General features: G+C 63.5%; 36 protein-coding genes, 1 pseudogene and 1 riboswitch (1 of these 38 running past the window's edge). Of the genes and pseudogenes, 23 read left to right on the forward strand and 14 right to left on the reverse strand.

What is annotated here, in order from left to right; all coding sequences use genetic code 11:
• The 3 genes from ACZ6YA_RS10085 to ACZ6YA_RS10095 form a co-directional block, all read left to right on the forward strand.
• Positions 1 to 2,289, forward strand: a 2,289-nt coding sequence (locus tag ACZ6YA_RS10085) for a thioesterase domain-containing protein (RefSeq protein ID WP_465896948.1), incomplete at its 5' end; no start/stop codon positions are given.
• A gap of 20 nt (positions 2,290 to 2,309) precedes the next feature.
• Positions 2,310 to 3,464, forward strand: a complete 1,155-nt coding sequence (macA, locus tag ACZ6YA_RS10090; protein WP_465896949.1) for a macrolide transporter subunit MacA — start codon at positions 2,310 to 2,312, stop codon at positions 3,462 to 3,464.
• 2 nt (positions 3,465 to 3,466) lie between these two features.
• Positions 3,467 to 5,470: a MacB family efflux pump subunit gene (locus ACZ6YA_RS10095; RefSeq protein ID WP_465896950.1), complete on the forward strand. Its 2,004-nt coding sequence runs from the start codon at positions 3,467 to 3,469 to the stop codon at positions 5,468 to 5,470.
• A 145-nt stretch (positions 5,471 to 5,615) separates the two neighbouring features.
• On the opposite strand, the gene ACZ6YA_RS10100 is transcribed toward ACZ6YA_RS10095, so the two are convergent.
• A complete protein-coding gene (locus tag ACZ6YA_RS10100; RefSeq protein WP_465896951.1) occupies positions 5,616 to 6,260 on the reverse strand; it encodes a helix-turn-helix transcriptional regulator in 645 nt (214 codons plus the stop codon).
• Positions 6,261 to 6,480: 220 nt separating this feature from the next.
• On the opposite strand from ACZ6YA_RS10100, the gene hisN reads away from it, so the two are divergent.
• The gene (gene hisN, locus ACZ6YA_RS10105) at positions 6,481 to 7,272 is read left to right on the forward strand and encodes a histidinol-phosphatase (RefSeq protein ID WP_465896952.1); all 792 of its coding nucleotides are present in this window, start codon (positions 6,481 to 6,483) and stop codon (positions 7,270 to 7,272) included.
• 110 nt (positions 7,273 to 7,382) lie between these two features.
• The gene (locus ACZ6YA_RS10110) at positions 7,383 to 8,114 is read left to right on the forward strand and encodes a hypothetical protein (RefSeq protein WP_465897201.1); all 732 of its coding nucleotides are present in this window, start codon (positions 7,383 to 7,385) and stop codon (positions 8,112 to 8,114) included.
• A 9-nt stretch (positions 8,115 to 8,123) separates the two neighbouring features.
• Here the strand turns inward: ACZ6YA_RS10110 and ACZ6YA_RS10115 are convergent, their stop codons facing one another.
• Together ACZ6YA_RS10115 and ACZ6YA_RS10120 are read right to left on the reverse strand one after the other, a co-directional pair.
• Positions 8,124 to 9,008, reverse strand: a complete 885-nt coding sequence (locus ACZ6YA_RS10115) for an alpha/beta hydrolase (RefSeq protein WP_465896953.1) — start codon at positions 9,006 to 9,008, stop codon at positions 8,124 to 8,126.
• A gap of 114 nt (positions 9,009 to 9,122) precedes the next feature.
• Positions 9,123 to 10,451: an MFS transporter gene (locus ACZ6YA_RS10120; protein ID WP_465896954.1), complete on the reverse strand. Its 1,329-nt coding sequence runs from the start codon at positions 10,449 to 10,451 to the stop codon at positions 9,123 to 9,125.
• A 163-nt stretch (positions 10,452 to 10,614) separates the two neighbouring features.
• Here ACZ6YA_RS10120 and ACZ6YA_RS10125 point away from each other — a divergent pair, with 163 nt between their 5' ends.
• Both ACZ6YA_RS10125 and ACZ6YA_RS10130 read left to right on the forward strand, forming a co-directional pair.
• On the forward strand, positions 10,615 to 11,712 hold the full coding sequence (locus ACZ6YA_RS10125; protein ID WP_465896955.1) for a sugar diacid recognition domain-containing protein: 1,098 nt from the start codon (positions 10,615 to 10,617) through the stop codon (positions 11,710 to 11,712).
• A gap of 112 nt (positions 11,713 to 11,824) precedes the next feature.
• Positions 11,825 to 12,964, forward strand: coding sequence for a glycerate kinase (locus tag ACZ6YA_RS10130; RefSeq protein WP_465896956.1), 1,140 nt, complete (start codon positions 11,825 to 11,827; stop codon positions 12,962 to 12,964).
• A gap of 130 nt (positions 12,965 to 13,094) precedes the next feature.
• Here ACZ6YA_RS10130 and ACZ6YA_RS10135 read toward each other — a convergent pair whose 3' ends face one another.
• Positions 13,095 to 14,285 carry an MFS transporter gene (locus ACZ6YA_RS10135; protein WP_465896957.1) on the reverse strand — a complete coding sequence of 397 codons (1,191 nt, stop codon included), beginning with the start codon at positions 14,283 to 14,285 and terminating at the stop codon, positions 13,095 to 13,097.
• 24 nt (positions 14,286 to 14,309) lie between these two features.
• The gene (locus ACZ6YA_RS10140) at positions 14,310 to 15,689 is read right to left on the reverse strand and encodes a 3-deoxy-7-phosphoheptulonate synthase class II (RefSeq protein WP_465896958.1); all 1,380 of its coding nucleotides are present in this window, start codon (positions 15,687 to 15,689) and stop codon (positions 14,310 to 14,312) included.
• A gap of 520 nt (positions 15,690 to 16,209) precedes the next feature.
• Between ACZ6YA_RS10140 and ACZ6YA_RS10145 the strand changes: the two genes are divergently transcribed.
• Genes ACZ6YA_RS10145 through asnB form a run of 7 tightly spaced genes read left to right on the forward strand, consistent with a single transcriptional unit; the run spans position 16,210 to position 23,903 of the window.
• Positions 16,210 to 17,301 carry an AMP-binding protein gene (locus ACZ6YA_RS10145; RefSeq protein WP_465896959.1) on the forward strand — a complete coding sequence of 364 codons (1,092 nt, stop codon included), beginning with the start codon at positions 16,210 to 16,212 and terminating at the stop codon, positions 17,299 to 17,301.
• A complete protein-coding gene (locus ACZ6YA_RS10150) occupies positions 17,298 to 19,013 on the forward strand; it encodes a prenyltransferase/squalene oxidase repeat-containing protein (protein WP_465896960.1) in 1,716 nt (571 codons plus the stop codon). Before ACZ6YA_RS10145 ends, ACZ6YA_RS10150 begins: the two co-directional genes overlap by 4 nt.
• Positions 19,014 to 19,022: 9 nt before the next feature.
• A complete protein-coding gene (locus tag ACZ6YA_RS10155; protein ID WP_465896961.1) occupies positions 19,023 to 19,430 on the forward strand; it encodes a hypothetical protein in 408 nt (135 codons plus the stop codon).
• Positions 19,427 to 19,711 (forward strand): acyl carrier protein, encoded by a 285-nt coding sequence (locus ACZ6YA_RS10160; RefSeq protein WP_465896962.1) that lies wholly within the window; start codon positions 19,427 to 19,429, stop codon positions 19,709 to 19,711. Before ACZ6YA_RS10155 ends, ACZ6YA_RS10160 begins: the two co-directional genes overlap by 4 nt.
• Positions 19,708 to 20,703 carry an AMP-binding protein gene (locus ACZ6YA_RS10165; protein WP_465896963.1) on the forward strand — a complete coding sequence of 332 codons (996 nt, stop codon included), beginning with the start codon at positions 19,708 to 19,710 and terminating at the stop codon, positions 20,701 to 20,703. Before ACZ6YA_RS10160 ends, ACZ6YA_RS10165 begins: the two co-directional genes overlap by 4 nt.
• On the forward strand, positions 20,690 to 22,075 hold the full coding sequence (locus ACZ6YA_RS10170; protein WP_465896964.1) for an amidase family protein: 1,386 nt from the start codon (positions 20,690 to 20,692) through the stop codon (positions 22,073 to 22,075). Before ACZ6YA_RS10165 ends, ACZ6YA_RS10170 begins: the two co-directional genes overlap by 14 nt.
• Before the next feature lie 10 nt (positions 22,076 to 22,085).
• On the forward strand, positions 22,086 to 23,903 hold the full coding sequence (gene asnB / locus ACZ6YA_RS10175; protein WP_465896965.1) for an asparagine synthase (glutamine-hydrolyzing): 1,818 nt from the start codon (positions 22,086 to 22,088) through the stop codon (positions 23,901 to 23,903).
• On the opposite strand, the gene ACZ6YA_RS10180 is transcribed toward asnB, so the two are convergent.
• A complete protein-coding gene (locus tag ACZ6YA_RS10180; RefSeq protein WP_465896966.1) occupies positions 23,892 to 24,863 on the reverse strand; it encodes a LysR family transcriptional regulator in 972 nt (323 codons plus the stop codon). The two genes, asnB and ACZ6YA_RS10180, sit on opposite strands and share 12 nt — an antisense overlap.
• A 272-nt stretch (positions 24,864 to 25,135) precedes the next feature.
• Between ACZ6YA_RS10180 and ACZ6YA_RS10185 the strand changes: the two are divergent.
• Positions 25,136 to 25,768, forward strand: a pseudogene (locus tag ACZ6YA_RS10185) (SDR family NAD(P)-dependent oxidoreductase); the annotation flags it as partial.
• A complete protein-coding gene (locus tag ACZ6YA_RS10190) occupies positions 25,751 to 26,860 on the forward strand; it encodes an SMP-30/gluconolactonase/LRE family protein (RefSeq protein ID WP_465897204.1) in 1,110 nt (369 codons plus the stop codon). The pseudogene ACZ6YA_RS10185 and the gene ACZ6YA_RS10190, both read left to right, overlap by 18 nt.
• Here the strand turns inward: ACZ6YA_RS10190 and ACZ6YA_RS10195 are convergent.
• The 5 genes from ACZ6YA_RS10195 to ACZ6YA_RS10215 form a co-directional block, all read right to left on the reverse strand.
• Complete coding sequence (locus ACZ6YA_RS10195; protein ID WP_465896967.1) at positions 26,850 to 27,830, reverse strand: site-specific integrase; 981 nt, start codon at positions 27,828 to 27,830, stop codon at positions 26,850 to 26,852. The genes ACZ6YA_RS10190 and ACZ6YA_RS10195 overlap by 11 nt on opposite strands.
• 129 nt (positions 27,831 to 27,959) lie before the next feature.
• On the reverse strand, positions 27,960 to 28,832 hold the full coding sequence (locus ACZ6YA_RS10200; protein ID WP_465896968.1) for a phosphate/phosphite/phosphonate ABC transporter substrate-binding protein: 873 nt from the start codon (positions 28,830 to 28,832) through the stop codon (positions 27,960 to 27,962).
• Complete coding sequence (locus ACZ6YA_RS10205) at positions 28,820 to 31,147, reverse strand: putative bifunctional diguanylate cyclase/phosphodiesterase (RefSeq protein WP_465897205.1); 2,328 nt, start codon at positions 31,145 to 31,147, stop codon at positions 28,820 to 28,822. Before ACZ6YA_RS10205 ends, ACZ6YA_RS10200 begins: the two co-directional genes overlap by 13 nt.
• 80 nt (positions 31,148 to 31,227) lie before the next feature.
• Positions 31,228 to 32,229: an SCO family protein gene (locus ACZ6YA_RS10210; RefSeq protein WP_465896969.1), complete on the reverse strand. Its 1,002-nt coding sequence runs from the start codon at positions 32,227 to 32,229 to the stop codon at positions 31,228 to 31,230.
• Between the two features lie 129 nt (positions 32,230 to 32,358).
• Positions 32,359 to 35,757, reverse strand: a complete 3,399-nt coding sequence (locus tag ACZ6YA_RS10215) for an Ig-like domain-containing protein (RefSeq protein WP_465896970.1) — start codon at positions 35,755 to 35,757, stop codon at positions 32,359 to 32,361.
• Between the two features lie 237 nt (positions 35,758 to 35,994).
• Positions 35,995 to 36,108: riboswitch (TPP riboswitch) on the forward strand.
• A gap of 78 nt (positions 36,109 to 36,186) precedes the next feature.
• On the opposite strand from ACZ6YA_RS10215, the gene ACZ6YA_RS10220 reads away from it, so the two are divergent.
• Together ACZ6YA_RS10220 and tenA are read left to right on the forward strand one after the other, a co-directional pair.
• Positions 36,187 to 36,834, forward strand: coding sequence for a TenA family protein (locus ACZ6YA_RS10220; RefSeq protein ID WP_465896971.1), 648 nt, complete (start codon positions 36,187 to 36,189; stop codon positions 36,832 to 36,834).
• Between the two features lie 2 nt (positions 36,835 to 36,836).
• Positions 36,837 to 37,496 (forward strand): thiaminase II, encoded by a 660-nt coding sequence (tenA, locus tag ACZ6YA_RS10225; RefSeq protein ID WP_465896972.1) that lies wholly within the window; start codon positions 36,837 to 36,839, stop codon positions 37,494 to 37,496.
• Positions 37,497 to 37,672: 176 nt separating this feature from the next.
• Here the strand turns inward: tenA and ACZ6YA_RS10230 are convergent, their stop codons facing one another.
• From ACZ6YA_RS10230 to ACZ6YA_RS10240, 3 genes are read right to left on the reverse strand one after another with little or no spacing between them, the layout of a single operon-like run.
• Positions 37,673 to 39,001, reverse strand: a complete 1,329-nt coding sequence (locus ACZ6YA_RS10230; RefSeq protein WP_465896973.1) for a TolC family outer membrane protein — start codon at positions 38,999 to 39,001, stop codon at positions 37,673 to 37,675.
• A gap of 1 nt (position 39,002) precedes the next feature.
• The gene (locus tag ACZ6YA_RS10235) at positions 39,003 to 40,343 is read right to left on the reverse strand and encodes an HlyD family type I secretion periplasmic adaptor subunit (protein WP_465896974.1); all 1,341 of its coding nucleotides are present in this window, start codon (positions 40,341 to 40,343) and stop codon (positions 39,003 to 39,005) included.
• Between the two features lie 6 nt (positions 40,344 to 40,349).
• A complete protein-coding gene (locus tag ACZ6YA_RS10240) occupies positions 40,350 to 42,086 on the reverse strand; it encodes a type I secretion system permease/ATPase (RefSeq protein WP_465896975.1) in 1,737 nt (578 codons plus the stop codon).
• 625 nt (positions 42,087 to 42,711) lie between these two features.
• On the opposite strand from ACZ6YA_RS10240, the gene ACZ6YA_RS10245 reads away from it, so the two are divergent.
• The 5 genes from ACZ6YA_RS10245 to ACZ6YA_RS10265 all read left to right on the forward strand — a co-directional run.
• Complete coding sequence (locus tag ACZ6YA_RS10245) at positions 42,712 to 53,466, forward strand: peroxidase family protein (RefSeq protein ID WP_465896976.1); 10,755 nt, start codon at positions 42,712 to 42,714, stop codon at positions 53,464 to 53,466.
• Between the two features lie 304 nt (positions 53,467 to 53,770).
• Positions 53,771 to 55,519: a BCCT family transporter gene (locus ACZ6YA_RS10250; protein ID WP_465896977.1), complete on the forward strand. Its 1,749-nt coding sequence runs from the start codon at positions 53,771 to 53,773 to the stop codon at positions 55,517 to 55,519.
• Between the two features lie 86 nt (positions 55,520 to 55,605).
• Entirely contained in the window at positions 55,606 to 56,109 is a 504-nt protein-coding gene (locus tag ACZ6YA_RS10255) for a sigma-70 family RNA polymerase sigma factor (RefSeq protein WP_465896978.1), read from the forward strand.
• On the forward strand, positions 56,106 to 57,074 hold the full coding sequence (locus tag ACZ6YA_RS10260; protein WP_465896979.1) for a DUF4880 domain-containing protein: 969 nt from the start codon (positions 56,106 to 56,108) through the stop codon (positions 57,072 to 57,074). Before ACZ6YA_RS10255 ends, ACZ6YA_RS10260 begins: the two co-directional genes overlap by 4 nt.
• A 107-nt stretch (positions 57,075 to 57,181) precedes the next feature.
• Positions 57,182 to 57,671: the 5' end (the start) of a TonB-dependent siderophore receptor gene (locus tag ACZ6YA_RS10265; RefSeq protein WP_465896981.1), read on the forward strand. It continues 1,910 nt past the right edge of the window; 490 of the gene's 2,400 nt are visible here — the first part of the coding sequence; its start codon is at positions 57,182 to 57,184; the stop codon falls past the right edge of the window.

Consider the following 57,671-nt stretch of genomic DNA (forward strand, 5'->3'; position numbering starts at 1 on the left):
GCCCGGCATCTGGCCGACGGCAACCTCGAATACCTTGGGCGCAATGACGACCAGGTGAAAATCCGTGGCCTGCGTATCGAACTGGGCGAGATTCAGTCCAGCCTGACGGCCATCCCAGGCATCCAGGAAGCCGTGGTGGTAGCCCGAGACCAACGCCTGATCGCGTACTACACCGGCGAGCCGCAATCCACGGAAACCCTGCGCTCGTCGCTGCTCGCACACCTGCCCGAGTTCATGGTGCCGGCGCTGTTCATGCACCTCGAAGCGCTGCCTTTGAGCCCCAACGGCAAGCTCGACCGCAAGGCCCTGCCGGAGCCGGACGCCATTCAGGACCGCCCGTTCGAGGCCCCTGAAGGCGAGACCGAAACCCTGCTGGCCACCCTGTGGGCCGAACTGCTGGGCGTGGAGCGGGTAAGCCGCCACGACAACTTCTTCGAGCTGGGCGGCCATTCGCTCGCGGCCATCCGCTTGATCGACAGACTCACCAAGTCAGGCCTGCAAGCGGCCATCAACGACGTGTTCCAGCAATCCAGCGTGGCCGCATTGGCCCGCTTGCTGGATGCCAGTCGCAGCGCTCAGGCCCAAACCGTCGTCACCGTCAGGGCCACAGGCAGCCAACCGGCTTTGTTCCTGGTGCACGAGTTCACCGGCCTGGACTTCTACTTCCCGGTGCTGGGCCAGCACCTGCCGGGTGACTTCCCGGTGTATGGCCTGCCGGGTGTGCCTTGCGGCGACCCTCAACCCCGCACGCTGGAGTGCCTGGCCCGCTACCAGGTCGAACAGTTGCGCAATGTCCAGCCCCACGGCCCTTATCGTCTGGCAGGCTGGTCGTTCGGTGGTGTGCTGGCTTTCGAGATGGCTAATCAGTTGTTGGGCGCGGACGAGGCAGTGGAATTCCTCGGCCTGATTGACACCTATGTGCCGCGCCTGGCCGATCAAGGCAAGGCGCGCTGGCAAGGGCCGCGCGCACTGGAGCGGCAGCTGCTGCTCAACTGCAGCACTTTCTGGCGCACGCAAGGTGATGTTGGCGAAGCGCGTCTGGCGCAACTGCAAAGGCTGGAGGCCGAGCAGGCCGAATTCGCCACGCTGCTGGCCAGTTGCCGTGAACACGATCTGCTCTATGGCCTGTGGTCCAGCATGGGCGATGAACACTTGCGTCATTACTTTACCCGCGAGTTGGCACACGGGCAGTCCATGGCCCACTACCGCCTGGCGCCACTGAGTGTGCCGGTTCATCTCTTCAGGGCGCAGCAGGGCAGCGATGGGCTGTCGAGCCTGGGCTGGAGCGAGACCTTGCCCACGCAGACGCTGGTCGATATCGCTGTGCCCGGTGACCACCGCAGCATGATGCAGGCGCCCCATGTGGCGTCGGTCGGTGCCGCCATCGCCCATGCGCTCGACAGCGTGACGTCAAGGCAGGCCGACCAAGCCTTGGCTTACCAGCCGCTGGTCACCATTCAGACCGGCCAGCCGGGTCATGCACCGTTGTTCTGCGTACCGGGAGCGGGCGACAGCGTCACCAGCTTCATTGGCCTGGCCGAAGCGCTGGGGCCTAGTTGGCCACTGTATGGGCTGCAGGCCCGAGGCTTGGACGGCGCTTCGGTGCCGCATGCCTCGGTCGAAGCTGCTGCCGATTGCCATCTGCAGGCCATTGAAGCGTTGTACCCGCACGGGCCGCTGAACCTGGTCGGCCATTCGTTCGGTGGCTGGGTGGCGCATGCCCTGGCGGCCCGATTCGAGGCCAAGGGGCGTCAGGTGCGCTCCTTGACCCTGATCGACAGCGAGGCGCCGGGCGAGGGGGGAACCTGTGGCCAGCCTTATACCTTCGGTGAAGCGCTGCAGCGCCTGATTGACGCGTTGCAGTTGTCCACCGGCAAGGCCTTGGGCATCGAGCCGCTGGCCTTCGGCCTGGCCAACGATGAGGAGCAGTTGCGCCAACTGCATGGGGCGATGGTGCGGGTCGGGTTGATGCCGGTGCGCTCTGCGCCCAAAGCCTTGGAAGGGACGGTACGTACCTTCGCCGCAGCCCTGCGCACACGCTATCGGCCGACGCTGGGCTACAGCGGCCCGGTGGGATTGGTGCTGGTCGATGACCCCAGCCTGGATGCCCCAGGCAATGCGCGCGAACAGGCGGCTATGCAGGCCGGTTGGCAGCAGCTGATGCCGCAGTTGGCACTGTGGCAAGGTCCGGGCAACCACTTCAGCATCCTCAAGGTACCGGATGTGTTCAGCCTGGCGGCGTGGTGGCATGACGGCCAGGCACTGCAGCTGGACAAAATAACCGAGTAATCATGGGAAAGTGAGTGTTCATGGACAAGTCCAGATTCCGCAAATACAGCCTCGGCATTGCCGTGGCACTGGTCGCGGGTACCGCGCTGTACGCCATTCAGGCGCCGGCCAAAGCACCGCAATACATCACCGCCACCGTTGAAACGGGCGACATTGAAAACGCGGTGCTGGCCACGGGTACCCTGGAAGGTATCAAGCAGGTGGATGTCGGGGCCCAGGTGTCCGGGCAGTTGAAGTCGCTCAAGGTCAAGCTCGGCGACAAGGTCGAGCAGGGCCAGTGGCTGGCCGAGATCGACCCGCTGGTGCTGCGCAATACCTTGCGCCAGGCCGAGGTCGACGAAGACAAGCTGCAGGCCGAACGCCGCTCGACCCTGGCCCAGCTCAAGCAGGCCAGGCGGGTGTACGAACGCTATCGCGAATTGCAGGCCGACGAATCGGTGTCGCGCCAGGACTTCGAGAATGCCGAGTCGGAGTACGAAGTGCAGCAGGCCGCCGTGCGTTCGCTCGATGCGCAGATCCAGAGTGCCAGGGTCGAAATCGACACCGCCCGGGTCAACCTCGGTTATACCCGTATCAACGCGCCCATCACTGGCCACGTGGTCGGCATCGTTACCCAGCAGGGGCAGACCGTGATCGCCAACCAGTTGGCGCCGGTGCTGCTCAAGCTGGCCGACCTCGACACCATGACCGTCAAGGCGCAAGTCTCGGAAGCCGATGTGATTCATATCGCCCCGGGCCAGGAGGTGTATTTCACCATCCTCGGTGAAGACAAGCGTTACTACGCCAAGCTGCGCGGCACCGAGCCGGCCCCGCAGAACTACGCGCAAAGCAGCGACAAGAACGACAGTAGCGCCAAACCCAATGGCGCTGTGTTCTACAACGCCCTGTTCGAGGTGCCCAATCCCGAGCACCGCCTGCGTATCTCGATGACCGCCCAAGTGCATATCGTCCTCGACACCGCCGTTGGCGTGCTGACCGTGCCGGTGGCGGCGCTGGGCCTGCGCAATAACGATGGCAGCTTCCCGGTGCGGGTGCTCGACGCCAAGGGCTTCGCCAAGGTGCGTAACGTGCAGACCGGCATCAACAACAACGTCAAGGTACAGATCAAGGATGGCCTGGCAGTCGGCGACCGGGTGGTGATTGGTGAGCCGGTGTCTGGCGAAGCAGGGGCGTGAGCATGAACATGAATGTCGAGTTCAGCCCGTCTGTCGCGGTTAGCAAGGATACCGGTGAAGCCTTGCTGCGTTTGCAGGGCGTCACCCGCAGCTTCATGGCAGGTGATCGCGAATTTCTGGCGCTCAAGGGGATCGACCTGGAGATCCGCAGCGGTGAGCTGGTGGCGATCATTGGCGCGTCGGGTTCGGGCAAATCGACCTTGATGAACATCCTCGGTTGCCTGGACAACGCCAGCAGCGGCAGTTACCACGTCAGCGGGCAGGAAACCCGTACGCTGGATGACGACGCCCTGGCTGCGCTGCGCCGCGACCATTTCGGCTTCATTTTCCAACGCTACCACCTGCTGCCGCACCTGGATGCGCTGCGCAATGTGGAGATTCCGGCGGTGTATGCCGGCACCCCGCAGGGCCGGCGTCATGAGCGTGCGCGTGACCTGCTGACGCGCCTGGGCCTGGCCGGGCACCTCGAACATCGCCCGAGCCAGCTGTCCGGGGGGCAGCAGCAGCGGGTCAGCATCTGTCGGGCCTTGATGAATGGTGGCCAGGTGATCCTTGCCGACGAGCCCACCGGCGCGCTGGACACCGCCAGCGGCAAGGAAGTGATGAACATCCTGCTGGAGCTGCATGCCGCCGGGCACACGGTGATCCTGGTGACCCACGACCCGAAGGTCGCCGCCCATGCGCAGCGCATCATCGAGGTCAGCGATGGGCAGATCGTCAGCGACCGGTGCAATGCCAGCCAAGCACTGCCCTCGCGATCTGCCGAACCCGCCCCGCACGCACCTGCACCCCGGCGCCTGGTGGCTAGCCTGGGGATGTTCCGCGAGGCCTTCAAGATGGCCTGGATTGCGCTGGTCTCGCACCGGATGCGGACCTTGCTGACCATGCTCGGCATCGTCATCGGCATCACTTCGGTGGTGTCCATCTCGGCCATCGGTGAAGGCGCCAAAGGCTATGTACTGAAGGACATTCAGGCAATCGGCAGTAACACCATCGATATCTATTCAGGCAGCAACTTCGGCGACAGCCGGGCCAAGACCATCGAAACCCTGCTGCCGGCCGATGTCGCCGCGCTCAACGAACTGTATTACGTCGACAGCGCCACGCCCGTGATCGGCCAGAGCACCCTGGTGCGCTACCGCAATCTGGATGTCGACGTTCAGCTCAACGGTGTTAGTGAACACTACTTCCAGGTGCGCAACATTCCCTTGGCCTCAGGCATCGTATTCAGCACCGACGACGCCCGGCGCCAGGCGCAGGTAGTGGTGATCGACCACAACACGCGTCGGCGTCTGTTCGGGCAGAACGTCGATCCGCTGGGCCAGGTGATTCTGGTCGGCAACCTGCCGTGCACGGTGATCGGCGTGACCGCCGAGAACAAGAACCTGTTCGTCGCCAGCAACCAGCTGAACATCTGGGTGCCCTACGAAACCGCCGCTGGCCGAGTGCTCGGCCAGCGCCACTTGGACAGTATCAGCGTGCGCATCAAGGACGGCGTGCCGAGCAAACGGGTGGAGGAGGAGGTGACCAAGCTGATGCTGCAGCGCCATGGCACCAAGGATTTCTTCACCAACAACCTCGACAGCATCATGCAGACGGTGCAGAAGACCAGCCGCTCGCTGACGCTGCTGCTGTCGCTGATCGCGGTGATTTCACTGGTGGTGGGTGGCATCGGGGTGATGAATATCATGCTGGTGTCGGTGACCGAGCGCACTCGCGAGATCGGTATCCGCATGGCAGTGGGCGCGCGACAGTCTGACATTCGCCAGCAGTTTCTGGTCGAGGCGGTGATGGTCTGCCTGTTTGGCGGGGTAGTGGGGATTGCCCTGTCGTACGGGATAGGCTCGCTGTTCGAGCTGTTCGTGAAGCAGTGGGAGATGGTGTTTTCGCCGGGGTCGATCGTGATGGCATTTGCCTGTTCGACGTTGATCGGTGTCGTGTTTGGCTTCGTTCCAGCCAGGAATGCGGCACGGCTGGACCCTATCGAGGCGTTGGCGCGCGATTGAAGTTGCCGCACCGGGTCCTTTCCTGTGGGAGCGGCTTCTGTGGGAGCGGCTTCAGCCGCGAACACCGGCGAAGCCAGTACCATCCACCGCGTCGCTTGCTTCGCGGCTAAAGCCGCTCCCACAGGATGGGCTGCCCTATGGAAATCTAACTGTCACCATACATCCAACGCATCAACGAGTGGCGCCCGCTGATCCCCAGCTTGATCGCTGCCCGGCGCAAGTAACTTTCTACCGTATTGACCTTCAACGCCAAGCGCTCGGCCTGCTCCGGTGCGGTATGCCCAGCCAATAGGCCCAGGCACACCTGGCACTCACGTTCTGACAATTTCAGCCCGGACTGGGTCAACCGATCAATGAAGCGCTGTTGCAGACTTTCTGGTGCAGCGCGCTCGGGGCTAGGCTGCAACGCGTCGATGTGCTTTTCGAGCATTGGCAGCAACAACGGTGAAATGTCATCCAGCCGGCTGCGCTCATGGGCCGAGAAACCATAGGTCGAGCCCGCACGCAGCACCTGGATCTCGTAGCGCGAGTCACCATTGCGGCGGATCAGGTGCAAGCGTGATGGGTCGTTATAGCCGCCTTCCAGGCATTGCTCGGAAGAGTAAACTGTTTCGTTGATCAGCGCCGAAGTGCTGTCCAGGCCGGCGGGAACCACAGGCAATTGCCGTATCTGCGTGGCATCGATATCCAGATGCGCCTGGATCAAGTCGTGGAGCATGCGCGGGAACTGGCGGCTGCCGGTGCTGGCTATGACTTTGCCGATCTGCGGGTAGAGCAAGTGCGAATTCATCGTGTCATCCCTGAAAGTTCGAGGTGCAACCTCCCACCGAGTTGCCGGCCTGCATCCTGGGCCTGTCGCGGGAGGTGGTTGTTATCCTAGTACAACGAATGAGTGACGGTTAAATGAAGTCGCAACAATGGCATAACAATGGCATTTGCGGCAGGCGGCTACTGCGATGCGGCTTGTCGGGTATCATGCGAGCCCCATCATTTTCACGAGGCCTGACCCCATGTCCCTGAGTGCTGAACAGATCGGCGAATTCCGCGCCTTCGCTGAACAGTTGGCCGATGCCGCCGCAGCGGCGATCCAGCCGTACTTTCGTGCCAGCCTGGAGGTCGAGGACAAGGGTGGGCGCCTGTACGACCCGGTGACCGTGGCTGACAAGGCTGCCGAAGACGCCATGCGTGAGCTGATCCAGGCACGTTATCCCGCGCACGGCATCCTCGGCGAAGAGGCTGGCGTGGCGGTGGGCAGCAGCCCGCTGACCTGGGTGCTCGACCCCATCGACGGTACCCGCGCGTTCATCACCGGCCTGCCGCTGTGGGGCACACTGATTGCACTGAACGATGGCACGCGGCCTGTGGTGGGCGTGATGAACCAGCCATTCACCGGCGAGCGCTTCATCGGTACGCCGCAAGGTGCATGGAGCAGCGGCACGCCGCTTAAGACCCGTGCTTGTGCCGACCTGGCGTCGGCTACGTTGATGTGCACTACGCCCGACATGTTCGACACCCCTGAGCGCAAGGCCGCCTTCGAATCGGTGGCCGGCAAGGCGCGGCTGATGCGCTACGGTGGCGATTGTTACGCCTATTGCATGCTTGCTTCGGGTTATGTCGATGTGATCGTCGAGGCTAGCCTGCAGCCCTACGACGTGCAGGCGCTGATGCCGATCATTGAGGGAGCGGGTGGGGTAATCACCGCATGGGATGGTAGCTCGGCGCACAATGGGGGGTGCGTCGTGGCCTGTGGTGATCCGCTGCTGCATGCTCAGGTTGTCGAGATGCTGCGGCATGCGATGTGAGCACTGACAACCGGTAAACGTCACCATCGCACTTTTTCCGCTTTCCGGGCTCTATGCTTGGCCAGGCCGCGCCGATCCCCAGCGTGGCCGCCGATGTCGATCCGGTGCCGATGGTTGCAAACACAGCTGAAATCCTCCCGCGCCTGCTGTTGGCAGGCGCACTGATGTGCGTGGGTGCCTGTACCCAGCAACAAGGCCAGGACATCGTCAGCCAGTTCGGCAACGGTAAACCCAGCGAGCTGTTCCAGACCAGCGTCGACCGTATGGCGACGCTGGCCATGCGCGACAACCTGCAGAGCCTCTACCTGCTGATGAGCAAGCTGTACCTGCGCAACCCCAACCAGCTGCAAATGTCCGGCTATCTCAATGCCGCCACGGCCGAGCGGCAGATCCGAATCGCCATCGAACAGCACCAACCCCTGCCGCAGCTGGGCAACCGTCGCGACCTTGACGCCTTGAGCTATGCCCTGAGCCCGGACTTTCGCGGTGACCGGGTCGGCGCCTTCATCTACGCCATCGGCAGCATGCTGATTACCGCGCACGGCGGGCGTAGCGAGTTCTACATCACCGATACCATCGACCCGTTATTCGTCAATAACGCCGCGCGCAACATCGAAAAGGCCACCTGGATGCTAAGCCAGCGGCAGGATGCCAATGGCGTGTTGCTGCTGTTCTCCAACGAGATTTCCGAGGAGGGTAGCAACCTGAGTTTCGCTGTGGAGTTCGGCAAGATCGTGGCGCGCCTGGATTTGCTGGCCGAGCTGCTGGATGAGCGTTACCGGCGGATTGGCCTCAACTATGCGCAAAGCCTGTTGTTGATGAACTTCCTGCCGGTGCAGTAAGGGCGGGTATCACAGCAGTGCTTGTATGGCCCGCCGATAGCGCTGCCCCGCCAGACTCATGCTGTTGTTGTGGGTTGCCCCGGGCACCAGCAGCAAGGTCTTGGGTTCCTGGGCTGCCTCGAACAGTTGCTGGCTGAAGCGTGGCGGAACGAAGCGGTCGTCCAGGCCATGCACCAGTAACAGCGGTAGGCCGACGCCCTTGATCTTGTCCAGCGAATCGAATTTCTGTGACAGCAGCCAGCGCACCGGTAGCGTGGTATTGGCGACAGCGGTGGCGACATCGCCCAACGAGGTGAAGGTCGATTCCAGAATCAGCCCGCGTGCCGGCGCTGCGCTGCCCGCCTTTTCGGCCTCCCGTGCCAGTTCCGACGCCAGTTCGACTGCCACCGCGCCGCCCAGTGAATGGCCGAAGATCAAGCGCTTGTCGGCATCCGGTTGCAGCAGGGTAAAGCGTTCCCAGGCAATCCGGGCGTCTTCGTAAACGGTCGCCTCGGACGGCAGGTCGCCCCGGCTCTGGCCGAAGCCGCGGTAATCGACGGCGAGTACCGAATAGCCCATGGCATGCAGTTGTTCGATACGAAAAAGCTGGCCGGTGAGGTTCCAGCGAACCCCGTGCAGGTAGAGGATGGCTGGTGCATCGGCGCGTCGGGCCGGCCACCACCAGGCGTGCAGACTCTGATTGTCAGCAAAGCTGCGCGGGCGCAGGTCAAGCTCTTGCACACCGCTGGGCAGGCCGCGGAACCAGCTGGCCTGACCGGGCTCGATGCGGAACAGCAGTTCGCGCTCCTTGTGCTGCAGCACGGCGCAACCGGTAGGCAAGCCGATGACCAGTAGCGCGGCACACAGCCAGCTGAGCCAGCGACGGCGCAAGAGGGTAAGCAATTGGGTAGGCATGAGGGCGTTTTAACAGATGCCCAGGGCTTGATGTCGGAAAAGTGACCGAACGGACGCGAGAGGATTGTTACGGGAGATGAAGCGAAGGGGCCGCAAGGCGGCCCCATCGCCCACTCAGTTTTCTTGCGCGGTGTTCAAGGCATTGGCACGCGTGACGCGCAATGCCACCAGGCTGCCCAGCACGATCAGCGCCGCCAGCGAATACAGCGCTGCATCGGTCGAGCCGGTTTGGTCCTTGATGAAACCGACCAGGTACGGGCTGAGGAAGCCCGCCATCTGTCCCACCGAGTTGATGATCGCCAGGCCTGCGACAGCGGTACCGGCGCTCAACAGCGCGGTCGGCATCGGCCAGAACATCGGCAGGCCGGTGAGGGCGCCCATGGTGGCAATCGACAGGCCGAGGATGGCGATGGTCGGGTTGGCGGCGAAGTTGACCGCGATCAAAAGGCCGATAGCGCCCATCAGCATCGGCACCACAAGGTGCCAGCGGCGCTCGTTGCGCAAGTCCGCCGAGCGGCCGCAGAGGATCATGAACACACCGGCCAGCAGGTACGGAATGGCGCTCAGCCAACCGATCAGCAGCGGATTGTCGAAGCCCATGTTCTTGATGATCGACGGCAGCCAGAAGTTGATCGCGTACACACCGCTCTGAATGCAGAAGTAGACGAAACCAAAGGTCCAGATCAGCGGGTTGGTCAGCACCGCGAGCACGCCGTCGCCGTTGGTGGCGGGTTTGCTGGCAGCATCGGCATTGAGGTCGGCCTCGATCAGCTGGCGTTCGGCCGGGCTCAGCCAGGGCGCCTTCTGGTAGCCATCGCTGAGCATGCCGATGGCCAGGATACCCAGGGCGACGGTTGGCAGGCCCTGGATCAGGAACATCCACTGCCAGCCGGCCAAACCATGCTGGCCGGCGGCGAAGTGTTCGAGGATCCAGCCGGAGAACGGCCCACCGAGCAGGCCCGAAACCGGGATAGCCGACATGAACAGGGCCATGATGCGGCCGCGGCGATCAGCCGGGAACCAGCGCGAGAGGTACAGCACCACGCCGGGGAAGAACCCGGCCTCGGCTGCGCCGGTCAGCAAACGCAGGGTGTAGAACTCGGTAGGGGTGGTGACGAACAGCAGGCAGGTCGAGAGGCTACCCCAGGCGATCATCATCGCCGCAATCCAGCGCCGTGGGCCGAAGCGGTTGAGCGCCAGGTTGCTTGGCAGGCCGCAGAGGACGTAGCCAATGAAGAAAATCCCGGCGCCGAGGCCGTAGACGGTTTCGCTGAACTTGAGCGCGTCGAGCATCTGCAGCTTGGCGAAGCCGACGTTGACGCGGTCCAGGTAGTTGAACAGGTAGCAGATGAAAATGAACGGGATCAGCCGCAGGGTGATGCGCCGGTAGAGCGCGTTGCGGGTGATATCCGTGCCTTGGTCAGGGGCGGGGCTGTGTGCCATGATCGGGTTCTCTGTTGTTATGGTTGTCGCCGCGTCGCCTGTGCCGGCGCTCGCCCTGACGAGTCTCGGGGAGTGCGATGCGCCTGTCTTTGTGCTTTTGCACAGCCATTGGCCCTGGCGACTGTGCTGCGGTACAAAGCCTAACACCCATAAGGATCGCTGAATGTTCGAACTGGACCATGACCTGGCGCAGGATATCGTTGATCGTGCGATGGCCATTCTGCCGTGCAACGTCAATGTCATGGACAGCCAGGGGCTGATCCTGGGCAGCGGCGAACCGGAGCGCATCAACACCCGCCACGAAGGTGCACAGCTGGTGTTGGCCAATGGCCGGATCGTCGAGCTGGATGTGGAGGCCGCCAAATGCCTGAAGGGGGTGCAGCCGGGGGTCAATTTACCCTTGATGCTCGATGGGCGCCTGATCGGCGTGCTGGGATTGACCGGCGACCCGCAGCAGATGCGCACCTACGGCGAACTGGTGCGCATGACGGCCGAGATGCTCCTGGCGCAGCGGCATCTGCAGGTTGAGCAGCAGTGGCGCCGGCAGCGTTGCGATGATTTGCTGGCCCTGCTGCTCGGTGGCAGTGGTGATTCGCCACGACTGGTGGACGAAGCGCAGCAATTGGGCCTGAAGCCGCAATTGCCCCGCATCCCGTGTCTGTTCGAGTTGCGCGCAGGCCCACCCGCCGAAGCCTTGGCGGCCTGGTTGATGAGCCGCTACCCCGACAGTTGGTGCGTGAGCCCGGCGCGTGACTCCTTACTGTGGTGTCGGCCGGCCGGCGTGCTGCTGGACGAGGGGCGCCTGTTCGAACGCGTGCAGCGCAGTGGCTGGGAGATCGAGCGCCTGGCACTGGGCGGACCGGCGCAAAGTCTTGAGCAGTTGCGCCGCGGTTACCGGCGGGTTCGAGATCTGCTTGCCTATGGTCGCGAAGTATTGCCCAACGAGCAATTGCTGAGTCTCGAACGCTATCGCCTCCCGGCGTTGCTCTGGCGTCATCGCAATGAAGATGCCCTGGACGAACTGCTTGAACCCCTGCAGCGCATTCGTGCCAAGGATGCCAGCGGTCAGTTGATTGCGACCCTGCGCGCCTGGTGCGCGCACGATGGTCAGAGCCAGGCCTGCGCCGATGCCCTGGGTATTCACCGCAACAGCTTGCGTTATCGCCTGGAGCGCATTGCCGAACTGGCGGAAGTCGACCCGCTGCGGCTCGAAGGGATGCTGAGCCTTTACCTGGGCTTGCAGCTGTTGCCAGCCGAGTGAGTGCCAGCACAGGCATTTGCCCAAACAACCTGTGGGCGCTTTTGTGCATCCGACCGAGGCCCTTGCCTTGCACAGCTGTCAGCATGCCGCTCATCTGGACAGGAGATTCCCCATGAAGATCGTCATCGCCCCCGACTCGTTCAAGGACAGCCTCGATGCTGCCGGTGTCGCCCGTGCCATCGCGGCGGGCATTGGCGAAGCCTTGCCGGCAGCCGAGCTGGTCGAGTGCCCCATGGCCGATGGCGGTGAAGGCTCCATGGAGGCGATCGTCGCCGCCAGCCAAGGTGAACTGCGGCGTGTCACCGTTCGTGGGCCGCTGGGGCAGAGCGTCGAAGCCGGTTGGGGCTGGTTGGCGGACAGCCGTACGGCGATCATCGAGATGGCTCAGGCCAGCGGCATTCAGCTGGTTCCCAGTGTGCAGCGCGATGCCTGCCGCAGTAGCACCTGGGGCACCGGCGAGCTGATCGCTGCGGCACTCGCCGCCGGGGCGCAGCGCATTGTCCTGGCCATTGGTGGCAGCGCCACCAACGACGGCGGCAGCGGGATGTTGCGGGCCCTTGGCCTGCGCTTGCTGGATGCCGACGGCCAGGCGCTGGAAGAGGGCGGATTAGCCTTGGCCAGGTTGACACGCATCGATGCCAGCGAGCTGGACCCACGTTTAGCCGAAGTGCAGGTCGACGTCGCCGCCGATGTCGACAACCCGTTGTGTGGTCCCCACGGCGCCTCGGCGATCTTCGGCCCGCAAAAGGGTGCCAGCCCCGCACAGGTACAGGCGCTGGACCAGGCCCTGGGCCATTTTGCCGATCTCTGTGCGCAGCTTCTGGGTAACGATGTACGCGAACAGCCGGGCAGTGGCGCCGCCGGCGGCATGGGCTTCGCGGCCAAGGCCTTCATGGGTGCGCAGTTCCGCCCGGGGGTCGAGGTCGTGGCCGAATTGGCAGGGCTGGATGCGCTGGTGCAAGGCGCCGACCTGGTGATCACCGGTGAAGGGCGCTTCGATGCCCAGACCCTGCGGGGCAAGACGCCGATGGGCGTGGCGCGGATCGCCAAGCGCCATGACGTGCCGGTGGTGGTGCTGGCGGGCACTTTGGGTGAGGGCTATCAGCAACTGTATGCGCACGGTATCGATGCCGCGTTTGCAGTGACCAGTGGGCCAATGACGCTGGAGCAGGCGTGTGCCGATGCCGCAGGGTTGCTGCAGGCTCGGGCCGGGGATATTGCCCGGATTTGGCGGTGTGCGCGACAATCTTGAATCAAGCAGGCCCCTGTGGGAGCAACTGTCTTCCACAAAACTTAGAAAGCTGCGCGATCCCTGTGGGAGCGGGCTTGTCCCGCGAACACGGGCGAAGCCCGTGCCATCCTCCGCGTCGCTTGCTTCGCGGCTAAAGCCGCTCCCACTGAGCATGCGGCGCGCTCGCGGGTTTTGTTCTGGATTGCATCATCATCAACCCCAGGGCAAGCAACGCAGCCGCAGCACCTGCCAGTGGCAGGTAAACCAGGCCGATCCGCTCGATCATCAAACTCCCCAGCCCACCGCCCAGCGCGGTCCCCAGGTTGAACGCCGCAATGCTCAAGCCCGATACCACGCCCGTGGCATACGGTGCCAATCGCTTGGCAAGGCCAAGCAGGCGCAGTGTCGACAGGGTCACGATGGCAAAGAACACTGCCCCAAGCACACCAGTCAGCAGTACGACCGCCCACGGTTGCTCGCGGCCCAGATAGAGAAGGCCCAGATTTGCTGCCAGCACCGCCAGGGCAACGTTCAAGCATCGACCTGGCTCGAATCGGTCTGCGATAACACCGCCAATCAAGTTGCCGAGGATGGTGGCTGCGCCGAACATCAGCATCGCCAGGCTTAACATAGGTATGCCGCCCTGGGTCACCTGCAACACAAAAGGCGAGACGTAGGTCAGGAACGAAAAGGTCGCTACGCTGACCAGCATGGCCACGCTCGCGGCCACCAGCAGTGGCCGCTGCATCAACGCCGCCAGGCCTGCCAGGCGGCCTTCAATAGGCGGTAGCGGTGCCTTTTGTCGAGGCATCAGACGCAGCAGCCCGAACAGGCTGAGCAAACCGAGGACGCCCAGCGCGACGAAGATTACCCGCCACGACCATAGGCTGCCGAGCAACGTCCCCAGCGGAACACCCAAGGCTAATGCCAGGGTCAGCCCCAGCCACACGCGCGACAACGCTCGGCCCGCGCGTGGCGGGTCAACCAGTTTCACCGCCACGTCGGCGGCTACTGCCATGAATACACCATGGGCCAGGCCGATCACGAAGCGCGCCAGGTTCAAGGCCGACAGCTGTTCAACCCAGGCGAGCGCCAGGCTACCGACTGCCAGCACGGCCAATGTCAGCGCCAGTGACGTGCGATCACGCCAGCCGAGAGCTAACGCCGTCAGTAGCGGCGCGCCGATGGCCGCACCGAGTGCATAGGTAGCAATGGCCGAGCCGACAGCGGTGGTGGAGGTGCCAAGGTCTTCGGCCATGGCCGAAAGCAATCCTGCCACCACGAACTCCGACAGGCCGAAGGTGAAGGTGCACAGGGAAAATACAGAGATGACGATAGGCATGGGTACAAAGAAATCCTTATCCGTTCAAAGGTGCTGTCGCCAGGCGCCGGCGTCCAGGCTGACGCGCAGTGCCAGTTCCATGGCTTGTTCACGGTTGAGCCGCGGGTCGACCTGGCTCGAATAGTGTCGGCCCAGATCAGCCGGTTGCAGGCCCACCGTCCCTCCCAGGCATTCGGTGACGTCATCGCCGCTGGCTTCCAGGTGCAAGCCGCCCAGCGCCGAGCCGTGGCGCGCATGCACGGCGAAGGCGCTGGCGACTTCAGCGAGGATGTCGTCGAAAACGCGGGTTTTGGTGCCGCAGGGTAGCGTGCGGGTATTACCGTGCATCGGGTCACATAGCCACAGCACCTGGGCACCAGCCGCTTGCACCGTTTCGATCAGTGGCCGCAAATGGGCTTGAAGACGGTCGGCCCCCATGCGGTGGATCAGGGTCAAACGACCGGGTTCATTGGTGGGGTTCAGCCGTAAGATCAATCGCTGCAACTGATCAGGGTCGGTGTCGGCACCCACCTTTACTGCCAGCGGGTTGGCCAAGCCGCGCAAGTACTCCACGTGGGCACCGTGCGGTTGCGCGGTGCGCAAGCCGATCCAGGGCAGGTGGGTCGCCAGGTTGAGCCAACGGCCATCGCTCTGTTGGCGGGTCAACGCCTGCTCATATTCGAGCAGCAACGCTTCGTGGGAAACGTACATCTCACGGTGCAGGAAGTTACTCGACTCAGAGCCAGCCAACGTACGCATGAAACGCAGTGTGCCGTGTACCTCTGCCAGCAGTGCGCGAAGTCGCTCGACGTCTTGGGCCTGGTCGAGCCAGCCCACTGGCCAGTGTTCCGCAAGCAAGAGGTTGTCGATACCGTCGGCCTGGAGCCTGTGCAGGTGTTCGAGGGTCGCTGCCGAGTGGGCATATGCCTGCAGCAAACGCTGTGGGTCAGCCCGACGCGCCTCTGGGCTGAAATCGTGATGGTTGACGATATCACCACGATATACCGGAAGAATCACGCCGTTACGCTGTTCCGTATCAGCGGAGCGTGGCTTTGCGTATTGCCCGGCGAGACGGCCGACCTGCACGATCGGAAGCTGCAGGCCATGCATCAGCACCTGGCTCATCTGCTGCAACAGCGCGACTTGCCGCGTGCTTTGCGCCAGGTCGTTGTGATCGAAACGCTCGGCGCAGTCACCCAGCTGCAGGACGAATCGGCGGCCTTGCTGGGCTTCGGCAAGCAAGGCTTTGAGCTGCAGGGCGCGCGCCGAGGCCACCAGGGGCGGGCGTTGGGCCAACGCTTCGAGGGCCAGGCGCAAACTTTGAGTGTCGTCATAGGGCGGTTGTTGAACGGCAGGAAAACTGCGCCATGAATCGATCGTCCAGGCGGCCTGGGCATCCGCCACAGCGGCGGTAGGGGTCAGCATGGTGTTTCTCCTGAGAAGTTCGTCGCTCGATCTGCCGTGGGGAGCAGGAGGAGGCGATAGTGCGCAGGCCGGACAGGGCTTGGGAAATACATTAAATATCTTTGTCTGATATCTCACTGGATTTACGGGGTGAATGGCCTAATAAAATCAGAAAAACCCTACTAGTTAATCGGGTTTTACAACCTCAAGTTGCAGATTAATACTTTGCAACTATCACCGAAGGTTTCAAATAAGTATTTTACTTATGCCGAACACTCGCCAATTCTCTGCGCTGCTTATTCGAGAGGGCGAGTCGATGCTTGTACACAGGGACCAGGATTACGGCGTGTTGAAGGAGGCGGAGCGCGAGCTTCAGCAGCGGGCGGGGTATATTCCAGACGCCGCATTTTATGAACGTAAGTTGCAGGCGGTCTGGGCGCGAGCGCAACAAAGCGCTCACTACGCCAACATTGAAGCGTACAGCTACACAGCCTTCAAACAATTGCCAACGACTGCTAAAACACTGCTCAAGAGTCAACCCTTGAAGTTCTGCAGGGTGGAACTCGGTGAGGCGGTCAAGTACTACACCACTACCGGCACAACCGGCGAGCCGACGCCGACGCCCCGCTTGAAAGAGGACATCATCTGGAACGCTGTCAGTGTCGCCAGCCAGTGGCGCGGGGTGCTGCAACCCGGTGCACGGGTGGCCAACCTGATGCCATCGGACATCGTTCCGGTTGGCGACCTGATCGCCAATGTCTGTGAGTACCTGGACGTTTCCCACGTGCGTCTTTACCCGTTCACCACGGGTATTACCGACTGGGAACGCGTCTGCAAGACCTTCGATACCTACCGTCCAACGGTATTGTTCATCGCCCCTGGCGTATTGGTGCAACTGACGCGCTACCTGAAACAACGCGAACTGCTGCAGACGTTCGCCGAGTCGGTGCGTTCGATCATGCTGTTGGGTGAGGTCAACACCCAACCGTTCCGCGAGCGCCTGGCGCGCGGGTGGGATTGCGAGGTGTTCGATGCCAGTTACGGCAGCACCGAAACCGGCACCCTGGCGGCGGTGGGTGATGACAAACAGATGCGCCTGGCCACTGCCACCCATTACTTCGAGCTGCTGTTGCCCGATGGCAGGCTAGTGACCCCTGCGCAAGGTCTGACCGGCCGCCTGGTCGTCACGCCACTCAACCTGTATGCCCGCCCGTTGCTGCGCTTGGACACCGGTGACAGCGTGACCATCACCGGGCCGTGGGCGCCGGGCCAGGCCAGCCCGAGCCTGGTGATCAATGGGCGCGACAGCGACAGTATCGTGGTGGGCGGAGTTGGCCTGGAGATTCGTGCGGTCGAGGAGGTCGTGTATGGCGCCTGCGATGCTACCGGTTATGTCATCGAAGTGGACCGACTGAACGACAGCGCTGCGCTGATCCTCGAGCGCGATGTCGGCTGGGACGTCAGCCAGGAAGCGTCTCTGCAGGCGCAACTGCAACTGCGTTCCGAGCAACACATGGGGCTGCGCTGGAGCCGTGTGCTGTTCGTCAACAACCTGTCGGCGTTGAACAAGAGCGGCGCATCGCAAAAGAGCTGGAAGAAGACCAACCTGCGCTTTGTCGGTGGCCAGTCATGATGCCGCCGCGTTTTCCGCAAGGGCAGGGCCTGGGTAATGGCCAGCCGGATTTGTGGTGCACCTATGCAGCGATTCGTACCCTGGCCTGGGCCGAGCGGCTTGACCAGGTCGACGCGCCCGCCTTGCAGGCCTACATCCTGTCGCGGCGTAATCGCGAGGGTGGCTTCGCCTGGAGCAAGGGCATGCCATCCGACGCCTGGGCGACGTTCTATTGCACCGAGACGCTGAACGACCTGGGCGTGGTGGTCGAACGTCGCGATGAGACAGCGGGCTGGATCCATACCCTGTTCGACGGCGATGCCTACGCCATGTGTCCAGGCCAGACGGCCGACGTGTGGGCCAGCCATTACGCCCTGCGTACCTTGATCGGAGTCTGCCAAGGCCAGGTGAACGACACCGCGCCCCTGTATGCCTGGCTCGAAGGCTTGCAGTGTGCCAATGGTGGCTTGAGCTGGTCAGCCGACTTTGCCCAACGCAACCTTGCGGATACGCGTGCCTGTTTCTACGGGGTGATGGCCGCGCGTGCGTTGGCGCGCCAGGGTTTACCCGCGCCGCAATGGGACCTGCCGCGTCTGATCGGCTGGCTGCAGGCGCAGCAGATGGATTGTGGTGGTTTCCGCTTCAGCGAAGCGGCGCAGGTACCGTGCCTGTGGGCAACCTACCGGGCTACGGCCAGCCTCACGGCATTGCAGGCGCAACCGCTGGGGCGTCAGCGCTGCGTCGCCTGGATCGACAGCTTGCGCGGGCCAACCGGAGCCTTCGTGCGTTGGTCGGGTTACGACGGGGAAGATGTCTGGGCCGCATTCTGTGCCGTGGGTTCGCTCAAGGCGCTGGATGAGCCGGTGGCCCATCTGGCGGACGGTGTGGCAGCGTTCATTGGGAGATTGTCGCTGCCCCAGGGGGGATACACCTACCGCCATGCCGACACTGCCGCCGATGTGCTCACCAGTGCGGCCGCGGTGCTGGGCGGCAGCCTTGCAGCGCAACAGCGTGACGCTGCCGTGCACTGGATCGAAGGCTGTCAGATGCCCAATGAGCCTGGGATCATGTACATGCCGGGTCGCGGGGCTGAAGTACGCTGCACCAATTGGGGCCTGGCAGCCGGTGCATTTACTGACCAACCTGCGCCGCGTCAAGCCATCGGCCGTTGGCTGGCTTCGCTGCAGAACCCGGACGGTGGCTTCGGCTTCTGGGAAGGCCGCGGTTCGGACATGGTGTCCACCGCCTCGGCGATATCGATCTTGCGCCAATTGGGCGATGCAAGCGGCGTCGACCTGGCCGCCATCGAAGGCTACGTAATGCGCTGCCGGCAGACGCAAGGCCACGCGTCGTTCCCGCGCGGTGAAACCTCGTTGCGCGCCGGTCTCCAGGCACTGGTTTGCCTCGCCTATATTGGCCATGACGTAGCTGAAGCCGCCGCGCATTTACTCGCTGCGCACAAGGTGCGTCAGGGCGGCTTCGCCAACCAGGGGCAACGCATTCCCGACCTGCTCAGCACTTACCAGGCGGTGGCACTGGCTGCCGACCTGGGTTTGCCCGTGGACGTGCAACACCTGCGTTTCTTCCTCGACAAGGTGCGCAGTGACGCAGGTCATGCCTGGTCGCCGTTGTTTCTGCAAGGGGTAGACGCGCTGTCCGCGTGCCTCGGTCGTCTGCTCGAGGCCTTTGCCGAAGGCCAACGCCTGCAGCTGCCTAGCCTTCAGTTGTCGTAAGGACTCCTCATGCCAACCCTTACCATTTCCTGCGCACCGCTGCATTCGCTGGAGCGCAAGCGCCTGGCCCTGGCCTTCACCCGCCTGCTGAAAAGCCTCGGTGCTGATACCGCCCACTGCATGGTGTTCTTCCACCCGCTGGCCGAGGGGTGCGTATTCCGCGCCGGCATGCCGATGCCGGTTGCCGACCGCGAGGGCGTGCCGACGCAGTTCCATGTGCGCATCACCTTGTCGGCAGCGCGCGACCGGCTGGCCCACCAAATCCTGGCCGAAGGGCTGCATGGCTGCCTGCGCTCGCTTTACCCACACGCCTTCATCTATTTGCAATTCGACCCGATCCTGCCCGAGCACGTGTTCTTCAGCGCCGGCGCAGAATTGATCAACGCTGCCCATCCACAAGGAAACACCGGCTCGTGAACGACTTCAGCATTGAACAGCGCATTCGTCAGACCCTCGGCCAGCTGTTAGGCGAGGCAATCCACACCATCGACAAGCGCGACAGCTTCCGCGACTTTCTCGGTGAGCGTTTCGACAGCCTCATGGCCGTCGAAGTGATCACCGCCATCGAAGGCTGCTTCGACATCGAAGTGGATTACCTCAGCGACGATGTGCGCTTCTGGTTCGAAACCTTGGAGAAGATGGAGCGATTCGTCAGCCAGAAACTGGAAGACCAACTGACCCTGCAGGCCGCCGAGTGAACGCCGAGCACGTATTCACCACCTCCGGCTCCACCGGTGCGCCCAGGCTGTGGCTGCGCAGCGTGGCGCAAATGGAGCGCGAGGCCGCGTTGATTTTTGGCCGCTGGGCGCCCGATGCGCAAGAGATCTTCGCGTTCGCACCCGCCAGCCACAGCTACGGCATGATCCTCGGCGAAGTCGGTGCGCGTGTCTTGGGCGCGCACCTTCAGGCATGTTCGCTGGAGCAGCAGCGGCTGCCATTACTCGACGGTGAGGGGCCGTGCGTGATCCTCGCCATCGCCAGTACCTGGCGACTACTGCCCGCGCTGTTGACGCGATTGGCAGCGCGGCGTGCGGTGCTGGTGGTGCACAGCGCTTCGCTGTTGCCGCCTGACGCATTGACGACAGTGCGGCGCCATGCTGGTCCGCGGGTACGCTTCGTCGAGCTGCTGGGCTCGACCGAAACCGGTGCCATGGCCTACCGCGAACTGGATGCGAACAGTAGCCCGGAGCAGGCTTGGACGCTGCTCGACGATGTCACGCTGCTCAGCAACCTGGGCCAGCCATCCGCCCTCGACGTGGCCAGCCTGCGTATTGCCCGCGCGCCGCACCAGGCAGTGCCTGCAGCCAGTCACTGCTGCGACGACCTGGTGCTGGCTTTGGATGCACGACGTTTCCAATGGCTGGGCAGGGCCAGCAGCCTGATCAAGGTCAATGGTCAGCGCCTCGACTTGGCGCGCCTGGCGTGCGAAATCCAACAACGCCTGCAATGCCCGACGCTGGCCTGCGTGGCAGTGCGCGATAGCCTGCGTGGCGAAGCGTACGAGGTGCTGTTCAGCTCCGCCACGCTCAGCGAACGGGCAGTACTGGAGGTGTTCCAGCAACTGTCGCCGAGCCATCCACGACCCGTCGCGGTCCGTCGGCTCGCCGAACTGCCTTTATCCGCCACTGGCAAACCCCTGCCGTGGGCGGCCCTAACCTCTGTCAAGGAATACACCCATGACCCACGCTAACACCCAGGACACCATCGCTCAGTACCTCAATGGCTGTGGCGCCGACGCCAGCAGTGGCCGCGAGCAACCCGAGTACCTCGGCCTCAGCCTGCGCAAACGCCATGAGCTGCTGCAGCGCAACCCTACGCTGGCAGCGGACTGGGCCCTCCAGTACGACCAATGGTCGGTACACGCCGACAGTCACTACCGTTGCCTGACCAGCACCCGCGAAGTCGAAGCGCCGTGGTTTCGCCTGGGCGTCAAAGACACCGTCGATGTGGCTGGCCTGCCGACCCGCCTGGGCCTGCGCAGCTACCGCCATTACCCGCAGCGCAGTGCAGAGGCGCTGACGCTCCTCGACCCGCGCATCGCCTTGACCAGCAAGGTCGCGACCACCGAATTGAACATCGCCTTTGGTGCCGGCTGCCGCAACCCGCACTTCCCGACCATCGACCCCTCTGGCTCCAGTACCGGTTCGGCGGTGTCAGTGGCTGCGGGCTTGTGTGACATTTCTTTGGGCACCGATGTCCTGGGTTCGGTACGCTGGCCGGCCTCGCACTGCGGCATGGTCGGCTTGCGCATGACGCAGAAGGCCGCGAGCCTGACTGGCGTGTTCCCACTATCCCCGCGCATGGACGCGCTGGGCTGGGTGACCCGCAGCGCCGACGACCTCGACCTGCTGTTCCCGCTGCTGGGCCTGGAACCGCTGCTCGGTCAGCAACAACCGCTGAGGGACCACTACCGCGTCGCTGTGCTGGAGCACGCACTGGACCCGGCGCTGACCAGCCCGGCGATGCTGGACATGCTGGGCCAGGCACGCAGTGCGCTGGCAGATCTAAGCATGCCCCCGGCTGAAGTCGCCATGCCCGACCTGTGGGCTTGCCGTGGTGATGCCTGGCAACTGTGCGCGCGTGATGCGTGGTTGGCATCGTCGGCGTGGGCGCGTCGCTTCGACTGCGAGCTGCACTGGTCGACGCTCAGTGCGCTGAAGGTGGGCGAGGGTGTCAGCGACAGCGACTACCAGCGCATCCACCAGCGCATGGACAGCATCCGCGGCGGTATCGACGCCTGGTTCGACAGCGCCCAGGTGGACTTCGTGGTGTTCCCCATGGACCCCAACCGGCCGTTCGACCGGCGCAACCCGCAGCCCGGCGACTCGACCATCCCATCGCCGGCCGAGCCCGGTTACGAGCAGAAGATCAGCTTCACCCCACTGGCCAGCTTCAGCGGCCTGCCGGCCATCACCGTGCCGATTTGCCTGAGTGCCGATGGCAAGGCGCCGTTGTCCGTGCAGATCATGGGCCGGCGCGACAGCGAGCGGCAGCTGCTGGACATCGCCAAGCGTCTGCAGGCTGTGACTGGCCTGCTACCTACCCGCCGTCTTCAGGCCTAAGGAGCGCAGCATGTGCGGAATTACAGGCTGGGTGGACTACACCCGCGACCTGGCCCAGGCCACCCCGGCCCTTGGCGCCATGACCGATACCCTGGCCCTGCGCGGGCCCGATGCCAGCGGCAGCTGGCAGCACCGCAATGCCCTGTTGGGCCACCGGCGCCTGGCAATCATCGACCTCGGTGGCGGCGTGCAGCCGATGACCTTCCGTTGTGCCAGCGGCGAGCAGATCGCGCTGATCTACACCGGCGAGGTCTACAACCACAACGCGCTGCGCGAGCAGTTGCAGAAGGCAGGCCATCAGTTCCACACCCGCAGCGACACCGAGGTGGTGCTGCATGCCTATCTGGAATGGGGCGAACTGTGCTGCGAACACCTGAGCGGGATGTTTGCTTTCGCCATCTTTGACGGGCGCGACGGTCACTTCCTGCTGGTACGTGATCGTCTTGGGGTCAAGCCGTTGTATTATGCCCGCCACCAGCAAGGCCTGCTGTTCGGTTCGGAAATCAAGGCGATCCTGGCGCACCCGGAGTTCGCCAGCGCATTGGATGTGGTGGGTCTGGTGGATGCCCTGAGCCTGTCTCGCGGCACCGTGCGTACGGCCCTGCGCGGGGTTGACGAACTCCCGCCTGGGCATCGACTGTCCTGGCGCCCGAATGGCCAACCGAAACTTAGTCGTTACTGGCAGATACAGCGGCGCGAGCATCAGGACGACCTGGTCAGCACCGTGGCGCACACCCGTGAGCTGCTCGGCAAGGCGCTGGGCGAACAGCTGTATGCCGATGTACCAATCTGTTCGCTGCTTTCTGGCGGGCTGGATTCGACCATTCTCACCGCCATGGCGAAGCAGCGCGGCACGGTCAACTCGTTCTCGGTGGACTTCGTTGGCCAGGCCGAGCAGTTCCAGAGCGACGAATTTCGCCCGGAGCGGGACCAGCCTTACGCCCTGGCGGCTGCCGAGTACATCGGCAGTCATCACCAGACCATCCTCATCGACAACCGCGAGCTGGTCGGTGATGTTGCGCGCAGGGCGGTGTACCGGGCCAATGACTCGGCGGCCACGTTCGGCGATGTGGACACTTCACTGTATCTGCTGTTCAAGGCCATCCGCGAGCACTCCACGGTGGCCATCTCCGGCGAGGCAGCGGACGAGGTGTTTGGCGGCTATGCCTGGTTCCGTGACCCACAGGCCATTGTCGCGCAGCGCTTCCCGTGGCTGTCGCGCATGCAGTTGCTGCAGCCCGAGCTGATCAACCCTGAGTTCAACCGCCTGTGCAACTTCGCCGACTACCAGGACAGTTGCTACCACCAGGCGCTGGACAACGTTGAGCATTTGCCGGGTGACAGCCCGCAAGAGCGACGCATGCGCGAGCTCTGCCACATGCACCTGCAGCGCTGGCTGCCGATCCTGCTCGACCGCAAGGACCGGCTGAGCATGGCCGCCAGCCTGGAGGTACGGGTGCCGTTCACCGACCACGAACTGGTCGAATACGTGTACAACGTGCCGTGGGCGATCAAGAGCAAGGACGGTCAGGAAAAGTGGCTGCTCAAGCAAGCCTGCGCCGACCTCCTGCCGCCGGCAGTGCTGCAGCGGCGCAAGAGCCCTTACCCGACGTCGGCCAACCTGGCCTACGAACGGTTCCTGCGCGAGCGCATCAGGCGATTGCTGGCCGAGGCGGGCAGCTCGGTGTTTCAGGTCATCGACCGCCGTCGTCTGGCCGCCGAGCTGCATCAACCCGAGGGATATTTCAACTCGCAGCTGCGGCGCAACAACCTGGAAACAGCGCTGGCGCTCGATAGCTGGCTGCGTGAGTACCGTTTAGCGCTGTAGTTCGCGTCTGTCGTTGCCGTCCAGTATCACCGGGTTCTGAATGGTGTCGACAAAGCGTCGTGGCGCGCCCAGGTCGAGCATGGAAATGAAGCTGCCCAGGGCGGGGGAGGCGTTCTGCAGGTTCCAGTTCATGTACAGGCCCATGGTCGGCGTGGGCTGGTCCTTGATCGGGCGGATCGGGCGGAACTGCACGCGGTCGCGCAGCGTCGAGTAGGCGATCGATTCTGGCACCAGCGCGACGCCGAAGCCGCAGGCGACCAGGCCGATCAAGGTGTGGATCTGCGCCGCTTCCTGTACCACCTTGGGATAGAAACCGGCCGATTCGCACAGGGCGATCAACTGGCTGTGGTAACCGCTGCCCAGTGCTTGCGGGGTGAAGACGAAGTCTTCTTCGGCGAAATCACGCAGGTCGACCACCGCGTGATGGGCCTTGGCGTGGCTGCTGGGCAGGGCCATGACGATCTGTTCGTTGAGCAGCAGCCGCGATTCGATGGTGTCCGGCGGCATCGGCAACTTGCGCATGAAGCCGATGTCCGCTTCGCCGGCCATCAGTGCCTTGGCTTGGGACGCCGAGGGCATCTCGCGGATGGTCAGCCGCACGTTCGGGTAGATTTCGCGAAATTTCTTCAGGGTGTTGAGCAGCGACTCGTAGTAGGCGATGGAAATCGCAGTGATGGTCAGCTTGCCGCAGATGCCTTCGGAGACGTTGCGCGCGTACTCGATGCCTTGCTCCAGCTCCTTGAGTGTGCGGTAGGCGGTCTCCAGGAACGCCATGCCGGCGGCGGTCAGCTTGACGCCGCGCTTGTTGCGCAGGAACAGGCTGAAGCCCAGCTTCTCTTCGAGTCGGTTGATCGCTTGGCTCAGGGGTGGCTGCGCCATGTGCAGGCGGATGGCTGCCTTGTGAAAGTGCAGCTCCTCGGCCACGGCAATGAACTGCCTGAGCAAACGTGTCTCGATCATGCTTACGTTCCTTCATCGAGTCGAACGGGCGCCAGGAAGGCGTTCTCCGCCGGCCGACCCTGCAAGGCGGCCATCATAGTGCGTGGTTTCGCGGCGACAAAGCCTGTGCTGCAATCATGTTTTTGCAGGGCATCACCCGGGTGGCTGGGGCACGTCGGTGGGTAGCAGGTCTCAGGTGATATCTCCGAGATATCAAAGTTGCATGCTTTTAATATTAAGTCATTGATTTTTTTATTGTTATCGTAAAAAAGGAGATTCGGAAGGGGGCTTCAATGCCGACCACAGACCCATTCAAAGATAAAGTTGCCATCGTCACCGGCGCCGCTCAGGGCCTGGGCCTGGATTACGCCATGGCCCTGGCGGCGCGGGGGGCGCGGGTAGTCATCAGTGACCTGGGTACTGATCGCTCGGGCGAAGGGCATGACCCGGACGCGGTCAGCGAGGCCCTCGAAGCCCTGCAGGCCAGGGGCTATGCAGTGGTCGCCCACGTCGGCCACCTGGAAAACGAAGAAGAATGTCGCCAACTGGTGGAACTGGCCATCGCGCATTTCGGTGCGCTGGATATCCTGATCCACAACGCCGGCTGGGTCGACTACCAAGGTATCGAGACCCAGGAACAGGCATTTCTCGACCGCGCCCTGGGTATCAGCGTGCATGCCCCGGTGTGGCTCGCCAAGCATGCCTGGAAGCACCTCAAGGCTTCCTCCGCCCCGCGCATCGTCCTGACCACCTCGGACCGTGCCATGTACCAGCGTTACGCCCAGCCGGGCCTGGTCGCCTACTCGGCGGGCAAGATGGCCCAGGTGGGCATCATGAACGCGCTCAGCATGGAAGGGCTGGAGCATGGCATTCTGGTCAACGCGATCTCGCCGGTGGCCAAGACCCGCATGTGGGGCGTGACCCAGCCCCCTGAAGAACTCAAACCCGAATGGGTAACACCGGGCGTGTTGTACCTGGCCAGCGCGCTGTGCCGGGATACCGGCTACATCCTGCGTGCCAGCAATGGTCAATTCACCGCCACCCGCTTCAGCGAGAACAGCGGGGTAAGTTATCCCCGCGACCTGGCGCGGGTGGAGGCGTCCAGCCTGGCTGAAGTGGCCGAGCGCTGGAGCCGCATCAAGGAATGTCACTACGTGCCGATCAAGGTCGCCAATATCCGTGCCGACCTGGGCGAAAGCCCGGTGTGGGATGCGCGCACGGGCGTGTTGTATTTCGTCGATATCACCGGCGGGCGTATTCACCGGCTGCTGCCTGATGGCGACGTAGAGAACCTGTACGAATCAGCGGCGCGGATCGGTGCCCTGGCCCTGACCGATCAAGGCAACCTGATCTTCACCGAGGATGCCAGCGTGGCCGTTCTCGATGTTCAGCCAGGCAAAGTGCGGCAGTACTCGGTGCCCGTGCACCACCGTTCGAGCTACCGCTTCAACGACGGTGCCTGCGACCCGCAAGGCCGTTTCGTCAGCGGGCTGATGGACGAAGGCCCGAGCGGCAAGACCGGCGCCTTGTTCCGCTTCGATGGCGAGTTGCACGATGAGGTGATCCACGACGGTTTGTCATTGCCCAACGGCATCGCCTGGTCGGCAGATAGCCAGACCGTGTTCTTCGTCGATTCCGTTGCCCGCTCGATCTATCGCGCCGAGTACCTGGCAGAAGGGCGTCTGGAGCAGATCAGCCTGTTCGCCGAAACGCCCGCCGAGCTAGGCCGCCCGGACGGGATTGCGCTGGACCGTGAAGGTGGGCTGTGGGTATGCCAGTTCAATGGCAGCTGCTTGCTGCGCTATGATCGCGACGGGCACCTGACCGACCAGGTGGTGATGCCGGTGCCGCGCCCGACCAGCTGTTGTTTCGGGGGTGATGGCCTGGGTACGCTGTTCATCACCACGGCACGCGTGGGTATGTCGCCGACAGAACTGCGGCACTACCCGGATGCCGGCGATGTGTATGCGATTCGCCCGGAAGTAGGCGGCATCGAACGGTTTGTCTTCAAGGAATAAGCGCTTGAATCTGGCTGGGCGGTAGCACGGCCAGCTCGCCAAAGCGCTGCGCCGAGTCAATGTAGCGCAGCGCCGATTTGGCGTCCTTCCAGCCTACGTAGCTCATCAGCGACTTCAATTCCCAGCCGTTGGCCGTGGCCCAGGTGGCAAAACCGCGGCGCAGGGAGTGGCCGGTGTACAGCGCTGCAGGCACGCCGGCGCGATCGAGCATGCGCCGTAACAGGCCGACCAGGCTGTTGCTGTTGAGCGGCGTATCACTCAGGTTGCCCCAGCGGTCGAGCTTGCGAAACACTGGGCCGTGGGCGATGCCAGCCACTTCCAGCCATTGCAGGTAGGCCGTAACCGGGCACAGTGCCTTGAGCGCAGGGGTACGGTGTTGCACGCCAAGCGCTTCCCGGTCGCCCTTGCTGCGCGGCAGGAACAAGGTGATACCGACACCCGCTTCGGCCTGGATATGCTCGACACGCAGACGCGCCAGTTCATCCCCGCGAAATCCCCGCCAGAAGCCGATAAGCAACAGCGCAGTGTCGCGCCTGGCGCGGCGCAGGGCTGGCAGGTCGTGGTGCTCGCGGGCCTGCCTGGCTTCTTCCTCGAAACGCTCGACAGCCGTTTGCAGATGCTGCAACAACAGCGGCGCAGCCTGTTTCGGCGGTGTCGGGTGCAAGGTGCGGATGCCCCGTAACACCTGGCGTACCAGAGGCGCTTTGGTCGGGTCGGGGAAGCCCTGGCTGATGTGCCATTGGCTCAAGGCTGCAAGGCGTTGGCGCAGGGTGCTGACGGCGTGCTGTTCGGCATGATCGGCCAGGTAGCGGGCGATGCTGTCGGCAGTGGCGGGAAGAAACCCACCCCAGTGCGCCTCGAAATGCTCGATGGCGGCCTGGTAACTGCGCCGGGTGTTGTCGCGGGTGGCGGCGCGGACGTAGCGCTCGATGTCGGTCATGGTCGGCGGTGTGGTGATGGACAGCGACAAGATAAAGCTTATTGGGTTGTCTGTCCCGGCCCATTCGCGGGCAAGCCCGCTCCCACAGGCTGGAGGCATGTCCGGGACCTGTGGGAGCGGGCTTGCCCCGCGAATGGGGCGGTATGGGCAAAGGTGATTTCACTGAGGCAACGCGGTATCCATCAGTTGCCGCAGCGGTACATACTCCGCCCGGCTGACCGGCACCAAGCCGCTGGCATCCTGGGAGGCGACGAATGCCGCCAGGGCCTCAGGGTCTTCCAGCATCGCCTTGCGAATGCGCTCTTTCAGCGCCGGGCACAGGCTGGCACTGAACACATACGGGTCGTAATAGATTGGCCTTGAACGCCACTGCACCTTTAGAGAGCTGGGTGCCAACGAGTGCCTAGCCAGGTAGGCATCGGCGCGTTCGCTGGCGACGAAGGCCGCATCGACACGGCCGTCCAACAGCGCTTGCAGCGCGTTGTCATGGTTGCCGGCATACACCAGCGAGCCGAAGAACCGTGGCAATGGCGCACCCACCTGGGCCGCGAACTCCACACTGGGCACCAGGCCGCCGGAGGTGCTGGCCGGGTCGCTGAGGGCCAGGCGCTTGCCACGCAGCGGCTCGATGCCGTCAGGGCTGTCGGCACGGGTCAACAACAGCGCCTGATAGTGGTTGCCGGCTGCGGTGAAAGGCCCGGCACTCAGGGTGAAGGTGGCAAAAGGTTCTACCTTCGGGTCCCGACGCTGGGCAAGTACGTAAGAGGCCGGGCCGAGGCGGGCGATGTCGGCGCCGCCGGAGACAATGGCATCGACCACGCTTTCGTACGAGGTGGCAATCATCAGCTCCACCGGCACCCCGGCGGCCTGGCTCAGGCGCTGCAGCAAGGCCTGGTGATCAATGACCATGGCTTCGCTGCTTTTGATCGGTATCACCGCCAGGCGCAAGCTGCGGGGTGTGCAGTCGGCCAGCGCAGCGGTCGCGAGCACGTTGGCCAGCAGCACACCGGCCAAGGCTCTCAAAGCACGCATGGTTTTTCCTCCAGGCTGTTGAAGGGCGGGTACTCACGCAATTGGGCCGGCGACAGCGGCCGGCTGAAGTGATAGCCCTGGGCGATGTCGCAGCCGGCAATTTTCAGACACACCACTTGTTCACGGGTCTCGACGCCTTCAGCGACGACCTCCAAGCCCAGGCGCTTGGCCAGGATGATGGTCGAGGAAACGATCGGGCTATCGTCGTAGCTGTTGGACAGCGGGGCGATCAGCGAGCGGTCGATCTTCAACTTGCTCAGGGGCAGTGACTGCAAATGCGCGAAGCCGGCGTAGCCGCGGCCGAAATCGTCCAGGCTGATGCCCAGACCGGCCGTGCGCAGGCGGTGCAGGTGATCGACCGCGGTGCCTTCCGGGTCGAGAATGGTGGTCTCGGTGATCTCCAGCTCCAGCCGCTGCGGGGCGATGCCGTACAGCTGCAATTTGGCCAGCAAGCGGGTGCTGAAGTCGGCCTGGCGCAGCTGCAGCGCCGAGACATTCACCGCCAGCCGGGTTTCGCGGCCCTGGGCGTCCCAGCGTGCCAGCTCCTCGCAGGCCAGGCGCAACACTTCCCAACCCAGCTCGATGATGAAACCGCTGCGTTCTGCCAAGCCGATGAAACGGTCCGGGTAGAGCAGCCCGAACGCTGGATGATCCCAGCGCACCAGTGCTTCGTAGCCCAGCACCTGGTGGGTGTCGAGGCGAATCTGAGGCTGGTAATGCAACACGAACTGTCGCTCGGCCAGGGCGCTACCGAAGGCCTGTTCAAGGGTGAAGGCCTGGATGTCGGCTAGGTTGAGCGAGGGGTCGAAGAAGCGGTACTGGGCGCGCCCGGCCTGTTTGGCCGAATACATGGCAGCATCGGCGCAGCGGATCAGGCTGTCGATGTCCTGGCCATCGCGCGGGCAGATACTGACGCCGACGCTGGGGCTGGTGTTGACCTCCTGGCCGTCCAGGGCATAGGTGGCCGAGAGCTTCTGCACCAGGTTGTGCACCCAGCTGTTGATCTGCGCTTCACTGCGCTCGCCCGCCAGCAGCACGACGAATTCGTCGCCACCAAAGCGCGAGGCTTCGTCGCCGGGTTCGAGCAGGCGCTGGATGCGCCCGGCCACGGCCTGCAGCAGCAGGTCGCCGATCTTGTGCCCAAGCGAGTCGTTGATCGACTTGAAGCGGTCCATGTCGATGAACAGAATTGCCATCAGCCGGCGTTTGCCACGCTGGCGCGTCAGTGCCTGGCCTGCCACTTCGACGAACTGGCGGCGGTTGTGCAGGCCGCTGAGGTGGTCGGTGGCGGCGGCATGGCTGCTACGCCGGTGTTCGTCCTCCAGGCGCCCGATCAGCTGCTGGTTGACCTGTTGCGCGTGCTCCAGGGCACTGAAGGCTTCCTGTCGCTTGCCTAACAGCCGCAGGGTCCAGGCCAGGCTGGCGAGGATCATCAGGGTCATGCTCAGGTTCAGCCAGAACTGCCGTGAGTAGGCCAAGGCAGTGGGGGCGAGAATTTCGTCGTAGCGTTGGCTGACGATGATGCTGAAGCCGCGCTCGTCGATGCGCCGGTACAGGCTTTGGAACGGGTTGCCGGCAGCGTACTGGACCAGCAGCCCAGCCTCGCTGCCCGGGGTCGGCAGGCCAGGTTCGAATTCATCACCGGCCACGACCACGCCACTGGTGTCGATACGCAGGCGTTCCTGGCCGTCATCCTGCAACAGGCGCATCAATCCGGTAGCGCCGAGGTCGATGTGCTGGAACAGCACGGCAAGGTAGCCGATATCGAGTTGTACCACGAGGATGTTGTCGATTTCGCGACCGGGCAGGTTGGTCAATGGCAACAGGAAGGGCAGGCGCCAGTTGGGCATGGGCGCAGGCGTGAGCGTTGGGGTGATACGCGGCAGGAACGGCTTGAAACCGTAATGGGCGACATGCAGTTTGAGCTGCTGCAGCCAATCGTCCGGCAGCGCTGGCGCCTCATCGCTGTGGCTTGCCGAAACTAACCGCCCGTTCCGGTCGTATAAGCTCATGCGTTTGAACACCGGATCTTCGGCCAACAGCCGTGCCAGGCTCAGGTTGCCCTGGCGCAGCACTTTCATGTCGTCCTGGGTGACCCGGCCTACGGCCTGGGCGCGGTCGACCAACTGTCGCAGGCTTTCGCCGACGATGCTGGCGAGGTTCAGGTGCTCGGCAGCCTTCGCCGACAGCGCATCCTGCCGCGCGGCAGCCTTCTGGGTGAAGTGCAGCCCCCAGAGGAATGTCAGGGTGGCTGCGCAGAGCACCAGTATCAACAGACGCAACAAGCCTGCAGACGAGAGAAAACGGCGTATCACAGCTGGCATTCCCGACCCTGGGTGATGGTCGAAAAATACGACAGCCAGATGACAGAGTCATGACTAGTGGCTAATTGCCTTTAGGGTTTTCCCCGGTCTGCCAGCGGTGCCTGCAACCGCGTGGTCTCTTCTTCGAGGTAGCTGAGCAGGGCAGCGACTTCGGCATCGCCCAGGCGCATGTTGGGCATGGCCAGGCGGTTGTACTGTTCGTAGAGCAGCGTGGCCAGCGGGTCTTTTTCGGCGAGCATCTGGTCCGGTTCCTTGAGCCAGCGGGCCAGCCAGCTGGCTTCACGTTGCCGAGTCACGCCGAGCAGGTCGGGGCCGATGCCGGATTGGCCGGGTTCGACATTACCCACCGAATGGCAGGACGAGCAGCGCGTGCGGAAGATCTGCTCGCCGCTGCTGGGGGGGCGGATATCGGGGGCGCTGGCGTAGTCGTTGGTCATCGCCGTGGCTTGCTTCCAGTTATGCAGGCTGTTGCCCAGACGGTCAGCGAGGATGTAGGGGCTTTCGAAGGGCGAGGCCTTCATCCAGCGACCGGTGGCCTGATTGCCGATGATCAGGCTCAGGTTATGATCCTTCGAGCGGCCGTTCTCCAGGCCTTCTATATAAAGGCCCAGGCGCCGACGCAGTTGCTCGATGTCGCCGGGCTCGCCAGTCAGCAGGGTCCAGCCGGGGCCGATGGCGAACTTCTCGGCATAGCGCTTGAGGGTGGCGGGGGTGTCATTGTAGGGATCGATGCTGATGGAATAGAGGAAGATGTCCTTACCCACGCGGTCGCCGAGGATCTTCTGTACCTGGCGCAAGCGCGCGGTTTCCACCGGGCAGGAGTCGCTGCAGCCGGTGAAGATGAAGTTGATGGCGACCACCTTGTCCTTGATCAGGTCGTCGAAGAAATGGACTTTTTTGCCGTCCTGGGTGAGCAGTGGGGTGTTGGGGAAGTAGTCGGCGCCCCAGGGCGTGCTGCCTTGGGCCTGGATCGGGACTTGTGCCTGGGCTTGCAAGACAGGCTTTATTGGCCAGTAGTGGGTGCTGGCGGCGAACAGGGAGAGTGCGAGCAGAACAGGCCATGAACCGGACATGAGGGGATCCTCGGTTGTTCGTGTGTTGCGATTGGGGTTGCTGCGCAGCCCTTCGCGGGGCAAGCCCGCTCCCACAGATTCGTGTGGGAGCGGGCTTGCCCCGCGAAGGCCGCAAAGCGGCCCCACGCTTTACTTGATGCTGATCGGAGCGGTCACGCTCTGCCCCAGAGCCGACTTCACGGTCACCGTCGCCGGCGTGGCCGGGCCACTGCCGGTGGTGGTCACCGACAACCGCCAGCGGGCACCGGTGGTTGCTGCCGTCAGCGTCGCCGTCCCCAGGTTCAGCGGCCCGCTGGTGGTCGCGGCAGTGACCGTAATGCTGTTGCCGGTGGCCACCGATGTCGTGCCAGACACGTCCCAGGTGTAGCGGTTGTTGCTGCGCAACTGCACCGAGGCGCTGCTGACCTGGATCTCATCCATGGCCACCGCCGGGCCGACCGCAATGCTCACCGTGGCCGGCGCCAACGACTCGGCACCTTTGGCATCACGCGCCGAGTAATTGAAGCTGGCAGTGAAGGGCGTGGGCACCGTGGTTGGCGGGGTATAGGTGATGGTGGTGCCATCGGTGCTGGTCGAGCCCTGACCCGAGTCCGGTTGGCTCAGGCTCTTCACGGTCAGCGGCAGGTTGCCCTCCGGATCGGTGTCATTGGCCAGCACATTGAGCACGATCGGTTTACCTGCCGTGGTGGCTGCACTGTCATTCACAGCTACCGGTGGTTTGTTGCTGGTGTCGTCGTCACCGCCATGTCCACTGGTGTTGCGGAAAGTTGGCAGGCCCACGGAAGCGACGTACTGCACACCATCCCAGCCCGGCAGCGGGGTCGGCATCACCTGGAACTGGCCTGGGTGCTCGATGTCCCAGCGCAGCAGCATCGAGGTGTCCTCATGCTGGGTGTTGTGGCAATGCTCTATGTAGGTCCCGGCGAACTCGCGGAAGCGGATGGCCATTTCCACTTCTTCGGAGGAGTCTACGTCCGGGCCGATGCGGTAGACGTCCTTGCGTGCCCATTTCTCCCATTCCGGCGGCGCCTTGCCGTCGCGGCTGAGCACCACACCTTCTTCGAAGTGCACATGCACGGGGTGGCTCCAGCCGTTGCCGCCGTTCTTGATCTTCCACACTTCAAGTGTGCCGTCGCCACTGAAGCCGCCGTCGGTGGCCTCGTTCGTCAGTTGCGCGGCAGCGGTAATGCGCCGCGGGTCCATGCTGTAACCGAAGCCGCCGTCGGTCTTGATGGTCCAGGGCGCCGTGTCGGTGCCATCGGAGCGGCCGAAGATGAACTCACGATGGCGGGCAGCTTTGATCTTGTCCTTGTCGGCCTGGGCGGTGCGGTCGATGGTCAGCGGGATCATCTTCAGGCCTTCGGCCTTGCCAGGTTTGGCCGGCTCGTAGGCGGTCGGGTCCATGCTCACGTCCTGGCCGCTATAAGGCTGCACCAGCAACTGCATGAACTTGCCCACCACCGGGTCGCCCCTGTCCCATTCCGGGCCCTTGCTGGTCTGCTTGATGACCGCCTTGTACTTCTCCGACATCACATCGGCCAGCGAGATCGCCTGTTTCGGGCCTTTGCCGGTGTCGTGCTCCATCAAGTTGACGAAGTACAGCTTGTCGCCGGCTTTGATGCCGTTCTTGGCGAAGTTGATGATGATGTCGTAGCGCTCGGCAATGCCCTGCAGCGGCAGGATGGCGTTGTTGTCCTGCAGGTCGCCGTCGCCGTTGAGGTCCAGGGTGCCATCGAACGGCACCGCGTGCTCCATGATGTTGCCGTCGTTGGCGACCATGTGGAACGGCACCCGAGCGTAGGACAGATTGGAGCCGGCTGGCCCCTTGAGTTCGCCACTGTTGCCCGCAATTTCACGCACCACGGCAAACTTGAAGTAGCGCGACACCGAGCCGTTGAGAATGCGGAAGCGATAAGCGCGTGCACGCACCTTGAGCTTGGGTTGGTACTGCCAGTTGACCAGTATCTGGTCCCCGAGGAAGCCGTCGGTGTTGAACGGGTTGAACCACAGTTGGCCGTTCTGATCCCAGGCCTTGTCGGCGATCACCAGGTTGACGTCGTAGTCGCGGTTGCCCCAGGGCATGCCGCTGCCGCTCGGCAAGCGCAGGTTGACGCCGTCCTGCAGCGCTTCGTTGCCACGGTCCAGGGCGCTGTAGTAGTTCATCATCACGGCGTTGCCTTTGTAGACGTTCTGCGCCGTGAAATCGAGCATATGGTCGTGGAACCAGTGGGTGCTCATGGTTTCGCGCCAGTCACCGCGAATCTTGATGCTGCCGTTCTGGCAGGTCTTCAGGCCTGGCGACGCATCGTTGACGAACAGGGTTTCGCCGGGCGAGCAGGGGAACGCTGCGCGTGGGTCCTGGGCGCGGGTATTGATTGTGTCATAGCCGGCCAGCTGGATTGGCCAGCGGTAATCGTAGTACTGGCCGGGGAAGAAGTAGGCGTTGGCGAATCCATCGCTTTCTGCCGGGGAGTGGCCGTTGTGCTCGTGGGTCGAGATGGTGTGCAGGCCGAAACCGCCGTTGGCCGCCGGGTCGATCGGCAGCGCGTTGTAATGGCGCATCAGCACTGGCTGGCCGTAGCGCACCATCAGCAGTTTTACTGGGAAGGTGCCATCGAAGGTCCACAACGACTTGTGGTTCTGCAGCGGCATGTTCGGGTGAAAGCGCGTGTCGATGCCCTTGGTGGTGCCCAGGGTGGTGGGGATGTCGGAGGTCTGGTAATACAACCCGCCCGGGGCGAACTCGCCCACGGCATAGTTGTGCAACTGCTTGCGGTCACGCAGCCCCTGGTTGATGCGTGCGCCCGCCTGGGCGGTCTTGAACGCAGCCTGGGGGTAGAACTCGTTCCAGCGCTGGTGCGACCAACCCTTTCCTGGTGGCCGGCCTTCCGCTGGCGAGCCGACCGAGTTGCGGTTGAGGAACATCTCGATCTGCGCCTTCCACGGGTTGCGGTCGAGCACGTTGGAATACTGGGTAGGAAATGGGAACAGCCCGGGCTGCTTGAGGAAAGCTTCCAGGGCGTTGCCGTTGGGGCTGCTGCGGGCAACGATGTCCGGGTCTTGCGCTGGAGAAGCGCCCAGCGTCGGGACGGGGAAGGTCAAGCTTGGCGGCGGCAGGCTCGGGTCGAGTTTTTCCGGGCCGAATTCTTCGAACAGCAGCAATTGCTGGGTGAAGGGTTGCGCGCCGAACAGCGGGCTGGGTTTGCCATTGGTAGGGTAGTTGCGTGAAGTCTGCAGGGCCGGTGGCAGCACGTTGTCGACGCGGTTGCTGGCCCGATCCCCGTACACCCCGTCCTTGAGCTCCAGCGAGCCCTGGTTCGCTTCGGGCAGGTTGAACAGGTTGAGTAGCGCCGGGTTCGGGTCGGCCGGTTGATCGTCATAGTGTGACGGGTCCGTCGGCGGTGGCTGGCTGACGTCATCCAGGGAAGAAGCCATCACGCTGAGCTGGCCGAGGCTGAGCATCAGCGCGGTGACGGCGGTCAGTTTGAATGCGTTCAGGCTGGGGTGGATCACGGCAGTTGTTTTCATCGCCTTATGCCTCGGTCACAGAAATGGCTTGGGGCCATCAATGGCGTATTGCCTCGTTTTGATGGCCGGAGCAACGGCTGTGCCAAGTAATGTTTTGTTAAACAAAACCTTGAAGGAACTGATGCGGACTAAATATTGTCGCGTCAAAAATGGGGACAGGCCCCCAGAAGCGGGCCCTGGGGCCCCATTACTGGTGAACGGCTCCGTGACAAATGCCGCTCGGGTGCTGTATACCTGCACCCCACCAAGGGGAGTCCGGCAACGGGCTGAGAGACCGCTGGCATTGCAGCGCGGTGACCCTTAGAACCTGATCCGGATCATGCCGGCGAAGGGATGGGACTGCCGACCTGCCTTTTTGCCGGCCTCACTGCGAGGCCGCTCCATGCCCCAACGCAACGGTCTCGCTGTCACCCAATGGAGGGCAGCACCATGAGCGAACGCTTCACCGAAACCTTGCGCCGCCAGAGCGAACCGACCTGGTCGGCTGCCGTCGGCCACCGCTTCGTCACCGAGCTTTGCGACGGCAGTGTGGCCGACCCGATCATGGTCCGCTACCTAGTCCAGGACCACCGTTTTCTCGACAGCTTCCTGACGTTGCTGGGCGCAGCGATCGCCACTGCCGACACCTTCGAGGCTCGCTTACGCTTCGGCCGCTTCGCCGGGATGATTTCCAGCGATGAAAACACCTATTTCCTGCGCGCCTTCGAAGCACTGGACGTCAGCCCCGAGCAGCGTACAGAACCTGAGGACACGCTGCCCACCGCAGGCTTCAAGGCGATCATGCGCGAGGCGGCGGCCACCCGTTCGTATGCAGCGGCGCTGGCGGTATTGAACGTCGCCGAGGGTTTGTATCTGGACTGGGCGACCCGGGCCGCCAAACCGCTGCCAGGCAATTTCGTGCATGCCGAATGGATCACCCTCCACGACAACCCGGCGTTCGCGGAGTTCGTCGCCTTCCTGCAGGCCGAGCTCGACCGGGTAGGGCCGCAGGAAGCCGCCTTGAGCGGCGATTTCTATGCGCGCACCGTGGCCCTGGAGCTGGACTTCTTCGACGCCATCTACGACGAGGAGGCTTGAGCATGGATATCTTCGAGCGCCTGAAGGCTGCCACCGCAACGCAGTGGAACAGCTATGTGGACCACGATTTCGTCCGGCAGATGGGTGAGGGCACCTTGAGCGAGGAGGCCTTCCGAACCTACCTGGTGCAGGACTACCTGTTCCTCATCCAGTTCGCCCGCGCCTGGGCACTGGCCGCCTACAAGAGCCGCCTGCCAGCCGACATCCGTGCTGCCCAGGCCGGCCTGGCGGCGATCCTCGACGAGACCGAACTGCACCTGCGCTTGTGCGCCCGCTGGGGGCTGACGCAGGCCGATATCGAAGCGGCGCCGGAGCATCAGGCCACGGTCGCCTACACCCGCTATGTGCTCGATTGTGGCGCTGCGGGCGATTTGCTGGAGCTGCATGTGGCCTTGGCGCCGTGCGTGATCGGCTATGCCGAGATTGGCCGCACGCTGGCGGAGCGGATCGGTGATCTGAGCAGTCACCCGTATCGGGAATGGATAGGCGAATACGCCGGTGAAGGCTACCAGAGCGTCGCCGCAGCAGCGCGCAAACACCTCGATGAGCTGGCAGCGCGAAGCATGACCGAGCAGCGCTTCGTCGAGCTGGCGGCGATATTCGGCCAGGCTTCGCGGCTGGAGGCGGATTTTTGGCAGATGGGGTTGGATGGCGTGGCCTGAGCTGGTGTGAATACGGTACCTGTGGGAGCGGGCTTGCCCGCGAAGAAGGTTACTCGCTGCATGGCACGGGCTTCGCCCGTGTTCGCGGGCAAGCCCGCTCCCACACGGATCGCGCCGTTCAATGAATGCTGAGCAAGTCAGTTACCCCACAGAGGCCACGCAATCAGTTCCGGCGGTTAATTACTCACCATCAACTCCGGCCCCAGGTAGTGATTGACCAGGTCGATATCATCATCCCCCAGGCTGCCCACCGAGGACGCCAGGCGCAGCCGTGACATCAGGTAGCGCACCTTGGCCTCGAACAGATCATGCCGCGCCACGAACAGCAGTTCCTCGGCATTGAGCACATCCGAGTTGGTGCTGGTGCCGCCTTCCTTGAAGCCCTTGCGCGTCGACAGCAGCGAGCGCTCGTTGGAGGCCACGGCTTTTTCCAATGCCCGCACCCGCAGTGCGCCGCTCTGCACGCCACGGTACTCGCGGGTGGTGCCGGAAATCACTTCCTGGCGCGTGGCGTCGAGTTCGTCGAGGGCCTTGGAACTGTTGGCCGAGGCCTGACGTGTCAGGGCACTGACGCCGCCGCCGCTATAGAGCGGAATATTCAGCTCCAGGCCGATGGAACTGTAATGGTTGCGTTGGTTGAGTTCGGAGATCGACTGGCTCTCGCCGGCGGTATACCCCGCGACAAAGTCCAGCGTCGGGTAGTGGCCGGCGCGGGCGCGTTTCACTTCTTCTTCGGCCAGCGCGTAGCTGTGCCGGCGCGCATGGATCAATGGGCTGTCGGCCTGAGCCCTGACCAGCCAGTCCTGCAGGTTGCCTGGCAGCAGCGGCGGGGTATCGAAGGCCGGTTGCAGGGTTGTCAGTGAATCCGGCGTTTCACCAATGTATTCCGCAAGCTTGCGCCGGGTATTGACCAGATTGTCCTGCGCCTCGATCACTTCGGCTTCAGCCAGGTCGCGCCGGGCGGCCGACTCATCGATGTCGACGATGGTGCCGTCACCCAGCTCCATGCGCCGTCTGGCCGAGGCCAGTTGCTCTTCGAAGGCGGTCAGCTTGGACTTGGCCAAGGTGATGGTTTCGCTGGCCAGGAGCACGTCGAAATAGGCGTCGGCCAGGCGTACCGCGGCGTCCTGGCTCTTGGCATCGAACACCGCGATGCTGTAGTCGGCGCGCTGTTGGCCCTGGTGATACTCGGCCATTTTCTGTTTGTTGAATAACGGTTGGCGCAACCGCACGCTGGCCCCTTTGGAATCGTAATCGAGATCGCGGTCGAGACCGTTCTGGCGTTGGCTGCCATTGATCTTGTTGAAGTAGGCCGAGCCATTGATCTGCGGCAGCAGGCCCGCCTGGCCGATGGCGCGGTTTTCGGCACCGGCTTGCTGCTCGTGTACGGCGGCCTGGTAGATCGGGCCCTGGTACTGCAACAGGTCCCAGGCTTGCTTGAGGTCCATGGCGCTGGCCGGCGCGGCCAATCCCAACAGGCAGACGAACAGACAACGGCGGTTCATTTCATTGTTCCTTGAACGCGCTGTCGACGCGTTCGAGCATGGGTTTGAGCAGGTAGCTGAGCAAGTTGCGCTCCCCGGTCTTGATGGTCACCGTGGCAGGCATGCCGGGGCGGATGTGGTTGCTGCCAAGCAGGTTCATGCCTTCGGCGGTGACGTCTACTTGCGCGAGGTAGAACGGCTGTTTGCTTTCCTCGTCCATCAGCCGGTCGGCGGAGAGGGCCTTGACCCGCCCGGGGATATTGGGCGTCTGCGCGTGGTTGAAGGCCGGGAAGGCGATGTCCACGGCCAGCCCCGGGACCAGCTTGTCGATGGCTTGCACCGGGATCATCGCATCGACCTGCAGCGGCTCGTTCAGCGGCACGACTTCCATGATCTTCGCCCCGGGCTGGATGATGCCGCCAACGGTGGCGATGCTCAGCGCCTGGACCATGCCGTCGATCGGCGAGCGGATCACCGTGTGCGTCACTTCGTAGTCGAGTGCCCGCAAGCGGTCGGCGAGGGTCGTGTTTTCCTTGGCGGTGTCGGTCAACTGCGACTCGACTTCCTTCAGGTAGTCGTGCTGGCGTTGCAGGATGCGCAGCTTGATCTCCGTGGCCTGGCTGCGCACTCGGGCGATGTTGTTGAGGTTTTCGGCCTGGCCTGCGGACAGGTCGGCATTGCTGCGTTCCAGTTCCAGCAGGCGGTTGCGCGGCACGTAACCTTCGGCCGCCAGCGTGCGTGTGCCTTTGAGTTCCTGGTCGAGGAAACCGATCTGCGAGGCGCGGGCGCCATACACCTGTTGCAGACCCTTCAGTTGCACGTTCGAGGCGGTGAGGTTTTCTTCGAGGATGCTGATCTCGCCCGCCAAGCCCGCGCGGCGGGTGTCCAGCAGGCGCTGTTGCAATTCCATCGCGGCTATAAGGCGTGGGTCGTCGGCGTAACGCTTGAGCAACTCGGGGTCGTAGGCCACGGTGTCGCGGCCGTCACGCTCAGCTTCGAGGCGGTTTTGCACGGCCTTGCTGACGATGTACTGGGCGCTCAGCGCGCCTTGTTCGGCCACCGCATGCAGGGCGTCGAGGCGGACCACTGCCTGGCCCTTCTTCACCTCATCGCCTTCGCGCACGAGGATGGCTTCCACGGTGCCGCCGGTCAGGTGCTGCACTGCCTTGCGATTACTGGTGACCTTGACCGTGCCGGTGGCGACCACGCCTGCATCCAGCGGCGCCAGCCAGCCCCACAGCAGGAAACCGCCGAAACCCGCGAGCATCAGCCACAGGCCCAGCCGCGCCGGTTTGCCGGCATCCAGGTCGATCAGGCTAGTGGCTTGGGCGGGAATCATCTCGGGGTGTTGGCTCAGTTGCATGATCGGTTACTCCCGTACTTTCACGGAGGCCAACGGAGCCGCGGCGCCAGCCGGTATCACACTGGCCTTGCGCAATGCGGCGAACACTTCATCGCGACTGCCGAGCATCTGCACGCCGCCGTCGCGCAGCATTAGCACCTTTTCGACGGCACACAGGACGTTGGGGCGGTGGGAAATGAGGATGACCGTGGCGCCACGGGCCTTGAGTGCGGCCAGGCCATCGACCAGGGCCTTCTCACCGACGTCGTCGAGGTTGGCGTTGGGTTCATCGAGCACCACCAGGCTAGGCTCGCCATACAGTGCCCGGGCCAGGGCGATGCGTTGCTTCTGGCCACCGGAAAGCGGGCTGCCGTCGGTGCCCAGGCGGGTGTCGTAGCCTTGAGCCAGGCGCAGGATCATGTCGTGCACGCCACAGATCTGGGCTGCACGGATCACTGCGTCACTGTCCACCTCGCCAAAGCGGGCGATGTTATCGGCAATCGTGCCTTCGAACAGTTCCACGTCCTGTGGCAGGTAACCGAGCCAGGGGCCCAGTTCGGCCTTGTTCCAGCTGAAGATGTCGGCGCCGTCGAGACGCACCTTGCCGGCCTGGGTCGGCCATACGCCGACCAGCAGGCGGGCGAGGGTGGACTTGCCCGAGGCGGACGGGCCGATGATGCCGAGGCTTTCCCCGGGGGCCAGGTTGAAACTCACCCCGCGGAGGATAGTGTTGTTGGCGCCCGGTGCTCCGGCGAAGACGTTTTCAACGGCCAGCATCCCCAGCGGGCGTTGCAGCGACATGCTCGGAGGCCGGCGTGGATAGTCATCGAGCAATTCGTTGAGCCGCCCCCATGCCGAGCGGCAGCCGAGCAGCTGCTTCCACGAGGCGATGACCTGTTCCACCGGGCCCAGCGCTCGGCCGGTGAGGATTGAACAGGCGATCATCATGCCTGGGGTAATCTTGCCCTCAATGGCCAGCAGCGCGCCGGTGCCGAGGATCAATGACTGCAGGGTAATGCGCACGAAGCGCCCGGTGCTGCTTATGATCGCGGCTCGGTCGGACGCCAGGCCCTGCATCTGCAGAATGCGCAGGTGGCCCTGGTACCAACGCTTGCTGATCGACGGCAGCATGCCCATGGCCTCGATGACCTCGGCATTGCGCAGGTTGTTGTTGGCGTAGTTGGCGCTGGAGATGGCCGCCTGGTTGGCCTCCGCCAGCGGCTTCTGCGTGGCTTTTTCCGTCAGGTAGGCCAGGCCGACCAGGATCAGCGAACCGATCAGCGTGACCAGGCCCAGCAGCGGGTGAATCAGGTAGGACACCAGCAGGTAGATCGGTGTCCACGGCGCATCGAAGAAGGCGAACAGGCCGTTGCCGGTCAGAAACTGGCGCACCTGCGCCAGGTCTTGCAGGGCTTGTGCCGGGTTACCACCGGCGCGGCTCAGGTTGCGTTCGAATGCTGCACTGAAGACGCGCTGGTTGAGGCTCATGTCGAGGCAGTTGCCGACCCGCACCAGCACCCGGCTGCGCACCCATTCCAGGGTGGACATCAGCAGGAACAGGCCTACCACCAGCAACGTCAGCATGGTAAGCGTGGTCACGTTACGGCTGACCAGCGCCCGGTCGTAAACCTGCAGCATGTAGACCGATGGCGTCAACATCATGACGTTGATTACGCCACTGAAGGCGGCCAGGGCGAAAAAACTGCGGCGCAAGCGGAAAAAAGCGTCGGCCAGTTCGGGGCGGGTGCGCGGATGCTTGTTCATGGAGGCCTCCCTTTTCGAAAAACCGGTGGCCGTTGCGGCGAGCCGGACTTCATAAAACAGGCGTTCTAGAAGGGCTGCAGGCCGGTCTCTCTATTGGCGACTGGGCAAAATGCTTGCGCTGCTCCCACATGCACGAGCGTAGGTTGCATGGAAATATCTTGTAATATCATTTTGCTCTAATGAAGTTTTGAACTTTTCATAAGTCTCAGGAAAACAGCGAGTTGCAACGCATTATCATCGGGAGCCATTTTTTTCGACGCGGCATTGACAAGGTATGGACCTACGACTTTAGTCTTGGATATTCGCGGTCGCTGTGGGAGCGGGCTTGCCCCGCGAACACGGGCGAAGCCCGTGCCAACCAACGTGGTGCCTTCTTCGCAGGCAAGCCCGTTCCCACACGATCTGCGGCTAGACCGTTACATGCGTTGCCTCGGGAGCGACCCAATGGCCATTCACTCGACCTTTTGCTGCCACGGCCCACCTGCCTGTTAGGCCGCCGTTACATCTCTGCACGGCGATCGCCTGAACTCCGCTGAACCACTCACTGCGCACGTCATCCCAGACCAGGCGCGGGATGGACCCTGTCGCCCTGTGTCTTCTCCCGACACTTCGAGGGCAATAGAAAATGGCCAATTTCAGCAAGTCGGACCTGGAGTTCATTCTCAAGCAGATCTTCATCGCCGAAGCGCACGCCAAGGGCGCCAACCTCATCGACCTGCTGCCCAACGGCCAGGTGCCGTTCGGCCTGCGCACCGTCGATGGCAGCTACAACAACCTGGTGGCCGGCCAAAGCGAATTTGGCGCCGCCGACAACTCGTTCCTGCGCCTGCTCGATGCCCAGTACCGCTCGGCCGCATATGCCGCGACGGGCACGGTGGTCGATTCGCAGCCACGGGTCATCAGCAACCTGATCGTCGACCAGACCGGCCACAACCCGGCAGCGGTCGAGGCCAACGGCGGCGCCACTGCAGTGATGAGCCCTGGCCAGGATGGAGTGTTCGGTACGGCCGACGACACGCCGGTATTCTTCATCCCCAACGTCTCGGCGGATGCCGGCCTGACTGCCGGCTTCAACTCGTGGATGACTTTTTTCGGCCAGTTTTTCGACCATGGCCTGGACCTGGTCAGCAAGAGCAACAGCGACATCGTTTTCATCCCGCTGCAGGCAGACGACCCACTGTACGTGCCGGGCAGCCCGACCAACTTCATGGTGCTGTCGCGCGCAGTGCGCACCGCAGGCGCCGATGGCGTGGTCGGCACGGCCGACGATGGCCAGCCCAATACCACGTCACCTTTCGTTGATCAGAGCCAGACCTACAGCTCGCACCCCTCGCACCAGGTGTTCCTGCGCGAATACACCCTCAACGCCGCCGGTGACCCGGTGGCGACCGGGCGCCTGATCACCAACCGTGACCTGGGTGCCGATGGCAAGTTCGGTACTGCCGACGATGGCAACGGCGAGAAAGGCGGCATGGCCACCTGGGCGGTGGTCAAGGCCCAGGCGCGTGACATCCTGGGCATCAACCTGACCGACGCCGACGTGCACAATGTGCCGCTGCTGGCCACCGATGCCTATGGCAATTTCATTCGCGGGCCAGGCGGCATGCCGCAGGTGGTGATGCGTGTCAGCAACGGTGCCGACGGCGTCGCAGGCACCGCCGATGACGTCACGCAATTGGTAGAGGGCAATCGCGCAGCGCCGATCAGCCTGGCCACTGCGGTCAGCACCGGGCATGGCTTCCTTGACGACATCGCGCACAATGCCGCACCGGTCGTGGTCGGCGGGGTGCTGCAGGCCGATGCCGACAGCGATGTCGGCAATGCCCAAGCGGTTGGCAGCGGGGGCAACAACCTGACCTACGACAACGAACTGCTCGATGCCCACTACATCGCGGGCGACGGCCGTGCCAACGAGAACATCGGCCTCACCGCCGTGCACCATGTATTCCACTCAGAGCACAACCGCCTGGTGCAGCAATCGAAGGACACCATCCTCGCCGCAGGCGACCTGGCCTTCCTCAATGAGTGGCTGCTCGACGACGTGGCTGCGATGCCCACCACACCTGCGCAAATCGCCGCGCTGGTGTGGAACGGAGAACGGCTGTTCCAGGCGGCCAAGTTCGGCACCGAGATGCAATACCAGCACTTGGTGTTCGAAGAGTTCGCGCGCACCGTTCAGCCGCAGATCGACGAGTTCCTGGCGCCCAACGGCTACGACACCTCGATCAACCCGGCGATCCTCGCCGAGTTCGCCCACGTGGTGTACCGCTTCGGCCACTCGATGTTGACCGAGACCGTCGACCGTTTCGACCCGCAGTTCAACCCGATCCTCACCGACCCGAACAACCCCGACCAGCAAATGGGCCTGATCGCGGCGTTCCTCAACCCACTGGCATTCGCCGGTAGCGGCGCCACCGCAGACGAAGCTGCAGGTGCGATCATCCGTGGCGTAACTCGTCAGCTGGGCAACGAGATCGACGAGTTCGTCACCGAGGCGCTGCGCAACAACCTGCTGGGCTTGCCGCTCGACCTGCCGGCGCTGAACCTGGCGCGTGGCCGCGACACCGGCATCCCCACGCTGAACGAGGCACGCCGGGAGTTCTACCACATGACCGGCGACAGCCAGCTGAAGGCCTACATCAGTTGGATCGACTTTGCCGACCACCTGAAACACCCCGCGTCGCTGGTGAACTTCATCGCCGCCTACGGCACCCACAGTTCCATCACCGGTGCCACCACCCTGGCGGACAAACGCGCTGCGGCCATGGCGCTGGTGTTCGGCGGGGCCGGGTCCCCGGCCGACCGCATGGACTTCCTCAGTGGGTCGGGAGGTTGGGCCAACGTCAGCCTGGCCGGCAAGGACGGGGTGATCGGCACTGCCGATGACGTGTCCGGGGTCACCATCAGCGGCGTCGACGCCATCGATTTCTGGGTCGGCGGCCTCGCCGAACAGAAGATGCCGTTTGGCGGCATGCTCGGCTCCAGTTTCAACTTTGTCTTCGAGACCCAGCTCGAAGCCCTGCAGAACGGCGACCGCTTCTATTACCTGTCGCGCACCGCCGGCCTCAACTTCGGCACCGAGCTTGAGAACAATTCGTTCGCCAAGCTGATCATGCTCAACACCGACGTTACCCACCTGTCCAACACCGTGTTCCTGACCCCGACCTACACCCTTGAAGTCAACCAGGCCAACCAGTTCACCGGCCTGGGCAGCGACGGCAAGGCCGACCCGACTGGCGGGCTGATGATCAATGGTGTGGAAATCGTCAAGCTGGTGGTCCGCGACAACCCCGACACCGTTGGCCCCGACAGCAACTACCTGCACTACAGGGGTGAAGACCATGTGGTGCTGGGTGGCACGGCCGGCGACGATGTCATCATTTCCGGTGAAGGCGACGACACCCTGTATGGCGACGGCGGCAACGACCGCCTGGAAGGTGGTGCCGGTAACGACGCGGTACTTGGCGGCGCGGGAGACGACATCATCACCGATTCGTTCGGCGACAACCGCCTGGAAGGCAACGCCGGCAACGATGTGATCGTCGCAGGCAGCATGCTTGCGGCCGGCAACCTGATCCTCGGTGGCGATGGCCAGGACTTCATCATCACCACCGAAGACATCAGCACCACCTTCGGTGGCCAGGGTGACGACTTCATCCTCGGCGCCAAGACCAACCTGCCACCCACCGGGAACGAAGGTGACGACTGGATCGAGAAAGGCACCCAGGATGGCGCCCCCGGCGACAACTTTGCGCCGCTGCTGACCGACGATGTGGTCGGCAACGACATCTTCGTTGGCGGCGGTGGTTTCGACGAAATGCTCGGTGAGGGTGGTGACGACGTCTTCGTCGGTAGCGATGCCCAGGACAAGATGGAGGGCATGTCCGGCTTCGACTGGGTGACCTACAAGAATGATCGGGCGGGCGTGACCGTCGACCTGAGCCTGGCAGCGCTGGCCCAGCCGCATGGCAATGCGCCGAACCAGAATGCCGGCGTGTTCAACCCGGTCGGCGCTTCGTCGGCCTCGATCCTCGACCGTTTTGCCGAGGTTGAGGGGGTGTCCGGTTCGACATTCGCCGATGTGCTCAAAGGCGATGACGTCGATGCCGTGACCATCCTCAACCATGGCGGGGCCACGGGCAGTGCGTTGACCAACGTGGCCTTGATCCGCGGCCTGCAGCAGTTCCTGGCGGAAGCCGGGCTGCCGACCACCGGCTTTGCCACCGGCAACATGTTGCTCGGTGGCAATGGCAGCGACCTGATCGAGGGGCGCGGCGGCGATGACCTGATCGATGGCGACAAGTGGCTCAACGTACGCATCGCCGTATACGCTCCCGGCGATGTCAACCATACCGGCCCCGAGATCGCCAGTTTCGACAGCATGGTCGACATGATCCCGTTCATGCTCGACCGCACCTATAACCCCGGCCAGCTCAAGGCCGTGCGGGAAATCCTGCCGGGTACCTCGACCGGGGGCGCGGCGTTCGATACCGCCATCTTCTCCGGCGTGCAATCCGAGTATGTGGTGACCGTGAACAACCGCGGCACGGTCAGCACGGCTGATGACGTGTGGACCGTGGCCGACACCGTGGCCGGTCGTGACGGCACCGACACGCTGCTGCACATCGAGCGCCTGCAGTTCGCCGACGGCCAGCGGCTGCTGGTGCCGGGCGGCAACGCCCAGCCGACCGGTACCCCGACGCTCACCGACGGCAATGGCGGCGCGATCACCGTGGGCGACATGCTCACGGTCAGCGTGGCCGGGGTGCGCGATGCCGACAACATCGGCACAGGCAATCCGCTGGGGACGCTCAACAACAGTTCGGTGTCCTACTACTGGCAGTTCGAAGCCGACCCTGGCAGCGGTGTATTCGAAGACATCGTCTTGTTGCCCGCTGGCGACCTGGCATTCCAGAGCGCCGATGGCACGGCGTTCAAGGTTTCGCCTGATCTCGCCGGCCTGTCGCTGCGGGTCAAGGCGATCTACCAGGATGCCCATGGAACCACCGAAATACTGTTCTCCCAGCCAACTGCCGTGGTGGAACCCGGCGCGCCGGTGGTGCCGACGCCGGCTACGCCGGTGGTGGATGCCTTGGCAGGTGGCGATGGGCTGCACATGGTGCGTTCGGACCTGAACTTCATCCTCGCGCAGATCAAGATTGCCGAGGCGGACGCGGCGGGGCAGGACATCCTCTCGCTGGTACCGAACATCCGCGCACCGCTGGGCTTGCGCGCGGTCGATGGCTCGAACAATAACCTGATGAACCTCAACGGCCACAACAACACCCAGTACGGCGCTGCGGACAACGTCTTCCCGCGCCTGACCGACCCGGTGTTCAAACCGGCAGAAGGCGCCCCGGCCGGCTTCTTCGGCCCCGGTTCACCGGCCATCCCTGGTTCTTCTTACCAGCAGACCAGCGGCTACGTGTTCGACTCGCAGCCACGCACCATCAGCAACCTGATCGTCGACCAGACCTCCAACAACCCAGCTGCTTACGCCACGGCGTATGACACCGGAGCTAACGGCAAGCTCGATTACGGCGCGCAGGGCAACGACGACGTGCTCAAGGACGGCGTGCGTATCGTTGCCAGCCCAGGCATGGACGGCAAGTTCGGCACGGCCGATGACCACGACGTCTACCTGTTCGAGAACACCTCCGCCGATGCGGGCCTGTCCGCGCCGTTCAACGCCTGGATGACCTTCTTCGGGCAGTTCTTCGATCACGGCCTGGACTTGGTCACCAAGGGTGGCTCTGGGACCGTCTTCATCCCGCTGCAACCGGATGACCCGCTGTATGTGCCCGGCGGTCACAGCAACTTCATGGTACTGACCCGCGCGACCAACCTGCCGGGCGCCGATGGTGTTCTGGGCACGGCCGACGACATCCATGAGCACACCAACACAACCACGCCGTTCGTTGATCAGAACCAGACCTACAGCTCGCACCCGTCGCACCAGGTGTTCCTGCGCGGTTATCAGCTGACGACCGATGGCCCTGTGGCCACCGGCCGGTTGATCACCAATCGTGATCTGGGCGCCGATGGCAAGTACGGCACCGGGGACGACAGAGAAATCGGTGGCATGGCGACCTGGAAAGTGGTCAAGGCGCAGGCCAATGACGTGCTCGGCATCCACCTGACCGACGCCGATGTCGACAACGTGCCGCTGCTGGCGACCGATGCCTACGGCAACTTCATCAAAGGCCCGCACGGCTACCCGCTGGTGGTGATGAAGGGTGCCGATGGCCTGGGCGGTACGGCGGATGACACGCTGGTCGAAGGCAACCCGCTGGCCCCGATCGACCTGACCAACGCCGTGCGCACCGGCCATCAGTTCCTCGCCGACATCGCCCACAATGCCGTGCCCGTGTTCAGCGCTGGCGTGCTCGCGCCAGACGCCGACAGCGTGGCTGGCAACGCCGTGCCAATGAACCCGCAGACCGGTAACAACCTGGCCTACGACAACGAACTGCTGGATGCGCACTACATCGCCGGTGACGGTCGGGTCAACGAGAACATCGGCCTGACCGCGGTGCATGCGATTTTCCACTCGGAGCACAACCGACTGGTGGCGCAGACCAAGGACACCGTGCTCGATTCGCACGATGTGGCCTTCCTCAACGAATGGCTGCTCAAACCGGTGACCGCGCTGCCTGCCAGCCAGGCCGAGATCGACGCGCTGGTGTGGAACGGCGAGCGGCTGTTCCAGGCAGCCAAGTTCGGCACCGAGATGCAGTACCAGCACCTGGTATTCGAGGAGTTCGCGCGCACCATCCAGCCCCGTGTCGACCTGTTCTTCGCGCCGACCCAGGTGTATGACGTCGACCTCGATGCATCGATCGTCGCCGAATTCGCACACACGGTGTACCGCTTTGGCCACTCGATGCTGACCGAGACCGTCGACCGCTTCGACATCGACTTCAACGTCATCGGTGACCCGAGCAGTGCCAACCCTGACCAGCAGCTGGGTCTGATTGCGGCGTTCCTCAACCCGCTGGCGTACGCCGCCAGCGGTGTGACGCCCGAGGATGCGACCAGTGCCATCGTGCGCGGGGTGACTCGGCAAGCCGGAAACGAAATCGACGAGTTCGTCACCGAGGCGCTGCGCAACAACCTGCTCGGCCTGCCGCTGGACCTGCCGGCGATAAACATCGCCCGTGGCCGCGATGTCGGCATCCTATCACTGAACGCGGTGCGTCGGGACATCTATGGGCAAACCGGCGATACCCAGCTCAAGCCGTACACCAGCTGGGTCGACCTGGTGCAGCACCTGAAACACCCGGAGTCGCTGATCAACTTCATCGCCGCCTACGGCACCCATGCCTCGATCACTTCGGCAACCACGCTGGTCGCCAAGCGCGATGCGGCGATGGCGTTGATCTTCGGCGGCGCAGGTGCTCCAGCCGATCGCCTGGACTTCCTCAACGGCACCGGCGGCTGGGCCAATGTCACCCTTGCGGGTAAAGATGGCGTGATGGGCACTGTCGACGACTTGAAAGGTGTGACGGTGACCGGCGTCGATGCCATCGACCTGTGGATGGGCGGCCTGGCCGAAGCCAAGACACCGTTTGGCGGCATGCTCGGCAGCACCTTCAACTTCGTGTTCGAAAACCAGTTGGAGAAACTCCAGGACGGCGACCGCTTCTATTACCTGGAGCGCACCGCCGGGCTTTCGATGAATGCCGAACTGGAAAGCAACTCGTTCGCCAAGCTGATCATGGCCAACACCTCGGCGACCCACCTGCCGGGCCTGGTGTTCTCGGACCCGGGGTTCTACCTGGAAGTGGCCCAAAGCAAGCAGTACAACGACGGCCTGGGCAGCGCCGACCCGGACGGCGTTCTGCGCAACAACCCGCTTACCGCAGGCACAGACAGCAACTACATCCGTTACGCCGGGGATGAGCACATCGTGCTGGGCGGCAGCAACAACGCCGACATTCTCGTTGCCGGGGCTGGCGATGACACGGTGTGGGGCGATGCCGGCAACGACCGCATCGAAGGCGGGGACGGCAATGACCAGCTGCGCGGTGGCGCTGGCGACGACATCATCACCGACGCCGGGGGCGACGACAACATCCAGGGTGGCGACGGCAACGATGTGCTGCACGGTGGCAACGGCGTCAACCTGATCATTGGCGGGTTTGGCAACGACTTCATCATCACCGGCGAGGATGCCTCCGAAGCCATTGGCGGGCAGGGCAACGACTTCATCCTCGGCAGCAAGGCCAACGAGCAGGACATGGGCAACGAAGGCGACGACTGGATCGAGAAGGGCACCTCGGACGGTGCACCTGGCGACAACTTCGACCCGCTCGGCAACGACCCGGTGATCGGTAACGACGTGTTCATCGGCGGCAACGAGAACGACAAGTTCAACGGTGAGGGCGGCGACGACATCATGGTCGGCAGCCTTGGCTTCGGTGACCGCTATATCGGCGGCTCGGGCTACGACTGGGCGACGTTCAAGGGCCTCGCCCAGGGCGTGAGCATCGACATGAGCGACCGCTTCTTCGATGTGCCGACCGTGCCAGGCTCCGGTGCCTCGGCGCTGGTGCGCTTCGACATCATGGAAGGCCTGTCGGGGTCGGCGCACGGTGACTTCCTGCGCGGCGACAATGAGGATGCCACCTCACTGCCCACCGCCGGGGCCACCGGCAGCGTGCTGACCAACATCAGCCTGATCAACGGCCTGGCCGACCTGCTGGCTGCCGGCGCGACGTTCTACGACGGTGGCAACATCATCCTTGGCGGCAGCGGCAGCGACCTGCTGGAAGGCCGGGGCGGCGATGACATCCTTGACGGTGACAAATGGCTGAACGTGCGCATCAGCGTGCGCGCCAACCTCGATGGCAGCGGCCCGGAGATCGCCAGCTTCGACAGCATGGAACCGATGGTGCCGTACATGCTCAACGGCACCTACAACCCAGGCCAGCTGGTGATCGTGCGGGAGGTCCTGAACGGCAGCAACAACTACGACACCGCCTTGTTCTCAGGCGTCGCGACGGACTACAGCGTGGTGGTCGAGGGCAACAGCGTGATCGTTACCGACTTGGTGGCCGGGCGCGATGGCGTCGATCACCTGACCGGTATCGAGCGGTTGCAGTTCTCTGATCGCGCACTGGCTTCGGGCGTGGGTACGGCGGTCAACAACGGCCCCTCGGGCCATCTGGTGATTCTCGATGATGCCAGCGGGCTACGTGACGACACGCCGGTTACCGGCCAGCTGCTGCGGGTCACCGACCGAGGGGTGCATGACGCCGACAACGTGGGCGGGGCCAACCCGACCGGCGCAGTCACCGGCGGCGTTGCCTACTACTGGCAGGTGGAAGCCCTGCCGGGCTCCGGGGTGTACGAAGATATCACCCTGGTCGCCGCAGGCGAGGCATCGCGGGCAACGGGTGCCACCTTCCGGGTTACCGACGATGTGGCGGGGCTGAACATCCGCGTGCGGGCGGTGTACCAGGACGCCAAGGGCACGCTGGAAATCGTCGATTCGTCGCCGAACAGCACCGCCAGCGCGGGGCCGACCGTTACTGGGCTGCTGCTGCAGAACCAGACCTTGACCGCCAACCCGGCGAGCATCATCGACGTCGATGGCTTGAGCAACCCGCAGTTCACCTTCCAGTGGCAGGCGAACCGGGGTGTGGGTTGGGTCAATATCGCCGGCGCCATCGGCAGTACCTTTGTCCTGACCCAGGCTCAGGTGGGGCAGAACATGCGCGTGGTGGTCAGCTACGTGGACGACTTCGGGGTCTCCGAAAGCGTGGCATCGGACATCCTCGACCCGGTGGCCAACGTAAATGACGCACCGACCGGCGTGCCGCTGATCAACGACACCACCCCGGACCAGGGCCAGCTGCTGATGGCCTCGACCGCCGGCATCGCTGACCTCGACGGCCTGGGGGCGTTCAGCTTCCAGTGGCAGCAAGGCACGGGCGGCAACTTCAGCAACATCGCCGGTGCTACTGCGGCAAGCTTCACCCCAGGTGCTGCCCAAGGCAACCAGCAATTGCGGGTGATCGTGCGCTATACCGATGGTTTCGGCACGCTGGAGTCGCTGACGTCGGCGGCGACTGCGGCCGTGGTCGTGCCACCGGGAGTGGTGCTGACGGGCAACAACCAGGCCAATACCCTCACCGGTACGGTCGGCAACGACACCTTGTCGGGGCTTGGGGGCAACGACACGCTCAACGGCCTGGCAGGCAACGACATCCTCAACGGCGGTGATGGCAACGATATCCTCGACGGCGGGACCGGCGCCGATGCCATGAATGGCGGTGCCGGCAACGACACCTTCGTGGTCGACAACCTGGGCGACAGTGTCATCGAGGCAGCCAACGGCGGCACCGACCTGATACAGACCAGCCTGGCCAGCTACACCCTCGGTGACAACGTCGAGAACCTGACCTACACCGGTAGCAGCAGCTTCACCGGGACCGGTAACGCGCTCGCCAACACCCTGACTGGCGGCGCCAGCAACGATGTACTCAACGGTGACGCGGGTGCCGACCGCATGGTGGGGGGTGTCGGCAACGATACCTATATCGTCGATAACGCTGGCGATGTGGTAGTCGAAGCCACTGGAGGAGGCACGGACACCGTACAGACCTCGCTGGCGACCTACACCTTGGCGGGTAACGTCGAGATCCTCACCTTCACCGGGGTTGGCGACCTCACCGCGACGGGTAACGGCCTGGACAACATCATCACCGCGGGCAATGGAAACGACACGCTCAATGGTGACGGTGGCAACGACATCCTCAACGGCAACGCTGGCAACGACACCCTCAATGGCGACGCCGGTAATGACCAGCTGTTCGGTGGCCTGGGGGTCGACAGCCTGAACGGTGGTGGTGGCGACGACACCCTCGATGGCGGCGACGGCGGCGATGCCCTCAACGGTGGCAATGGCAACGACACGCTGCTGGGCGGGCAGGGCAACGATAACCTGAACGGCGATGTCGGTAACGACCTGCTGCTGGGTGGCGACGGCAACGACACGCTGTTCGGTGGGGCCGGCACCGATACCTTGCAGGGCGGCAATGGCAATGACTTCCTCAATGGCGCCGAAGGTAACGACACGGTCAGCGGCGGAGCCGGCAACGACACCCTGGTTGCCACCGACGGCAACGATGTCTTCCAGTTCGCCGCAGGCTTTGGCGCTGACCAGATCATCAACTTCGATGCCAACCCGGCGGGCGGGCAGGACCGGCTGGATATCACCGCGCTCAACATCACGGCAGCAAACTTTGCTGCCAGCGTGACCATCGCCGATGTAGGCGCGGACACCTTGGTCAGCATCGGTGGGGCCGACTCGATTCGCCTGGTCGGGGTGGCTGATGCGACAACGGTGACGGCGGCGGACTTCATTCTCGGGTAGAAATGAGGGCAGGGATGCCTAACCCCCCGATTGTTGAGGCGAACAGCGGCACCTGTGGGAGCTGCTTCAGCCGCGGGCACCGGCGAAGCCGGTGCCATCCACCGCGTCGTTTGCTTCGCGGCTAAAGCCGCTCCCACAGGGTATGCGGCGCGCTATCAGGCTGCGGACATCGAGGTCGTTCATTGGACGTAGCACGCCGGTCCTGGAACAGGCGTCGTTGATTCGCGCACCGGATAATCACAAGGCCTCCCCGCTTGTAAATACAACAACAAAAGCCTGCAGCAAAACTGAAAAGGGCCCCTCGATGGCAACGCAAGAAAACGTTGAAACACTGGCGCTCGGCGTCACCGACCCGTCCAAGACGGCCGAGGCCAGGCAGGACCGCCACCTCGAAGGCAAGCTTGACTGGGCAGTGTTCGGCGTCACCAGCCTGCTGGCGATCGCCTTCATTCTCTGGGGTATCGTCAACCAGGCGAGCCTCGCCGCCAGCGCCTCCACAGCGCAGTCCTGGGTGATCGTCAACTTCGGCTGGTTCTTCGTGCTGACCTCGACCGTGTTCGTGATCTTCGTGCTGTGGCTGGCGGCCAGCCGCTACGGCAGGATTCCGCTGGGGCGTGACGGCGAAGCGCCAGAATTTCGCACGGTGTCCTGGGTCGCCATGATGTTCAGCGCGGGCATGGGAATCGGCCTGATGTTCTTCGGCGTCGCCGAGCCGCTGTCGCATTTCGTCAGCCCGCCACCGGGAAGTGCCGCCGCGCAATCCGACGAAGCCCTGCAGGTGGCGATGGCGACCACCTTGTTTCATTGGTCGATGCACCCCTGGGCGATGTACGCCATCGTGGGTCTGGCGATTGCCTACGGCACTTTTCGCCGCGGCCGTTCACAGCTGATTTCCACCGCCTTCCGGCCGTTGATCGGCAAGCATGCCAACGGCCCTGTCGGCCGGGTGATCGACATGATGGCGATCTTTGCCACACTGTTCGGTTCGGCGGCGTCGCTGGGGCTCGGTGCGCTGCAGATTGCCGGTGGCCTGGAATACAACGGCTGGATCGAACACCCGGGCAAGCTGTTCTACATCACCCTGATCACCTTGCTGACCATCGCCTTCGTCGCGTCGGCCGTGTCCGGCATTGGCAAGGGCATCCAGTGGCTGTCCAATACCAACATGGTGCTGGCACTGGCGCTGGCGTTATTCGTCTTTCTGGTTGGCCCCACGCTGTTGATGCTCAACCTGCTGCCTACCTCGATCGGCGTCTATATAAAGCTGCTGCCTGAAATGATGGCGCGAACCAGTGCCAGTGGCGGCGATGCCATGGACAGCTGGCTGGCCAGCTGGACAGTGTTCTACTGGGCCTGGTGGATTTCCTGGACGCCCTTTGTCGGAATGTTCATCGCTCGCATCAGCCGCGGGCGCAGCATTCGCCAGTTCGTCAGTGGCGTGCTGCTGGTGCCGAGCCTGGTCAGCCTGGTGTGGTTCAGCATCTTTGGCGGTGCCGGCATCGACGCACTGCGCGAGGGCAGTTTTGTACTGATCGACGGGGCGGTGAACAGCAATCACGCCCTGTATCAACTGCTCGACAGCTACCCGCTGGCCTCGGCGACTTCCGTGCTGGTGATGGTCCTGGTGGCGATCTTCTTCGTCTCTGGGGCGGATGCAGCCTCGCTGGTGATGGGTACCCTGTCCCAACACGGCACGACAGCACCCTCGCGGGCCACGGTGATTTTCTGGGGTGCACTGACCGGTACGGTCGCCGCCATCATGCTGGCCATCGGCGACCCGGCTAACCCTGGCGAGGCGCTGACGGGCCTGCAGAACCTGACCATCGTCGTGGCGCTGCCTTTTGTGGTGGTGATGGTACTGCTGTGCCTGGCGTTGTACCGCGACCTGCGCAAAGACCCGATGATGCTGCGCCACCTGCGCGGCAGCGAGCTGATCGAAAAGGCCGTGTTGTATGGCGCGGTCAAGCACGGCGAAGAGTTTTACATCGTGGTGCAGGAAAAAAAGACCTCGCACAAGCCGTCTCAGACGGAGGCCGAAATCTCGCAGTCCTGACCCACGCATGCAGCGCCTCTGGCTGAAAATAAATGATAAGTATTATCATGAGCGCACTATTACCCTCTGGACCAGAGAACCGCTGCATGACCTCCACTCGCCAAGACGCCGTCGCAGACCTCTACCTGCAGCACCACAGCTGGGTAGTGACACTGTTGCGGCGCAGGCTCGGCAATCGCGAGCAGGCGCTGGACCTGGCCCAGGACACTTTCGTGCGCCTGCTGCGCAGCGAGCTGCCAGCGCCGCTGCGCGAGCCACGGGCTTACCTGAGTACCATCGCCGGGCGGCTGTGCCTGCAGCATTTTCGCCGTCAGGCGCTGGAGCGCGCCTACCTGGACAGCCTGGCCGCGCTGGCGCCACAGCATCAACCTTCGGAAGAAACCCGCCTGCTGGTGCTCGAAGCGCTGGACGCTGTAGGGCAGGTGCTCGATGGCCTGGGCGGTCGCGTGCGTGAAGTCTTCCTGTTGTCGCAGCTCGATGGCCTGACCTACGCACAGATCGGTGAGCACCTGGGGCTCACCGTCAATGTGGTGCAAAAAGCCATGCTCAAGGCTTTCCGGCATTGCTATGCCGAGGTCTACGGCGAATGAAAACTCAGGCGGCGAACGACCAGCGGCTGGACCCGGCGGTGGTGGAGCAGGCCATGGTGTGGATGGTGCGCCTGCAATCGGGCGCCAGTAGTGAAGCCGAGCACATCGCCTGCCGGCGCTGGCGGCTGCAAAGCGCGGCCCATGAGCTGGCGTGGCAGCGCCTCAGTGGTCTGGGGGAGGGATTGCGCGATGGCACGCGCGGCTTGTCCGCCCAGGGCGTACGCAACCTGTTGCGGGCACGCTCGGCGGTTTCGCGCAGGGCCGTGCTCGGTGGGTTGGTTGGGGCCGGCGTGTTGGTCGCCAGTGGTTATGGCGTTAACCAGCGCCGCGTACTGCCGAGCTTCTTCAGTGATTACGCAACGTCCACGGGGGAGCGCCGTAGTTGGCGCCTTGATGGCGCGATTGCCTTGCAGCTCGATACCGGCAGTGCAATGGACAGCGATATTGCCGCAGGGGCACAGGTGCTGACCCTTAACCGAGGCCGGGTGTTGCTCGAGGTGGGGCAGGGAGCAAGTGCCAGCATGCGCACCGGGCAAACCTGGGTCAGGCCGGCACAATCATCACGCCTGGTGGTTTATCAGCAAGCGTCCGCCACGCTGGTGCAATTGCTTGAAGGCACCGCACTGGTCGGTTACGGGCAAGGTGGGCAGACAGAACTGGCTGCAGGCTGGCAACAGCGTTTCAGCGCAGAAGGAGCGGGGCCGTTGGCAGCGCTTTCGACCGGCGCGGCAGCGTGGACCAGAGGTCAATTGATTGCCGAACGCATGCCGCTGGGCCAAGTGCTGGCCGAGCTCGATCGCTATCGGCCTGGGGTTTTGCGCTGCGATCCAAGCATCGTGGCACTTCAAGTCAGCGGCTCGTTCTCCGTCGATCAGCCGGAAGCGAGCTTGAATTTGCTTGCTGAAGTGTTGCCCGTGCGGGTGCAGCGAGTACTCGGTTATTGGGCCTCGGTAACACCTGCCTGATTATTTTTCACGCAGACCGGCAGGTTTTCCATTCTCACGCATCAAGACAGGGGAAAGCGCCAAATCAGGCGCGCGTTAGCCACCCCTGTCTGCCAAGGATTGTCTCGATGCATTGTCGCTTTACTCCCCGTGCCATCGCTGTATTCGGCCTCGCCGTGGCCGCGTTCCAGTTGCCTGTTCAGGCTGCAACCTTCGACATCGACCCGGGCAGCCTCGACCGCGTGCTGGGGCAGTTTGGCCAGCAGGCCGGCGTGATGGTGGCGGTGGATTCGCAGGGTTCCAGAAACGTGCAAAGCCCTGGGCTACAGGGCCAGTACTCAGTCGAGCAAGGGCTCGCCGCGCTGCTTGCGGGGACCGGTCTGCAATCGGTGGTGGTTGGCACAGGCCGATACCGGTTGATCCCCAAGTCGCCAGAAACGGGTGCGATGGAGCTGGGCGCCACCAGTGTCAATGCCTCAGGTTTAGGCGCCACCACCGAAGGCACAGGGGCCTACACCACAGGGGTAACCAGCACCGCGACCAAGATGAACCTGTCGATCCGCGAAACGCCCCAGAGCATCAGCGTCATCACCCGCCAGTTCATGGATGACCAGCAAC

The sequence above is a fragment of the Pseudomonas sp. NPDC090752 genome (genome assembly GCF_055584805.1).

Bases quoted from the DNA above. Each gene is read 5' to 3' on its own strand.
- macA (WP_465896949.1), top strand. From the start codon at position 2,310: ATGGACAAGTCCAGATTCCGCAAATACAGCCTCGGCATTGCCGTGGCA.
- ACZ6YA_RS10095 (WP_465896950.1), top strand. From the start codon at position 3,467: ATGAACATGAATGTCGAGTTCAGCCCGTCTGTCGCGGTTAGCAAGGAT.
- ACZ6YA_RS10100 (WP_465896951.1), bottom strand. From the start codon at position 6,260: ATGAATTCGCACTTGCTCTACCCGCAGATCGGCAAAGTCATAGCCAGC.
- hisN (WP_465896952.1), top strand. From the start codon at position 6,481: ATGTCCCTGAGTGCTGAACAGATCGGCGAATTCCGCGCCTTCGCTGAA.
- ACZ6YA_RS10110 (WP_465897201.1), top strand. From the start codon at position 7,383: ATGGTTGCAAACACAGCTGAAATCCTCCCGCGCCTGCTGTTGGCAGGC.
- ACZ6YA_RS10115 (WP_465896953.1), bottom strand. From the start codon at position 9,008: ATGCCTACCCAATTGCTTACCCTCTTGCGCCGTCGCTGGCTCAGCTGG.
- ACZ6YA_RS10120 (WP_465896954.1), bottom strand. From the start codon at position 10,451: ATGGCACACAGCCCCGCCCCTGACCAAGGCACGGATATCACCCGCAAC.
- ACZ6YA_RS10125 (WP_465896955.1), top strand. From the start codon at position 10,615: ATGTTCGAACTGGACCATGACCTGGCGCAGGATATCGTTGATCGTGCG.
- ACZ6YA_RS10130 (WP_465896956.1), top strand. From the start codon at position 11,825: ATGAAGATCGTCATCGCCCCCGACTCGTTCAAGGACAGCCTCGATGCT.
- ACZ6YA_RS10135 (WP_465896957.1), bottom strand. From the start codon at position 14,285: ATGCCTATCGTCATCTCTGTATTTTCCCTGTGCACCTTCACCTTCGGC.
- ACZ6YA_RS10140 (WP_465896958.1), bottom strand. From the start codon at position 15,689: ATGCTGACCCCTACCGCCGCTGTGGCGGATGCCCAGGCCGCCTGGACG.
- ACZ6YA_RS10150 (WP_465896960.1), top strand. From the start codon at position 17,298: ATGATGCCGCCGCGTTTTCCGCAAGGGCAGGGCCTGGGTAATGGCCAG.
- ACZ6YA_RS10155 (WP_465896961.1), top strand. From the start codon at position 19,023: ATGCCAACCCTTACCATTTCCTGCGCACCGCTGCATTCGCTGGAGCGC.
- ACZ6YA_RS10170 (WP_465896964.1), top strand. From the start codon at position 20,690: ATGACCCACGCTAACACCCAGGACACCATCGCTCAGTACCTCAATGGC.
- asnB (WP_465896965.1), top strand. From the start codon at position 22,086: ATGTGCGGAATTACAGGCTGGGTGGACTACACCCGCGACCTGGCCCAG.
- ACZ6YA_RS10180 (WP_465896966.1), bottom strand. From the start codon at position 24,863: ATGATCGAGACACGTTTGCTCAGGCAGTTCATTGCCGTGGCCGAGGAG.
- ACZ6YA_RS10190 (WP_465897204.1), top strand. From the start codon at position 25,751: ATGTGGGGCGTGACCCAGCCCCCTGAAGAACTCAAACCCGAATGGGTA.
- ACZ6YA_RS10200 (WP_465896968.1), bottom strand. From the start codon at position 28,832: ATGCGTGCTTTGAGAGCCTTGGCCGGTGTGCTGCTGGCCAACGTGCTC.
- ACZ6YA_RS10210 (WP_465896969.1), bottom strand. From the start codon at position 32,229: ATGTCCGGTTCATGGCCTGTTCTGCTCGCACTCTCCCTGTTCGCCGCC.
- ACZ6YA_RS10215 (WP_465896970.1), bottom strand. From the start codon at position 35,757: ATGAAAACAACTGCCGTGATCCACCCCAGCCTGAACGCATTCAAACTG.
- ACZ6YA_RS10220 (WP_465896971.1), top strand. From the start codon at position 36,187: ATGAGCGAACGCTTCACCGAAACCTTGCGCCGCCAGAGCGAACCGACC.
- tenA (WP_465896972.1), top strand. From the start codon at position 36,837: ATGGATATCTTCGAGCGCCTGAAGGCTGCCACCGCAACGCAGTGGAAC.
- ACZ6YA_RS10230 (WP_465896973.1), bottom strand. From the start codon at position 39,001: ATGAACCGCCGTTGTCTGTTCGTCTGCCTGTTGGGATTGGCCGCGCCG.
- ACZ6YA_RS10235 (WP_465896974.1), bottom strand. From the start codon at position 40,343: ATGCAACTGAGCCAACACCCCGAGATGATTCCCGCCCAAGCCACTAGC.
- ACZ6YA_RS10240 (WP_465896975.1), bottom strand. From the start codon at position 42,086: ATGAACAAGCATCCGCGCACCCGCCCCGAACTGGCCGACGCTTTTTTC.
- ACZ6YA_RS10245 (WP_465896976.1), top strand. From the start codon at position 42,712: ATGGCCAATTTCAGCAAGTCGGACCTGGAGTTCATTCTCAAGCAGATC.
- ACZ6YA_RS10250 (WP_465896977.1), top strand. From the start codon at position 53,771: ATGGCAACGCAAGAAAACGTTGAAACACTGGCGCTCGGCGTCACCGAC.
- ACZ6YA_RS10255 (WP_465896978.1), top strand. From the start codon at position 55,606: ATGACCTCCACTCGCCAAGACGCCGTCGCAGACCTCTACCTGCAGCAC.
- ACZ6YA_RS10260 (WP_465896979.1), top strand. From the start codon at position 56,106: ATGAAAACTCAGGCGGCGAACGACCAGCGGCTGGACCCGGCGGTGGTG.